Origin of the sequence: Leptolyngbya sp. UWPOB_LEPTO1 (assembly GCF_017302695.1) — a bacterium.
GTDB classification, from domain to species: domain Bacteria; phylum Cyanobacteriota; class Cyanobacteriia; order Leptolyngbyales; family Leptolyngbyaceae; genus Leptolyngbya; species Leptolyngbya boryana.
Window position 1 is genome coordinate 171255 of record NZ_JAFLCJ010000005.1, and the last position, 57671, is coordinate 228925.

General features: G+C 46.7%; 53 protein-coding genes (2 of these 53 cut by a window edge). 31 read left to right on the forward strand and 22 right to left on the reverse strand.

The features are described 5' to 3' along the window. From J0L70_RS10150 to recJ, 3 genes are all read left to right on the forward strand, one after another. Positions 1 to 685: the 3' portion of an NACHT domain-containing protein gene (locus tag J0L70_RS10150; protein WP_287454363.1), read on the forward strand. 2549 nt of this gene lie to the left of the window's left edge; the window shows 685 of its 3234 coding nt (coding positions 2550–3234); the start codon falls outside the window, past its left edge; it ends in the stop codon at positions 683 to 685. A 403-nt stretch (positions 686 to 1088) separates the two neighbouring features. Next, on the forward strand, positions 1089 to 1454 hold the full coding sequence (locus tag J0L70_RS10155) for a hypothetical protein (protein WP_287454364.1): 366 nt from the start codon (positions 1089 to 1091) through the stop codon (positions 1452 to 1454). A gap of 111 nt (positions 1455 to 1565) precedes the next feature. Continuing rightward, complete coding sequence (gene recJ / locus J0L70_RS10160) at positions 1566 to 3809, forward strand: single-stranded-DNA-specific exonuclease RecJ (RefSeq protein ID WP_287454365.1); 2244 nt, start codon at positions 1566 to 1568, stop codon at positions 3807 to 3809. Positions 3810 to 3974: 165 nt separating this feature from the next. Here the strand turns inward: recJ and J0L70_RS10165 are convergent, their stop codons facing one another. Beyond that, positions 3975 to 4415: a hypothetical protein gene (locus J0L70_RS10165; RefSeq protein WP_017286344.1), complete on the reverse strand. Its 441-nt coding sequence runs from the start codon at positions 4413 to 4415 to the stop codon at positions 3975 to 3977. 66 nt (positions 4416 to 4481) lie between these two features. Next, on the reverse strand, positions 4482 to 6230 hold the full coding sequence (locus J0L70_RS10170) for an N-acetylmuramoyl-L-alanine amidase family protein (RefSeq protein ID WP_287454366.1): 1749 nt from the start codon (positions 6228 to 6230) through the stop codon (positions 4482 to 4484). A gap of 173 nt (positions 6231 to 6403) precedes the next feature. On the opposite strand from J0L70_RS10170, the gene pyrG reads away from it, so the two are divergent. Further along, entirely contained in the window at positions 6404 to 8038 is a 1635-nt protein-coding gene (gene pyrG, locus J0L70_RS10175) for a CTP synthase (protein ID WP_190647134.1), read from the forward strand. A 75-nt stretch (positions 8039 to 8113) separates the two neighbouring features. Here the strand turns inward: pyrG and leuD are convergent, their stop codons facing one another. The 3 genes from leuD to J0L70_RS10190 are packed head-to-tail and all read right to left on the reverse strand — an operon-like array spanning position 8114 to position 10216. Next, positions 8114 to 8716, reverse strand: a complete 603-nt coding sequence (leuD, locus tag J0L70_RS10180) for a 3-isopropylmalate dehydratase small subunit (RefSeq protein WP_287454368.1) — start codon at positions 8714 to 8716, stop codon at positions 8114 to 8116. A 23-nt stretch (positions 8717 to 8739) separates the two neighbouring features. Beyond that, on the reverse strand, positions 8740 to 9210 hold the full coding sequence (locus J0L70_RS10185; protein ID WP_190647136.1) for an ATP-binding protein: 471 nt from the start codon (positions 9208 to 9210) through the stop codon (positions 8740 to 8742). Positions 9211 to 9229: 19 nt separating this feature from the next. After that, positions 9230 to 10216, reverse strand: a complete 987-nt coding sequence (locus J0L70_RS10190) for an exopolysaccharide biosynthesis polyprenyl glycosylphosphotransferase (RefSeq protein WP_190647137.1) — start codon at positions 10214 to 10216, stop codon at positions 9230 to 9232. A 415-nt stretch (positions 10217 to 10631) separates the two neighbouring features. Between J0L70_RS10190 and J0L70_RS10195 the strand changes: the two genes are divergently transcribed. Beyond that, on the forward strand, positions 10632 to 10964 hold the full coding sequence (locus J0L70_RS10195; RefSeq protein ID WP_190647138.1) for an STAS domain-containing protein: 333 nt from the start codon (positions 10632 to 10634) through the stop codon (positions 10962 to 10964). Between the two features lie 34 nt (positions 10965 to 10998). Here the strand turns inward: J0L70_RS10195 and J0L70_RS10200 are convergent, their stop codons facing one another. Together J0L70_RS10200 and J0L70_RS10205 are read right to left on the reverse strand one after the other, a co-directional pair. Continuing rightward, positions 10999 to 12177, reverse strand: a complete 1179-nt coding sequence (locus tag J0L70_RS10200) for a SpoIIE family protein phosphatase (protein WP_287454371.1) — start codon at positions 12175 to 12177, stop codon at positions 10999 to 11001. Between the two features lie 134 nt (positions 12178 to 12311). Continuing rightward, a complete protein-coding gene (locus tag J0L70_RS10205; RefSeq protein ID WP_287454372.1) occupies positions 12312 to 13013 on the reverse strand; it encodes a PTPA-CTERM sorting domain-containing protein in 702 nt (233 codons plus the stop codon). A gap of 221 nt (positions 13014 to 13234) precedes the next feature. Here J0L70_RS10205 and J0L70_RS10210 point away from each other — a divergent pair, with 221 nt between their 5' ends. Further along, positions 13235 to 13639 carry an NIL domain-containing protein gene (locus tag J0L70_RS10210; protein ID WP_026148420.1) on the forward strand — a complete coding sequence of 135 codons (405 nt, stop codon included), beginning with the start codon at positions 13235 to 13237 and terminating at the stop codon, positions 13637 to 13639. On the opposite strand, the gene J0L70_RS10215 is transcribed toward J0L70_RS10210, so the two are convergent. Beyond that, positions 13626 to 14312 (reverse strand): SAM-dependent methyltransferase, encoded by a 687-nt coding sequence (locus tag J0L70_RS10215; RefSeq protein ID WP_190647142.1) that lies wholly within the window; start codon positions 14310 to 14312, stop codon positions 13626 to 13628. The two genes, J0L70_RS10210 and J0L70_RS10215, sit on opposite strands and share 14 nt — an antisense overlap. Positions 14313 to 14438: 126 nt before the next feature. Further along, a complete protein-coding gene (locus J0L70_RS10220) occupies positions 14439 to 15383 on the reverse strand; it encodes a ParA family protein (RefSeq protein ID WP_287454373.1) in 945 nt (314 codons plus the stop codon). Positions 15384 to 15729: 346 nt separating this feature from the next. Here J0L70_RS10220 and J0L70_RS10225 point away from each other — a divergent pair, with 346 nt between their 5' ends. After that, the gene (locus J0L70_RS10225) at positions 15730 to 16890 is read left to right on the forward strand and encodes a helix-turn-helix domain-containing protein (protein ID WP_287454375.1); all 1161 of its coding nucleotides are present in this window, start codon (positions 15730 to 15732) and stop codon (positions 16888 to 16890) included. Positions 16891 to 17298: 408 nt separating this feature from the next. Continuing rightward, a complete protein-coding gene (gene psaB, locus J0L70_RS10230; RefSeq protein WP_017286358.1) occupies positions 17299 to 19518 on the forward strand; it encodes a photosystem I core protein PsaB in 2220 nt (739 codons plus the stop codon). 165 nt (positions 19519 to 19683) lie between these two features. On the opposite strand, the gene lptC is transcribed toward psaB, so the two are convergent. From lptC to metG, 3 genes are all read right to left on the reverse strand, one after another. Continuing rightward, a complete protein-coding gene (lptC, locus tag J0L70_RS10235) occupies positions 19684 to 20907 on the reverse strand; it encodes an LPS export ABC transporter periplasmic protein LptC (protein WP_353736629.1) in 1224 nt (407 codons plus the stop codon). Between the two features lie 14 nt (positions 20908 to 20921). Beyond that, entirely contained in the window at positions 20922 to 21539 is a 618-nt protein-coding gene (locus J0L70_RS10240; protein ID WP_017286360.1) for a LabA-like NYN domain-containing protein, read from the reverse strand. Between the two features lie 74 nt (positions 21540 to 21613). Then, complete coding sequence (gene metG, locus J0L70_RS10245; RefSeq protein ID WP_287454377.1) at positions 21614 to 23212, reverse strand: methionine--tRNA ligase; 1599 nt, start codon at positions 23210 to 23212, stop codon at positions 21614 to 21616. A 531-nt stretch (positions 23213 to 23743) separates the two neighbouring features. Here metG and J0L70_RS10250 point away from each other — a divergent pair. Further along, entirely contained in the window at positions 23744 to 24457 is a 714-nt protein-coding gene (locus J0L70_RS10250) for a PEP-CTERM sorting domain-containing protein (RefSeq protein ID WP_287454378.1), read from the forward strand. A 94-nt stretch (positions 24458 to 24551) separates the two neighbouring features. Here J0L70_RS10250 and J0L70_RS10255 read toward each other — a convergent pair whose 3' ends face one another. Both J0L70_RS10255 and J0L70_RS10260 read right to left on the reverse strand, forming a co-directional pair. After that, a complete protein-coding gene (locus J0L70_RS10255) occupies positions 24552 to 25538 on the reverse strand; it encodes a methyltransferase domain-containing protein (protein WP_017286364.1) in 987 nt (328 codons plus the stop codon). Positions 25539 to 25614: 76 nt separating this feature from the next. Continuing rightward, positions 25615 to 26229, reverse strand: a complete 615-nt coding sequence (locus J0L70_RS10260; RefSeq protein WP_036044394.1) for a Crp/Fnr family transcriptional regulator — start codon at positions 26227 to 26229, stop codon at positions 25615 to 25617. 401 nt (positions 26230 to 26630) lie between these two features. Here J0L70_RS10260 and J0L70_RS10265 point away from each other — a divergent pair, with 401 nt between their 5' ends. After that, positions 26631 to 28979 (forward strand): HD family phosphohydrolase, encoded by a 2349-nt coding sequence (locus J0L70_RS10265; protein ID WP_017286366.1) that lies wholly within the window; start codon positions 26631 to 26633, stop codon positions 28977 to 28979. A 192-nt stretch (positions 28980 to 29171) separates the two neighbouring features. Then, a complete protein-coding gene (locus tag J0L70_RS10270; RefSeq protein WP_287454380.1) occupies positions 29172 to 30152 on the forward strand; it encodes a phosphodiester glycosidase family protein in 981 nt (326 codons plus the stop codon). Between the two features lie 43 nt (positions 30153 to 30195). Here J0L70_RS10270 and J0L70_RS10275 read toward each other — a convergent pair whose 3' ends face one another. Beyond that, positions 30196 to 32232 carry a sensor histidine kinase gene (locus J0L70_RS10275; RefSeq protein ID WP_287454381.1) on the reverse strand — a complete coding sequence of 679 codons (2037 nt, stop codon included), beginning with the start codon at positions 32230 to 32232 and terminating at the stop codon, positions 30196 to 30198. Between the two features lie 340 nt (positions 32233 to 32572). On the opposite strand from J0L70_RS10275, the gene J0L70_RS10280 reads away from it, so the two are divergent. Together J0L70_RS10280 and J0L70_RS10285 are read left to right on the forward strand one after the other, a co-directional pair. After that, positions 32573 to 33763, forward strand: coding sequence for a GNAT family N-acetyltransferase (locus tag J0L70_RS10280; protein ID WP_287454383.1), 1191 nt, complete (start codon positions 32573 to 32575; stop codon positions 33761 to 33763). 30 nt (positions 33764 to 33793) lie between these two features. Further along, positions 33794 to 34177: a DUF4346 domain-containing protein gene (locus J0L70_RS10285; protein ID WP_287454385.1), complete on the forward strand. Its 384-nt coding sequence runs from the start codon at positions 33794 to 33796 to the stop codon at positions 34175 to 34177. A 57-nt stretch (positions 34178 to 34234) separates the two neighbouring features. On the opposite strand, the gene J0L70_RS10290 is transcribed toward J0L70_RS10285, so the two are convergent. Continuing rightward, positions 34235 to 35380 carry an aminotransferase class V-fold PLP-dependent enzyme gene (locus J0L70_RS10290; RefSeq protein WP_287454386.1) on the reverse strand — a complete coding sequence of 382 codons (1146 nt, stop codon included), beginning with the start codon at positions 35378 to 35380 and terminating at the stop codon, positions 34235 to 34237. A gap of 111 nt (positions 35381 to 35491) precedes the next feature. Here J0L70_RS10290 and J0L70_RS10295 point away from each other — a divergent pair, with 111 nt between their 5' ends. From J0L70_RS10295 to J0L70_RS10345, 11 genes are all read left to right on the forward strand, one after another. Next, complete coding sequence (locus tag J0L70_RS10295) at positions 35492 to 36475, forward strand: alpha-ketoacid dehydrogenase subunit beta (protein ID WP_017286372.1); 984 nt, start codon at positions 35492 to 35494, stop codon at positions 36473 to 36475. Between the two features lie 144 nt (positions 36476 to 36619). Continuing rightward, the gene (locus J0L70_RS10300) at positions 36620 to 36850 is read left to right on the forward strand and encodes a hypothetical protein (RefSeq protein ID WP_190647153.1); all 231 of its coding nucleotides are present in this window, start codon (positions 36620 to 36622) and stop codon (positions 36848 to 36850) included. Beyond that, positions 36847 to 37275, forward strand: a complete 429-nt coding sequence (locus J0L70_RS10305) for a type II toxin-antitoxin system VapC family toxin (RefSeq protein ID WP_190647154.1) — start codon at positions 36847 to 36849, stop codon at positions 37273 to 37275. Before J0L70_RS10300 ends, J0L70_RS10305 begins: the two co-directional genes overlap by 4 nt. 154 nt (positions 37276 to 37429) lie before the next feature. Continuing rightward, a complete protein-coding gene (secD, locus tag J0L70_RS10310; protein ID WP_287454387.1) occupies positions 37430 to 38854 on the forward strand; it encodes a protein translocase subunit SecD in 1425 nt (474 codons plus the stop codon). Then, positions 38851 to 39813, forward strand: coding sequence for a protein translocase subunit SecF (secF, locus tag J0L70_RS10315; RefSeq protein WP_287454389.1), 963 nt, complete (start codon positions 38851 to 38853; stop codon positions 39811 to 39813). Before secD ends, secF begins: the two co-directional genes overlap by 4 nt. Positions 39814 to 39822: 9 nt before the next feature. Next, entirely contained in the window at positions 39823 to 40245 is a 423-nt protein-coding gene (locus J0L70_RS10320) for a hypothetical protein (RefSeq protein WP_287454391.1), read from the forward strand. Between the two features lie 47 nt (positions 40246 to 40292). Further along, positions 40293 to 41087, forward strand: coding sequence for a TspO-related membrane protein (locus J0L70_RS10325; RefSeq protein ID WP_287454392.1), 795 nt, complete (start codon positions 40293 to 40295; stop codon positions 41085 to 41087). Positions 41088 to 41199: 112 nt separating this feature from the next. Further along, positions 41200 to 43320, forward strand: coding sequence for an NACHT domain-containing protein (locus J0L70_RS10330; RefSeq protein WP_287454394.1), 2121 nt, complete (start codon positions 41200 to 41202; stop codon positions 43318 to 43320). A 49-nt stretch (positions 43321 to 43369) separates the two neighbouring features. Next, positions 43370 to 43729, forward strand: a complete 360-nt coding sequence (locus J0L70_RS10335; RefSeq protein ID WP_287454396.1) for a hypothetical protein — start codon at positions 43370 to 43372, stop codon at positions 43727 to 43729. 255 nt (positions 43730 to 43984) lie between these two features. Then, positions 43985 to 44269, forward strand: coding sequence for a UPF0175 family protein (locus J0L70_RS10340; protein WP_017286382.1), 285 nt, complete (start codon positions 43985 to 43987; stop codon positions 44267 to 44269). Beyond that, positions 44266 to 44745: a PIN domain-containing protein gene (locus J0L70_RS10345; RefSeq protein WP_287454397.1), complete on the forward strand. Its 480-nt coding sequence runs from the start codon at positions 44266 to 44268 to the stop codon at positions 44743 to 44745. Before J0L70_RS10340 ends, J0L70_RS10345 begins: the two co-directional genes overlap by 4 nt. Positions 44746 to 44866: 121 nt before the next feature. Here the strand turns inward: J0L70_RS10345 and ispE are convergent, their stop codons facing one another. Beyond that, positions 44867 to 45808, reverse strand: coding sequence for a 4-(cytidine 5'-diphospho)-2-C-methyl-D-erythritol kinase (gene ispE / locus J0L70_RS10350; protein ID WP_287454398.1), 942 nt, complete (start codon positions 45806 to 45808; stop codon positions 44867 to 44869). Between the two features lie 148 nt (positions 45809 to 45956). On the opposite strand from ispE, the gene J0L70_RS10355 reads away from it, so the two are divergent. Then, positions 45957 to 46577, forward strand: a complete 621-nt coding sequence (locus J0L70_RS10355) for a hypothetical protein (RefSeq protein ID WP_017286385.1) — start codon at positions 45957 to 45959, stop codon at positions 46575 to 46577. A gap of 120 nt (positions 46578 to 46697) precedes the next feature. On the opposite strand, the gene rsmA is transcribed toward J0L70_RS10355, so the two are convergent. Then, entirely contained in the window at positions 46698 to 47510 is an 813-nt protein-coding gene (gene rsmA / locus J0L70_RS10360; protein WP_268183383.1) for a 16S rRNA (adenine(1518)-N(6)/adenine(1519)-N(6))-dimethyltransferase RsmA, read from the reverse strand. Position 47511: 1 nt separating this feature from the next. Then, positions 47512 to 48540, reverse strand: coding sequence for a phosphoribosylformylglycinamidine cyclo-ligase (purM, locus tag J0L70_RS10365; protein ID WP_287454400.1), 1029 nt, complete (start codon positions 48538 to 48540; stop codon positions 47512 to 47514). 343 nt (positions 48541 to 48883) lie between these two features. Between purM and J0L70_RS10370 the strand changes: the two genes are divergently transcribed. Continuing rightward, positions 48884 to 49936: a septal ring lytic transglycosylase RlpA family protein gene (locus tag J0L70_RS10370; RefSeq protein ID WP_017286388.1), complete on the forward strand. Its 1053-nt coding sequence runs from the start codon at positions 48884 to 48886 to the stop codon at positions 49934 to 49936. 205 nt (positions 49937 to 50141) lie between these two features. Here J0L70_RS10370 and J0L70_RS10375 read toward each other — a convergent pair whose 3' ends face one another. The 3 genes from J0L70_RS10375 to J0L70_RS10385 all read right to left on the reverse strand — a co-directional run bounded on the left by J0L70_RS10375 (position 50142) and on the right by J0L70_RS10385 (position 53621). Beyond that, entirely contained in the window at positions 50142 to 51224 is a 1083-nt protein-coding gene (locus tag J0L70_RS10375; protein WP_287454402.1) for a class I SAM-dependent methyltransferase, read from the reverse strand. Positions 51225 to 51493: 269 nt separating this feature from the next. Further along, positions 51494 to 51712: a hypothetical protein gene (locus J0L70_RS10380; RefSeq protein WP_017286390.1), complete on the reverse strand. Its 219-nt coding sequence runs from the start codon at positions 51710 to 51712 to the stop codon at positions 51494 to 51496. Between the two features lie 724 nt (positions 51713 to 52436). Then, complete coding sequence (locus tag J0L70_RS10385) at positions 52437 to 53621, reverse strand: NAD(P)H-quinone oxidoreductase subunit H (RefSeq protein WP_017286391.1); 1185 nt, start codon at positions 53619 to 53621, stop codon at positions 52437 to 52439. A 192-nt stretch (positions 53622 to 53813) separates the two neighbouring features. On the opposite strand from J0L70_RS10385, the gene rsmH reads away from it, so the two are divergent. The 5 genes from rsmH to J0L70_RS10410 all read left to right on the forward strand — a co-directional run. Beyond that, a complete protein-coding gene (gene rsmH / locus J0L70_RS10390; protein ID WP_287454412.1) occupies positions 53814 to 54677 on the forward strand; it encodes a 16S rRNA (cytosine(1402)-N(4))-methyltransferase RsmH in 864 nt (287 codons plus the stop codon). 80 nt (positions 54678 to 54757) lie between these two features. Further along, positions 54758 to 55831 (forward strand): histidinol-phosphate transaminase, encoded by a 1074-nt coding sequence (locus J0L70_RS10395; RefSeq protein WP_190647166.1) that lies wholly within the window; start codon positions 54758 to 54760, stop codon positions 55829 to 55831. Between the two features lie 10 nt (positions 55832 to 55841). Beyond that, positions 55842 to 56153 carry a type II toxin-antitoxin system HigB family toxin gene (locus J0L70_RS10400; RefSeq protein ID WP_287454414.1) on the forward strand — a complete coding sequence of 104 codons (312 nt, stop codon included), beginning with the start codon at positions 55842 to 55844 and terminating at the stop codon, positions 56151 to 56153. Beyond that, positions 56125 to 56544 (forward strand): helix-turn-helix domain-containing protein, encoded by a 420-nt coding sequence (locus J0L70_RS10405; protein WP_287454416.1) that lies wholly within the window; start codon positions 56125 to 56127, stop codon positions 56542 to 56544. The genes J0L70_RS10400 and J0L70_RS10405 overlap by 29 nt, the downstream gene beginning before the upstream one ends. Positions 56545 to 56689: 145 nt before the next feature. Further along, a protein-coding gene (locus tag J0L70_RS10410) for a DUF3352 domain-containing protein (protein WP_287454417.1) crosses the window boundary here: on the forward strand, positions 56690 to 57671 show its 5' portion. Its footprint extends 623 nt past the window's final position; the window shows 982 of its 1605 coding nt (coding positions 1–982); it begins with the start codon at positions 56690 to 56692; its stop codon lies off the right edge, out of view.

Sequence of the window (57671 nt, forward strand, 5' to 3'; positions counted from 1 at the left end):
TGGATTGCAAACTTTGCATTTGAGCGGGGCTCAGATACAAGACCTTGCACCGTTAGCTGGGCTGAGTGGATTACAAGATTTAGATTTGAGCGATACTCAGATACAAGACTTTACACCGTTAGCTAAACTGAGTGGATTGCAAACTTTGTACTTGAGCGGGACTCAGATACAAGACCTTACACCGTTAGCTAGACTGAGTGGATTGCAAACTTTGGATTTGAGCGGGACTCAGATACAAGACCTTACACCGTTAGCTGGACTAAGTGGATTGCAAGAGTTGTATTTGAGTGATACTCAGATACAAGACTTTACACCGTTAGCTAAACTGAGGGAATTACGAGATTTAGATTTGAGCAGGACTCAGATACAAGATCTTGCACCGTTAGCTGGGCTGAGTGGATTACAAACTTTGTATTTGAGTGGGACTCAGATACAAGACCTTACACCGTTAGCTAGGCTGAGTGGATTACACAATTTGTATTTGGGTAGGGCTCAGATACAAGACTTTACACCGTTAGCTAAAATGAGTGGATTGCAAACTTTGGATTTGCGTGAGACTCAGATACAAGATTTCACTTCTCTCACAAAACTGAATCAAAAAATTAGGTTGTACTTACATGAGTCTCAAAGAGAAGCCGCTCATCTGCTAAATACAAAGAATTGGACATTATTGTTTTGGAATTGATTCATTTGCACTTTAATTTTTGTGGCAAGCATAACTATGGATGATCGAGAAACCAAAAAGTTTTAGGAAAGCTGAAATGCTTTTTTAGAACTCTTCTCACGAATATATCGCTTCAAAATACGATCGTGCTGCATGAAATTAACAATTTGGCTGCTCATTTCGCTTCTATAAATTATCAAATTGACAAGTTGAGTCATTAATCAATCAATTCGGTTCCTCAAAATTGCAATGTGTCATATCAGATTAACGATCTGTCACATCAAAAATAAAGTCGAGATAAACATAACAGCATCATGCTCTGATTTCTTAAAGTTCTTCTAAAGACAAGACTAAACACTTCTCGCTGCTGCTGCCGTTGGGAATGTTTGTTTTAACAAACCTAAAGAATTCAGGGTGAATCTTGATGACTACTCAAAATACAAGTATTCGGATTAGTGCCAGCGTTCTGAGTGACGATAGCGATGTCTTAGAAGGATTGCAGACGATCTCCAACTATGATCCTCATCGCGAAGAAGCCTCGATCGCAACGCTCATTGCCGCTCAAGAAGAAATGGTGAAATTGCAAAAGCTCGAAACTCAACTCAAAGCAGAATATCGTGCCGCAATGGACGCTGCCCGTCAAGCAGAATGGAAATTTCACAATGGCATTCTAGAAGCTAAAAATGCAGTCGTTGCTCAATTTGGAGCAGATAGCAGCGAAGTTAAGAAAGTGGGACGCAAGAAAAAATCTGAGCGCAAACGCCCACTTCGCCGGACACAAGCCGCATAAGTAAAAAGAGCGATCGCATTTCAATTTGCGATCGCTCTTTGCTCACTCACAATTTTCAATCCAGCACGAGGAATACACTAAAATAGTATCGATGTATTTATCTCATCGCTCATGCCCGATCCCGTTCCCCAATGGCAAATCCATCAAGCTGAGATTCCAGACGCATTCGTTCGGGCTGTGAAACAGCAGGCTCCAGGAATTGAGGGACGCTACTTGCCGCAATTGCTTTGGCAGCGAGGCATTCGAGATATCAAACAATTAGCCGGATTTCTAAATGCCGCCAATTATCAGCCCATGAGTTCGGTTGAGTTTGGTCAGGAGATGCAGTGGGCAGTGCAGCGGTTGGTGCAGGCGATCGAACGAGAAGAAGCGATCGCAATTTGGGGCGATTTTGATGCGGATGGGGTCACTTCGACAGCGGTACTGTGGGATGGATTAGGACAGTTCTTTCCTCAAAATCAAAATCTGTTTTACTACATTCCAAATCGCTTTACTGAATCACACGGACTCTCTAAGACCGGAATTGACCAACTCAAGCATGTTCAAGTCATTGTGACTTGCGATACGGGCAGTACAAATTTAGAGGAGATTCAATACGCTCAAAGCCTGGGAATTGATGTGATCGTGACCGATCATCACACATTGCCAGAATCCCGTCCGCCTGTGATTGCGATCGTCAATCCCCGCTCCCTCGAAAGAGATCATCCCTTTGCTTCACTCTCTGGCGTTGCAATCGCGTATAAGCTCGTTGAAGCGATGTATGAGGCTTTACCAGATGTGCCAGAAAAGCCGATTGAGAACTTACTTGATTTGGTCGCGATCGGCTTAATTGCAGATTTAGTCGAACTCAAAGGCGATTGCCGCTATCTCGCTCAAAAAGGAATCGAGCAGCTTCAGAAACAATCCACCAAAGCAGCAACTCGTCCAGGCATTACGAGATTGTTAGAACTCTGTAAGCGATCGGGCGATCGACCTACCGATATCTCTTTTGGATTAGGGCCTCGAATTAACGCAGTCAGCCGGATTCAAGGCGATGCACACTTCTGTGTCGAGCTATTAACCAGCCAAAATGTCCAACGCTGTAAAGAGCTAGCGGACGAAACAGAACTGGCAAACACTCGCCGCAAAGCTCTGCAAAAAGATGTCTTACAGCAAGCAAAAGCAAAACTCGCACAACTGGATCTCTCAACGACGGGTGTGATTGTGCTGTGGGATGAACAATGGAGTGGCGGGGTTCTGGGATTAGTTGCAGGTCAGATTGCTCAAGAATATGGCAAACCAACGATTTTACTAACAGTAGATGAGGAATTTGCTCGTGGCTCGGCTCGATCGACAAATCAAATCGATCTCTATCAGCTCGTCAAAGATCAGGCGCATCTCTTACATCGCTTTGGTGGACATCCATTTGCCGCCGGATTGAGTTTAGCGATCGACAATCTCCCTCTATTTGCTCAAGCAATCAATCAGCGATTACTCCAACAAAGTGATCCCCCTACTCCAACGATTCAAGCGGATCTTTGCGTCACGGTGAGCGAACTCAATCTCGAACTCTACAAAGAACTGCGGTTGATTGAACCTTGTGGAATGGGGAATCCAATTCCAAAACTATTGATCCAAAACTGCTGGTTTCAAGCGGGTAGAAATACCAAAATTCAAGACCTCTACGGACGCAAAGTTGAATACATTCGCACCCCGTTTATGATTTGCGATGAATCAGCCGCACAAGGCTTTCCGGGCATATGGTGGGGGCGTTATGCCTATGAACTTCCAACCGGACGCTGTGATGCCATTGTGGAACTTGAGAACAATACTTTTCGGAAGCGATACGAAGTTCGATTAGTTGCAGTACGATCGTGCGAAGAAATCAAACCGACTCAAACGCAATGGCTTTTAGATTGGAGAACTCAACGCACTGAAGAAAAAGCAATTGAGCTAAAAACTGTTCCGACTAGTTGGAATGAATTAAAAATCTGGTACAGACGAGCTTTGACTGAACAATGCCCTTTAGCGATCGCCTATCCTCCCCCAACCTTGCTTCCTGCTGCTGAGATCTGGCAAACCTTCGTGGGCATTGCAAAATATCTCAGTCGCACCGGAAAGACTGCGACTCGGCAGCAATTGTACGATCGATTGATGATTGGCGATATTGCATTAAAAGCGGGAATTCAAACCTTAGAATCACTTGGCTTTCATGTCACGTATTCAGATCAGGGCTTCAGCTTCAGCTTCAAGGAACAGGCAGCTTCTAATCTGATGCTTGAACCTTTTTTCGCTGCGATTCGAGAAGAACAATTCTATCGACAGTACTTTGCCCAAGTTCCATTGACTACGATTCAAGCGATCGTAGGACATTAACGACGATCGCGAACCGAGAACTAGATGCTGTCGCTGTGCCAGGTAGCACAGAAGTTAGAGGATGTTTCAAAGGTATCAACCGTTTCCTCGCTCCGTTCTAGCTCGCCCCGGATTGGAAATCCAGGGACGGGTGAGTGCGATGAACGATACGTTTCAAACATCCTCTTAGGAAGGTTTAAATATTGCTAACTTCCAGTTACTCGGCTCCTCTAACTGATTTAACTGCCCTTTTGAGATGACCCATAACGTTGTTCGAGTTCTAAATAGCCCGAAAACTTTGCGATCGCCTTTGGAGGTCGGAGTCGATCGGGTCACAGTCCCACAATAAGGATTTGAACCCTTGAGCGTGACAACAAAAAACTGGTTCGCTTCGTAGCCCTCAGGAATTTTGAAAGTGGCAAAAACATTGTGTCGCCCCTGCCAAGGTTCAACCACAACTTTTTCTGGATGAATCAAATTCTCTGAAGTTTCAGTTTGCGATAGCACCCAATCTGGGCAACCAGAAGCAACACTGGGTCTGCGCGATTCCAGTTTTTCTGCCCCCAATATCACGATCGGCAAACTCATCAAGGCAATTAAGATTAAACCAGCCCGCTTAGTCAACATCCTTACACTTGGTTAGAAATATCACGTGAATCTAGGGTAGATCATTCATCTTCAGTTTGACAAAAATCACTGCAATTGGCTTTGAGCAAACCATTCTGTTACTCCATCTGCCAGGGTCGCTGCAAGTCTCTTTTGTTCTACGGGGTTCGTGATCCACTCAAATTCATCGGGATTAATCATAAATCCCAGTTCTAAAAGCACAGTCGGCGCGACGGTGGGGCGAGTCAGAGCAAGATTGTTCCAGTACACACCATAAGAAGGTCGATCGAGCTTTTTCACTAGATAGTCATGCAAGAATACGGCTAAATCATGAGCCTGAGGCTGATACCAGAAGGTAGCAACGCCTTTTGTATTGATGGCATCACCATCATCTGGCAGCGCATTGTAATGAATCGAAAGCGCGATCGTTGGTTCAGTCTCATTGATTTGCTTCACTCGCGGAGCTAAATCGAGATCAATATCTGCCTCACGAGTCATCACGACTCTTGCACCTCGCTTGACTAATTCCTCGCGCAGCAATTTGCTGGTGATTAAGGCAACTTCTTTCTCTGGATATCCGGTTCCCCCTCTTGACCCTAAATCTTCGCTGCCACCATGTCCTGGATCAAGAAGAATTTTCATACCAGACAACGAATTCTTCCGCATTCGTGGCGGGTGCTTCAGCGATAACACTAATGTTGTGCCTTCATATCGCAATTTATAACCCCACTGTTGATTCGATTTGAGATTGAAGCGATATTCGATCTTTTCAGGTGCAACTTGTTGCCAATCTAATCGAGCGATCGCGGGATCAGTACTTAATCGAATCGTATCGGTTTGCGCTGTTGTGTTGTAAAGCGTCAGAATGAACCGATTTTGATCTTGAGCAACCGTAATCGGTACAGGAATTTGCAGCGGAAAACGGACTTCTGTCCAATCTTTCACAGTGCGAGATGTGATGCCACGAATCAGCGATCGTACTGGAGTGGCTCCCGGAATGATTTTGACATCGCTCGATCGAATCCATCCCCCATACTCCAATCGCAACCAATCGCCTTCGCGCGCGGTAATTGTTGCTCTTGTTCCTCTCGGCAAGGGCGTTAAGCGAGAAAAATCTGTACTGGCTCCGGTTCTTGCAGTTCCTTGCTCAGCAGTTACTTCTGCGATTTCTAATCGAGCCGGATCGAGGATCGAAATTTTTCCAGGCGCTTCTTGACTCACATTTCCCAACAGATAAGTGACTTTTCCTAAATCTCCGCTCGTTTTCGGAGTCACACAGCCTGCATACTGAGTCGATTGCGTTGGGGTCGGTTCAGTTAACCCGGTCAACACGCCCGAATTGGCAGGCAATGTTGCGATCGCACTTTGCGCTATCAACGGCAACATCTGATCTGCAACTTTGACATTGACGATCGAATTGGGAGGTGCGATCGCGCTGAGACAAATCGCTTCTCCCGGCAGTCGAGCTACATCGACCGTAGGAGTCAGCGAACCTTCTGCAAACGATTGTCCAACTGGAGCAGGTGGCTGATTCGATTTGCGCGTGACTTTAATCTGAAGTTCCTCTTCCCCATAGCGAACCGAGAACTGATTCTCGCCCATTTGCAGAGGAAAACTGGGCGCAAAATGTCCTCCACGACTACGCTGAATGCGTTTGCCATTGACGAGTACTTCTCCTTGAGGGGGAGCCGAACCGATGAGAAAGATTTGTTTTGCGATCGTTTCATGTTCGCCCGGTGGATACACCACAGTTAAGGCAGGCTTTGACCAAGCGATCGAAATCGTCAAAATCACAGTCAAGATGGCTAACACTAACGCGCTGAGAAATCGCTTCATTGCTGCTGGAACCGAAATAAGGCATACCGTATCACATCCCGCCTTCGTTGACGTGAGAGTTTAGCTCACAGTTGCCGAATTCCTTGAGAAACTCCGGATATTCTCCCCCTGGGCGATCGCAGTTGTGGCAGAATAGACCGGATAAGTTTTGGTAGATATCGGCACAGAGCATTATGACGAAATTTGTATTCGTTACGGGTGGCGTTGTTTCTAGCATTGGGAAAGGGATTGTAGCCGCGAGTCTCGGACGATTACTCAAGTCGCGGGATTACTCAGTGTCGATTCTCAAGCTTGATCCCTATATCAATGTTGACCCTGGGACAATGAGTCCGTTTCAGCACGGCGAAGTATTTGTGACCGAAGATGGCGCAGAAACGGATCTCGATTTGGGTCACTATGAGCGGTTTACCGATACCTCAATGTCACGGCTCAATAGCGTGACAACGGGATCGATTTATCAAGCAGTGATTAATAAAGAGCGTCGAGGCGACTACAACGGTGGCACGGTGCAGGTGATTCCACATATCACGAATGAGATCAAAGAGCGAATTCTCAGAGTCGCTCAAAATACGAATCCTGATGTTGTGATCACTGAAATTGGCGGAACGGTTGGGGACATTGAATCGCTGCCGTTCTTAGAAGCGATTCGCCAGTTTCGTAAAGAAGTAGGACGGCAAAACGTCATGTATATGCACGTCACGCTGATTCCTTGGATTCCAGCTGCGGGTGAAATGAAGACGAAGCCGACTCAGCATTCGGTCAAAGAACTGCGATCGATTGGGATTCAGCCCGATATTCTGGTTTGCCGCAGCGATCGCGCAGTACCATCTGGCATGAAAGAGAAAATGTCAGAATTCTGTGATGTCCCTGTCGAATGCGTGATTACGTGTCAGGATGCGCGCAGCATTTATGAAGTGCCGCTGCGATTGGAAAAAGAAGGACTCGCAACTCAAGCGATCGATTTACTCAATCTCGAACAGCGTCAGCCCAATCTCAGCCAATGGCAGACGCTCGTTGAGCGCCTGTACCAACCAACTCAAACGCTGGAAATTGCGATCGTTGGGAAATATGTGCGCTTATCAGATGCTTATCTCTCAGTTGTCGAAGCCCTCAAACACGCTGGAATTGCGACCGGAAGCGCGCTGAATCTGCGCTGGATCAATTCAGAAGAAATCGAAGAAAAAGGAGCCGCACACTATCTCGCGGATGTCGATGGCATTGTAGTTCCCGGCGGATTTGGAATTCGCGGGGTCGATGGAAAAATTGCCGCGATCGCGTATGCCCGTGAGCATCAGATTCCGTTCTTAGGCTTGTGTCTGGGAATGCAGTGCTCGGTGATTGAATGGGCACGAAACGTGGCTCATCTGGAAAATGCTCATAGTGCAGAGTTTGTTCCAGAGGCGAAGAACGCAGTCATTAACTTACTGCCTGAGCAGCAAGATGTGGTCGATTTGGGTGGAACGATGCGGTTGGGGTTGTATCCCTGTCGTTTGACTCCGAATACGCTCACGTTGGCGCTGTATGGAGAAGAAGTGATCTACGAACGGCATCGGCATCGCTATGAATTTAACAATGCGTACCGGAATCTATTTTTAGAGTCTGGTTATGTAGTGAGTGGAACTTCGCCGGATGGTCGATTGGTTGAGATCATTGAGCTTCCAGGGCATCCATTCTTTATTGCAACGCAGTTCCATCCAGAGTTTCAATCTCGTCCAAGTAGCCCTCATCCGTTGTTTAAGGGATTTGTGCAAGCGGCACTCAGCCGAGAAACTGAACTCTCGCAGAATAAAGTTGCAATTGAGGCGTAGAGCGCCTTTTTACACGTTTAACCCTTGACGATTAGCCTAACGAACCCGATTCGTTAGGCTAAATCTTATCTTCTGCTAGCTCGCCTGTCCCCAAGCGACATAAGGCAAATTCGCCGCTGTTGCCCGAATCTGTTCTGCCTGTGCGACTAACTGCCCACACGCATCCCAAGTTCCACAAGTCAGCATTTGTCGCGCTCCTTCTGGCATCGAAATCGCGCCTGTAAACTCACCGCATCGCACCTGCATTTGATCCAAATCTACCGTCACCTGAAGCTGCGGATTCTCTGCTAACAAGGCTTGAAGCTGGCTAGTGACACCCGGCTCAGCCGTCACACAAGGAATCCCGATCGCAACACAATTGCCAAAAAAGATCTCAGCAAAGCTCTCACCTACGATCGCGCTAATTCCCCACTTAGCGATCGCTTGCGGCGCATGTTCCCGACTCGATCCGCAACCGAAATTTCCATTGACGACTAAAACTTTTGCACCTTGATACTGCGGCAAATCAAACGGATGCTGACCATTTAACTGTTTGCGATCGTCCGCAAAAACTTGCGCTCCCAATCCATCAAACGTCACACAGCGCAAAAAACGAGCCGGAATAATGCGATCGGTATCAATATCATTGCCCACCAATGGAATACCGCCACCTGCGATCGTTCTAACTTCGCTCACCATACTGTCTTACCTTGCAATGAGTCTTAGCTATTGTCGCATTTTTTGACTAAGCAAAGACAGTTCACTCCTTCTTTGAGGTAGTGGTATTCAATCTCCCATTGATGCTGATCGCGCAACTTCTTGAACAAAGTGCCGCCCCAATGCTCGCTATGCTCTAACGGATTCGGATAATCTTGTTCAACTCGATTGAGCAGGCGCTCTAAATCAAACGGTGAACCTTGATCCCAAATTCTAATCTCTAGGCGGTCGAAGTACAATCCGGCTTCTAATTGAATGATCGTATGTAATGGTAGATTCGTATGTGCATGGCGTACTGCATTCGTAAAGCCTTCTACTAAAGCAATCTGACCTTGAAGCCAAGCGGCTTGAGAAAGCGGCGGCAGTCGGAATTGTTCAAACCAGTGAAGAATTTGAGAAATCGCAGTTAAATCACTTTGCATCATCAATCGATCGAAGTAAATCACACCTCCCATCGGTTCTTTAAAGTTCGTCATTGCTGATACCTGTTCAAGATTAAAACGCACTATCTTTCTTCAGTAGAACAGCTACTGTTTTCAATAGCAGGTGTAAATCATATTTCAAACTCCAGCGTTGCTGATAGCGTAGATCAAGCTGAATCACTTCCTCAAAGTTGCGGATCTGAGATCGACCATGCACTTGCCACTCGCCTGTAATTCCAGGTTTCACATCCAGTCGTTGCCAATTCGGAACTTCATAGCGCTCAACCTCTTCGGGCAAGGGTGGACGAGTCCCTACTAAGCTCATTTCACCCCGCAGCACATTCCAGAACTGTGGGAACTCATCTAAACTTGTTTTTCGCAAAAACTGCCCAACTCTAGTAATTCTCGGATCGTTCGCATTCTTGAAAAATGCGCCTTCATTCTCATTTTGGACTTGAGATTTTAACTGTTCTGCATCAGTAACCATCGAGCGAAACTTCCAGACTCGAAAGTGCCGTCCCAAATGTCCACAGCGAGTTTGAGAAAATAAAACGTCACCCGGACTGTCTAGCTTAATCGCGATCGCAATCGGCACAAATAAAAGGGCTGTAATCGTCAGCCCAACCAGTGCTCCAGCAATATCCATGAGTCGTTTGATCCGAGACTGAATCGACGGATGCATTGATTCAACCGCAGGCTGAATTGGTGCAGGGTCTGAGGAAACGGTGCCAGGCTCGATTGTAAATAGTCGATCGAGATCTGCTAAAGCAAAAATTGCTAAAATCTCAGGCCGGACGCTCCAAAGTGCTAACTCAATCTGACGACTTTTTGCTGCTTTAAGACACATGACTAAAGCACCGATCGCACTACTATCCATAAAAGTAGTCTGATCAAGATCGAGAACTAGCTTGGTTATATACGAATTTGCTTCAATCAATTCCCGATATTTTGCTCGGAACGCTACTGCTTCTATAACAGTTAGCATCGATGGAAGTTGGATGAGATAAGTACTATCCGTTTTAGTAATGGCAAACTCAATCGGAGAATACTGTTGAACCATATTGACCTCAGAGACTAAGCGGCGGACTTAGAATATTGATGTACCCGATTAGTAAAATCTTCTGCGAATCAGCATCCAGCTAATAACAGAGTGCCTATTTTGAAGAAATTGTGAACACGCTAATGACTCATTCCTCATCACGTATTTCGCACGGTATCAGGCAAGAAATCGCCCTCAACTGCTGAATTTGAGCGATTTTTGAAGTTTTTCAATTGATCTGGATTTACACATACACGATACTGGCGATTTCTTCAGTCGATAGATGTTGAAATTACTGAATCATGACGAGATTGTGCGCGAAATGTGAAAGTAAAAATCTGGAATTTTACATAAGCAGCTTCTTGAAAAATCAGGGCTATATTACCTAGGGGTTCCCGTCGGATAAAGTAACAATTAGGTCAATTGGTCATCGTCTATGAGTCTCCCTATAAAAGTTATTCAGCTAAGTGGCATTCTGAGTCATCTCCAAGCAAAGCAGTTTAGACAAAACATCGCAAAGCTCATCGAAGCAGGTGCGATCGAGGTTTTGATCGATTTTGAGCAAGTGACTTTTATGGACAGTGCTGGATTAGGTGCGCTGGTCAGTGTGCTGAAGCTCGTAAATGGAGCAGATGGAACCGTATCACTCTGCTCGGTTCGACAAGAGGTGAGGATGCTGCTGGAATTAGCAGATGTTGCTCAGTTTTTTGAAATTTTTCCTGATCGAGAAGCGTTTTATCAGACCAAAGCAAACTGTTCCGCAATCTGAAACTCCGGGTTTTTGAGAACTTGGAGTTCTTGTCTTACTTCAATTTGATCTGAAGTAACGAGCAATCGTCATCAAAATCTTTGCGATCGGTGAGATGTTGAACGTTCTGAATAATCGCTGCTGAGTTGTCGATCGAGTCTGAGCGGTGACACTGATTCACGACATCAATAAAGCTATTGAGATTCCAGATTTCGCCATTCGGCTGCATGAATTCATAGATGCCATCACTAAAAAGGTAGAGAGTACTTTCTTGCTCTACTCTGAAGAATTGAGTTTTGTACTTAGTGTCTGGAAACATCCCGATCGGAGTTCCGGGTGTTCTGAGACGATGGACTTGATGATGAGGAGATTGCCCAGACAGCACCAGTGCAGGAGGATGCCCTGCACTCGCGTACATCAGAAGTTGCTTGGAATAGTTGTAGACTCCATACCAGATTGTGAAATAGCGCTCCGGTGTGTCAGCGTCCCAATTGTCTGCTTGCCCGGAAGCAAAAGCTTCGTTTAAGGCAGTCAGCACTAATCCGGGTTGATAGAAGTTAGTTCCAGGTAAGATTTGAGCGCGGAGAATATTCTGGATCGACACAGACACCAATGCGGCTCCTAAGCCATGTCCAGAGACATCCAGTAAGTACATTGCTAGAAAATCAGCATCGAGCCAATGATAGTCAAAGCAGTCTCCGCCAAGCTGTCGAGACGGAAGAAACTGCGATCGCGTCATGACCTTATCATTCATCGGCGTGGGTAAGAGCGATCGCACATAGTCCGCTGCTTCAGCAATTTCTGACTCTAAGCGCTCTTGCTGAACTTTTAATGCTTGAGTGAGTCTCCGCTGTTCTTGAAATGCCTGGTAAACGCGCAGCCCTGCGCGTAATCTAGCACTGAGTTCACTGATCTGGAAGGGCTTTGAGAGAAAATCATTGGCTCCCTGATCGAGAGCTTTAATGTGATGTTCTGCTGATGGCTGAGCATTGAGTAGAACAACATAAATATCCGACCAATTTGGATCAGCTTTTAAGGCTCGACAGACTGAAACCCCATCAATTCCGGGTAAATCCCAGTTGCAAAGAATCAGTGCAGGACAAATCGAGGAAATGAGTGTTAACCCTTCTTCTCCACTGGTTGCCTCAAAGACTTCATAACCTTGATTTTGCAGAAGTTTTTTTAGAAGTTTACGGATTAATTGATCATCGTCAATCACTAGGATTCGGAACATATGAAAACTCAGCGGGGCGCTTCTCTTAATGCCTAGAATGCCCTAACCTAGTTCGACTTAAGCATGAGATGTGACATTGCATTCATGCGCGCGCCCGCTGATATTTTTGGCTGGAGTAATACTTTCGGCGAGTACTAGCCTAAATCGGATTTTGACCGATATTTTCGCCACATCCCTAAGCCCATGACAATCATTCCAGGAAGGAGAGCGGGAGAAGGAACCGTGGCTGAGGAAGCTCTCGCACCTCGCATCTGTGCGATCGCAAATCCATTTGCTGTCTCCGGAGCACTAATCTGAATCGACTGAATTGGATCAAGCGGATCATCGGAGTAAAAGCCGAAATACTGTGCCCCTGCGTTGCCATTGATCGACTGAGCTAGGACATCAGAAACAGTCCCACTTTGGGCGATCGCAGAAATCGTAAACGAATCCAATACGTTCGGCTCAGCATAAAAATCAAACGCGATGAGATTGGGTAACTTCAGGTTGAGCGTTGTGGTGTTATAGGCCGCATAAACTTCGCCCTGATAGCCATTACTCCAAGTGAGCCAATCTGTTGCTTGATTGGGGCCGATGGGTCGCTTAACAACACTGGGGCTAAATTCAATGTCACCGAGTGGTGAACTGATCTTGTCTAAATAAACTCCAAAGGCTTCTGCACCATTTGGGATTGAAACGAGATTGAGTCCTAAATTGGCTAGGGTATCTGTTCCATTGATCCAATTACCAGAATTATTGACCGTGACAATCGCGGCATGGGCAGGTGCGATCGTGCTTAAACTTGCAGCCGCCGTGAGAAACAGGGCAAATCCGCCTTTCTGAAGCGAGGTAGCCATTTCAACGTACTCCATGTGAGGTGGACGATAGGCTGCCCCTGATGAAGCTCAAGAGATTCGGAAATCGAATCGGATAAAAAATAGACAGAGCGTGAAGGTTGTATAAAGTTAAAGTGTTGGTAGACACGGTGCCTTAATTATTCTGCCGGAATTCCGGGATTGTACGGAGCGCTTTACAAAAAATTCATATAATTTCAGTGAAGCAACCTGGAGATCGAACTGTGAAAAAACGAGTCACCCTAACGTTTCCGAAACGGTCTGTGCAAATGCCCGTGACCTATCGATTAGCTAAAGATTTCAATGTGGCAGCGAATATTATTCGCGCTCAGGTTGCGCCGAATCAAGTGGGTAAATTAGTGGTCGAATTGTCAGGAGATATTGATCAACTCGATGCCTCGATCGATTGGATGCGATCGCAGGATATTCACGTCTCATTTGCCAGTCGCGAAATTACGATCGATGAAGATATCTGTGTACATTGCGGACTGTGTACGGGAGTTTGCCCGACAGAGGCATTAACGCTCGATCCACAGACGTTTCGATTGACCTTTACACGATCGCGCTGTATCGTCTGTGAGCAATGTATTCCCACTTGTCCAGTCCAAGCGATTTCTACAACGTTCTAACCCGTAGCATTTGATTGCCACCGCGCTGAAATTCATAAGGCACTTGCTGAATTGTGGCAGAGTAGCCTTGAGCTTGCAATGCTTGAATGATGGGATCAACAAATGGAGACATTTCACCCGTCATATTCAGTAGAAGTGGAAAAACTCTCACATCAGCAGATAGACGGCACATTTCTAAAATAGAGGCTAAATGAAATTCTAGTGACAACTGGTCAGAGTATAGAAACAGTAAATGAGAACACAACGCTAAATCAAACTGTTTCGATGCAAAAGGCAGATTCGGTAATTCGCAGGTTTGATAGCGTCCTTGCTGAAATCCAATCGGAAAGTCTTGGAGAAAATTCTGCATCGAATTCATCCGAGACTGTCCCATTTCTTTCGGCGATCGAAACGTCTTCCAAATAAAATTGTCTCGCGTTGCCTCAACCTTGCTCAGAACGACATCATAAGTTTCATCGATTCGCTGCTGAATTTCTGCCACTGAGAATTGATAAATCGGATCACAGGAAATGACCGAATGCCCCTGCTGAGTCAGTTCTGCATTGAAACTTGCAGGCCCACCGCCACAGTCTAGAATGTTGCTCTGAAGATCGGTTTCAGAAAGATCAAACATCTGAATATATTCAGTCAGCGATCGACCCCACGGTACAATCTGCTCCAGTCGTAATCCCATGCTAACCTCGCTCAACAATCAAGATAAAATTCTGGCTCCCACATTTGCGGCAGTTAATTGAGTGGGAGCGTCTCAGCCCGAGACGATTGAACGGATCAAGCTTCGTATAGCGGTTTCCCAGGCATCTTAGTCTAAAGCTGCTAACGAGAGATTTTTCGACGATGCCTGACTTGTGCGAGTCAGAAGCGAGAGCTTTTGTAGCAATTCTTGAGCTAGCATTGCAAAGGCTCTTGATCCTGAAGTTCCTGGATTATTGAGGACAACCGGAGTAAAACTGTCGATCGCTTTCGAGACATTGACATCGGATGGAATTCGCGTTTTAAACAGCTTCGCCTCACTAAAATCTTCATTCAATCGCTTCATTACCTGTCCGTGGTAACGGCTCGTCAATAGATTGCCAGAGAGCGAAAAGGCAATGCCGAGTAGTTCTAATTCCACTTGCTCGGTATCTGTTTTGTGAGTTTCTTTGAGCTTAGCAAGACGACGTTCTAGAAGTTGAATTCCAATCAGAGAAAGAGGTTCTGGCTTGGCTGGAATCAGATAAAAATTACTCGCGAGTAATGCACTCCGAGTAATCAAGTTATATCCCGGCGCACAATCGAGAATGATCAAATCGTAATCTTTCGCGATCGGGTCTAGTACTTGCCGAATCAGATTCTTTTCAAATTCATTCCAGACTTGCTCAAAATCTGCTTGACCTTTCTGCACGGCCGTTTTGTGCAACATTTGAGAGACTAAAAACTCATCATAGAGATCAATATCTCCTGGCAAAAGATCAAAGCCTTTTACTTGACACACATACTTGTGGATGGCATCGGGAACGATCTGGGGGAGTTTCGGATCAGACAGAATCGCACGATGAATTAAATGCCTCAAGGTACGCTTATCATTCCGTAGCTTGGCAAAATCGGCAGGAGTCATCAAACTCAAGGTCGCGCTGATCTGCGTATCCAAATCGACGAGCAACACCCGCTTCTGGTGAAACTTTGCTAAACAAGTCGCCAAATTCACAGACATCGTGGTTTTGCCCACGCCGCCCTTCATGTTGGTCATTGCGATCGTATAAGTCATTTTCTCCTCCCGCAAATTGCTTGTCAAAAATGCCACCGAAACATGCGGCACATCATACCGTACTGCGTTGCCTCAGACACACAAATCCCTAGAACAGTTCGTGGGGAGAGCTAAAGATCAAGGATAAGTATTACGCTTAAGCGAGACTCAATTCGCATGATATTTCGGATTGCGGGAACTCTAGCCTATTTCAGCGGGAATGTAAACTTTTCTGGTATTGGTCATCACAACAATGAATGTGATCTAGGCAACGTAAACGCTTCAGACATCTACATTATGGTGAATAGGCGCTCCTGCAATCGTTAGATATGCTGTTTTATATTCACGCTAGGAGGAGAGAATTCGCATGAAGACAGGGAATTTGTTAAGTCAGCAAATTCAAACAATGAACGTGAAGATTCTTGATCTATATAAAAACTCGAAACAGACTCCAACGGGTGATTTTTTCTCGATCGCCTTAAAGGAACTAGGCGTTGTCTCAGAAGAACTTGAAGTTGCTGTCGAAGAATTAAATCGTCAGAGTGAAGTCTTGGACAGCAACTATCATGACATTTATGCTGAGCGCTTACGATATCAAAATTTATTTGAATTTGCACCTGACTGCTATCTTGTTACTGATATTCAAGGCAAAATTCAAGATGTTAATTTAGCAGCCGCAGCATTGCTAAATCGACGATCGCAACATTTAATCGATAAACCGTTTTCAGTTCTCATTGCACTAGAGGATCGGCATCGGTTTCGCACTGCGCTGACCGATGTTGTAGGGTGCGATCATATTCAATTCTCAGCCAAGCTTCAATATAATGCACATCAGCAGTTTGATGCGCGAATTACTGTAGATACAATTCGCGCTCAAGGAAAGCTCTTGGCGCTACGCTGGATCATTAGTGAGCCGCGAAACTGTGAACCGGAAGCAACGACCGATGCACTCAGTCCAGCAAATTTTGAACCGCGATCGCTGCTCCAATACAATCGCGGTGAAATTATTCCTCTAGCAGCCCAATCGATTTGGTTAGTCACACAGGGAGTTGTTAAGCTTTGTAGTTTTACAGAGACCGGAGAAGAAGTTTTAGTAGGCATTGTCGCAGAAAGAATGGTCTTTGGAAAAAGTTTAACCAGTCTCCCTATCTATCAAGCTATGGCTCTTTCATCAGAGGTAAAGCTTGTCTCTGTTTCTCTCTTGGAATTGGGTCAGTCTGCAACTTTAGCACAAGCGCTTGTTCCGCTGATTACCCAACGATTACAGCAAACGGAACGGCTACTCACGCTGCATGGACAGCTTCGCGTCAGCGATCGCTTGATTGGACTGCTCACACTATTCGCTCAAGAGATTGGTGAGCCTACTAGCGAGGGGATTCGACTCAAAGCTAGATTGACTCACCAAGATATCGCGAATGCTTGTTCGACGACACGGGTAACTATCACTCGATTGCTCAATCGACTGCAAGAAGAGGGCATGATTCAGTTTGATTCAAGCAATCACATCATCCTACGAGCATCGATATAATTTTTTCGATCGCAGTTCTAAATCGGTTGTGAAGTAGGGAGTGGGAGTATTCTCCTGAAGAGCTCCCTATTCTTTTCTTTTGTGCCTTTGCAGCTCAAATAGGATGGCTATATCTAAATTGATATCCTCGTTACATCCAGGTTTTACACAGATCTCCGTCTATCAGTAGAATGCGATCGCTGTGTAAGCCACTAAGCTCAAAGCTAACACTTAGTTGCCGTAGCCGCTTCTAGAGCCTTCCCTCCCGGAAATCTAGAAGCTTTTTCGTGCAAAATTGTATTTGCTAACACAATCTAGATTTAAAGAAAGTTCCCCCCATAGACATACCAATTTAGATAGCACCACCGCTAAATTGATCAGCTAATACTACTCCGACTTTACTCATCTCCATAAGAGTAGGTAGAAACTATGGCAACAAAATTTCCAAAGTTTAGCCAAGACATTGCGCAAGATCCAACGACACGCCGCATCTGGTATGGAATTGCGAGCGCGCACGATTTTGAAACGCATGATGGCATGACTGAGGAGAAGCTATATCAAAAGATATTTGCGACTCATTTTGGTCATGTTGCAATCATTTTCCTCTGGGCATCTAGTCTGTTGTTCCACGTTGCTTGGCAGGGCAACTTTCCTCAGTGGATCAAAGACCCGATCCATCTTCGCCCCATTGCTCACGCGATTTGGGATCCTCAATTTGGTAAACCTGCGGTCGAAGCGTTTAGCCAAGGTGGAGCGAGCTATCCAGTCAACATCGCCTACTCCGGCGTGTATCACTGGTGGTATACGATCGGTATGAGAACCAATGCGGATCTCTATCAGGGATCTATTTTTCTACTTTTGCTAGCAGCACTGTTTTTATTTGCAGGATGGCTGCACCTGCAACCGAAATTTCGCCCGAGCCTAGCTTGGTTCAAAAATGCGGAATCTCGCCTAAATCACCATTTAGCTGGCTTATTTGGTGTCAGTTCTCTCGCTTGGGCAGGACATCTCATTCACGTTGCTATCCCTGAATCTCGCGGTCAGCATGTGGGTTGGGACAACTTCCTCACAACCCTGCCGCACCCGGCTGGTCTTAGACCCTTCTTTACTGGAGACTGGGGCGTGTATGCTCAAGATCCAGATACAGCAGAGCATATTTTTAATAGCTCGGACGGTGCGGGAACTGCAATTCTCACATTTCTCGGAGGTTTTCATCCTCAAACCGAATCGCTGTGGCTGACCGATATGGCGCATCATCATTTAGCGATCGCCGTTATCTTTATCATTGCGGGGCATATGTACCGCACGAATTTTGGCATTGGTCATAGCATTAAGGATATTCTCAATGCTCGCGGCAAGGGAATTCAAGGACAAGGAAACCTTCCCCACCAAGGACTGTACGATACTTACAATAATTCGCTGCATTTTCAGCTTGGAATCCATTTAGCTGCTTTAGGAACAGCGCTATCTGTGGTCGCACAGCATATGTATGCAATGCCACCCTATGCGTTTATCTCCAAAGACTTCACGACGCAGGCAGCACTGTATACACACCATCAGTATCTAGCAGGGTTCTTTCTCATCGGTGCATTTGCTCATGGTGCAATCTTCTGGGTTCGTGACTATGATCCAGACAACAATCAAAACAATGTACTAGCTCGATTACTAGGTCATAAAGAAGCGATCATTTCGCATTTGAGTTGGGTTTCTTTGTTCCTTGGTTTTCATACCTTAGGGCTGTATGTTCACAATGATGTACAGGTTGCCTTTGGTGTACCAGAAAAGCAAATTCTGATTGAGCCTGTGTTTGCTCAGTGGATTCAAGCGTCTCATGGTAAAGCGCTGTATGGTTTCAATACGCTTCTGTCGAACGCGGATAGCTTGGCAACGACAGCTTGGCCGAATCACGGTAATGTCTGGTTACCCGGTTGGCTCGATGCGATCAACAGTGGGACAAATTCGTTGTTCTTAACGATTGGACCGGGTGACTTCTTAGTGCATCATGCGATCGCATTAGGATTGCATGTGACAACTCTCATCTGTCTAAAAGGTGCGCTCGATGCTCGTGGAAGTAAGCTAATGCCAGACAAGAAAGACTTTGGCTTTAACTTCCCCTGCGATGGTCCTGGACGCGGTGGTACTTGTCAGATTGCTTCTTGGGAACAGTCTTTCTACTTAGCAACTTTCTGGATGTTGAACACGATCGGCTGGGTGACTTTCTACTGGCACTGGAAACATTTAGCGATCTGGTCAGGCAATGTCGCACAGTTTAATGAAAGCTCAACTTATCTGATGGGTTGGCTGCGCGATTATCTCTGGCAGTACTCGGCTCCGCTGATCAATGGTTATAACGTTTACGGAACGAGTAATTTGTCTGTTTGGGCTTGGATGTTCCTGTTTGGTCATTTAGTGTGGGCAACTGGCTTTATGTTTTTGATTAGCTGGCGTGGCTATTGGCAAGAGCTAATTGAAACCTTAGTCTGGGCACATGAACGCACACCGCTGGCAAATTTAGTTCGATTCAAAGATAAACCTGTTGCTTTATCGATCGTTCAAGGTTGGCTAGTTGGCTTAGTTCACTTTACGGTCGGCTATATCCTGACGTATGCTGCTTTTTTGATTGCAGCGACAACAGGTAAATTTAGCTGACGGTGGCGAACAATGGAAAGCGATGAATTTGCGGCTCGTCTGATCGCTGTGATTTGCTTCCTAAGCTCACGATTTGTCTCTGCTGACTACAGACTAAGCAATCCCTAGTCGAAAAAACTCCGAGTTTTTACAAAAGCTCGGAGTTTTGCAATTTGCCGATGAAAATTATCGCCCTGCTCCCTGAGGTGTAATTTGCAGTTCGACTCGCCCTTCTTGGCTCCCTTGAACTGCAACCTGCTGATCATCGAGTTTTCCAGATGCTTGCGGACCTGCAATGCTAAAGGGCGGATTGTTCTGTTGATAGCTCACATTGCCATTCGCTTGAAATTGCTGCGTGATCAGATACCACACGACTCGATTGGCGCTCAACCGCGATCCATTTTTCTCCCCGACCCCTTGCACATTGCCCGTTAAGGTTGCCACTTGCTGATCGATTTGCATCTCTGCTTGGTTCGCGGTCAATCTGACTTGTTGAGCCGAATTGACGATCGTTACAGGCTCACTTGCCACCAAAGTTTTTTGATCAATGTTCCAATTCAAAGCATTGCCCGTAATCTGAGTGCCAGACTGTTTGAGTGCAATCCGAGCATTCTGACGCAGATTCACGACTTTCGCTTTGAGATCGACTTCGGTTTGTTCGGCGCTGCCTTGATCCGTGAGCTGTTTATTTTCATAGCGATCGACTTGCAGAGGACGATCGCTCTTCAATTTCTGATTCTGAATCTCCCAACTCAGTTTTTCCCCCCGCATTTGCATCGTCGGCTCTTTCACCTGAGCGACAATCTGCCCCATGACATCCACGCGACGCGCCCGAGTGAGAAATCTTCCTTCTTTGGCGGCTAACTGCACCTGTTTGTGATCTCCTGTAAAGCCGTCCCGAATGATCAACACATCTTCAGCAGGCTTCCACTCTAATTCCTTGCCTTTTAGGACAGAGCCATCTCGAACATCGGTCGCCGTGATTTGTCCTCGCATCAAGATCGATTTTCCATCTTCCTTGATTTCACTGCGCGCTGCTTCAATCTTAAAAACGGTTTGCCCATCTTGAAAAAGCTCACCTCTGGGTTTCTGAATGGTTGCCGTCTTCTTATCCTTCGCGTAAACGGCTTCCTCGGCATTCACTTTCCACAAAAGTTGTCCTTTCTCGTTCGCCTGCTCCAACGTAATATTCTTAAAGGTCAGATTACTATCAAACTTCTGAGCCTCTTTGGTTCCCTCTGCCAAACGCTCTGCCGCTCGGTTACGATTTCCGCAGGCAGTCGTGCTCATTAAAAGTGTGATGAATGCTAGATTCAAAAGAATAAAACGACGCAAAATACAAGCCCTCAAGTAAAAAATCTGGGGAGCGATCGAGAATTTAGACGAATCAATCTCGATTCTGCTCCCCAAATTATCACTTAACTTTAGGATGAATGTTGATCGTCGTGTTCATCCATCAAGCCAATTCCTGACAGCGGACGATACGTGTAGCTGCGCGGTGTTTTCTGGATATCCTCTTTAATATTGTCGAGATCAATATAGCGATCCGCAACATTAATCAAACTATCGCTGGTCATCGATCGTAAGCTCACAACCTCAACTCGCACCCCACGATAGCTGACAGCGTTCACTGCATATGCCAAATCCCCATCGCCGCTGACTAAGACAGCAGTATCATAAGACCCTGCCAGTGACATCATATCGACAGCAATCTCGACATCTAAGTTTGCCTTTTTCGAGCCGTCTGGCAATTGTACTAAATCTTTAGAAATGACGCGATACCCATTGCGTCGCATCCACAAGAGAAACCCCTGCTGTTTCTCGTTGGTACGATCGACCCCAGTATAGAAAAACGATCGCAGCAATCTTGATCCAGAAGTTAAGCGCACCAGCAGCTTAGTGTAGTCAATCTCAATGCCAAGCTGAAGGGCTGCATAGAACAAATTTGAGCCATCAATGAAAATGGCAACTCTCCCGCGATTTTCTAGGACTTGCTCCGGAGAAAATACCGTCTCCGGCTCATGATTCAGATGATTCAACACAATTGATATCCTCAATTTTTTATGAAAGGTTTTGAACGAAATAAAGAAGCGACATTCAACAGAGACTTAGAAAACTAAGATGAACCTTCAATCGGAAGTTCAAGTTTTTGAAAGACAGGTTGGGGTTTCTGAAGTTGTTGTTTAGCTCGAAGTATTCCCCATCTTGCTTGATTGGGGAAGGAGGTTGACACATCAATTAAGCTACTGTTATTAAAATCAATACTAAAACCTAATTGTTGATAAACCGCAGTACTCGTGTGTGGAACAATAGGGGCGAGCAAATACGCTGCAAGCCTGACTGATTCCAATACTGCATAAAGAACTTGCTCTGCTTCTTGGGGTTTCCCCTGTTTGTACAATGACCAAGGAGCTTGTTCATTGATATATTTGTTACCTGCTCGTAAAAGAGTTAAGGTTTCTTCACAGGCTGTATCAAACCTCAAGGCTTCGTAAGCTTGTGCAACTCGGTCTTCTAATCCTTCTGCAATCGATCGCAAAGGATGATCGATCGCAATCTCTGCCTCAGGAACCACTCCCCCACTGTTTTTGTGAATCAGTCCCAAAGCGCGATTGAGTAAGTTTCCGAAGTTATCCGCCAAGTCGGCGTTGCACAAATCGACAAAGCGAACTTCATCAAAGACTCCATCGCGTCCGAATTCGATACCTTTTAGAAAATAGTATCGAAAGGCATCGACTCCGTAGCGCTCCACCAAAGCGACCGGATCAATCGCATTCCCCGCGCTCTTGCCCATCTTGACACCATCTTGCACCAAGAATCCGTGACCAAAGATTCGATCGGGCAGTGGCAATCCGGCAGACATGAGCATGGCTGGAAAATAGACCGCATGAAAGCGCAGAATATCTTTGCCAATGATGTGAACATTGAAGGGATACCACTCAGAAATGGCATTTTCTAAAGTTGGCGCTTGATCCGGCTCCAATAATGCTGTGATGTAACCGAGTAGCGCATCGAACCATACATATATTGTATGGTTCGGATCATTCGGAACCGGAAAACCCCAATCAAAATTAACGCGAGAAATTGAGAAATCCCGCAAGCCTTGACTGACAAAGCTCAGGACTTCATTGCGCCGAATGTCCGGCTGAATAAATTCAGGCACCTCGGCATAAAGCTTTTCTAATTTCTCTTGATACTTAGAAAGTCTGAAGAAGTAGTTCTCTTCATCGCGCCATTCCACGGGTTTATTCACGTGGATCGGACAGTGCTTGTTCTCTAACAAGTCGCGCTCTTCTTTAAACTCTTCGCAGGCAACGCAATACCAGCCTTTCTGCTGACTCAGATAAATGTCGCCGTTTTCCCACACTCGCTGAAAAAATTCTTTGACGATCGCAGCATGTGGCTCATCGGTGGTGCGAATAAAGCGATCGTATTTCACATCTAACTGCGCCCACAAATTTTTGAAGCTTTCAACGACGAGATCACAATGCTCTTGAGGCGTGCGTCCTAAGGCTTCTGCGGTTCGCTGGATTTTCTGCCCATGTTCATCACTTCCGGTCACAAATCGCACGGATCGACCTCGAAGCCGTTGAAATCTTGCTAAAGCGTCCGCCGCGATCGTGGGATACGCACTGCCAATATGCGGCGAATCATTCACATAATAGAGTGGAGTGGTGAGCGAGAAAGTAGAGTTTTCTGTGGGTTGAAAATTCATAGATTATCTAGAAATAAGCCTTGTAAGTGATCCGGGCAAGGCTTGGATTGGATTAGCTAAACAACAATGGAAAAAGCGTACATCGAGTCAAAGTACTTTCCAATTCTAACCAGCAACGTTGTGCAAGATGTGCGGTCAAATCTTAAATCTTGCTGGGCAGATCGAATAAAAAGGGCGCAGTTTCCACTCTGCATGAGTCACTCTCCCAATAAAACCATCTCTGCAAATCTGCGGAGAGTTCTTGAATTCATCGCCCATGTTGCTTTTTCCCTGCCTTTTTCTGACTTGCAGGAATACAAGTGAAGCACAAACTGTCTCAAGTTACTCAAAAACTGAGTAGAACTATCGAAACCGTCTTGCAAGATTTACGATTGCTTTCAAAAACTTTTACGGGCTTTTGCGGTTCCTCGGTCAATATTTACAAAGTTTTACAAAGTGCATTTTATCGAAACTTCAGTACATTTTCTCAAAGCTTCTGCCCTTGGCTAAATAAATAATGGACGCATAGAGTTAGTGCGTGAAATCGAGTTTATGAAGGTTATCAAAAGTTTACTCTCGGTTACAGCTTTGTCGGCGATCGCAGTGATTAGTCACACGGGATCGGCTCAAGCGATCAGCTTCAGCATTACACATGGTACGACTGGACCAGGTGGCGTTACAAATCAGGGGGCATACTCTGATTTGCAACTTCCAGGAACGAAAACTGTAGATTTCAACTCTGGCAGTGTGCCGACGACGGGATTTGCAAAATACAGCTTTCAGAAAAACGATGGATCTAGCAGCGTCCGTTCTGATGTCTGGGCGCCCGCAGGTGTCAGTGGACAAGTAAATACGAGCAAATACCTCGCTGTATTTGCTGGTAACGATGTGACGATCGATTTAGCCAACCATTTGGATTACTTCGGAATCAACTGGGGCGCAATGAGTCCTGGCAACGTGTTCTCGTTCTTCGATGGCAATCGTCTGATTCAGACGATTGGCTACAACGATGTGAATCCGCTTGCGGAAGTGCGGGCATCCCAACATGGCAATGAAGGAAATGGGTTCGTCCATTTCACCGCTACCCAGAAGAATCAGTACTTCAACCGGATTGTGATTTCGCAAATCGGGGGCGGCGGTTTTGAGTCGGACAACCACTCGTTCCGCATGGCTTCGGTTCCTGAACCAACTGCAATTTTGGGCTTGACCGCGGTCGGTGGCGCGTTGCTGCTGAAGCGCAAAAAACAAACTCAAATTGAAGAGTAAGTTCGATCGCCTTGCTTGTGAGTTGGATTACATCTAAAAGTGTTTAACGAGTTTTACCCCTCTTCAATCGAGGGGTTTTATTTTGCGTTTTCAATTACAGGGGAGCGGTCGCTGTTGAAAGATTGTGCGATCGATCAGAGGTCGCAGTATTGCGTTGAGCGCGAAACATACCAAATCGGCAAAGACCTGTGCCAAAAGCAATTCGCATCAGGATCAAGGTCGGAACTTCTCGCAGGGATTTGATCAAGCCTGATGCCCCAAATTTGATTAAGCCTTGGGGTCGGGCAATGCCTTGCCAAATCGAATCGAGCCAGGATGGCAGCGTCGGTTCTGTCCAGTCTGCGGTGATCACTTCACCTGCCACGAATCCGGTTGCCGCCAATTGTTCAGAAAATCCTTCAATACTCGAAAAAGCGGGATGTGCCCATTGATCGAGAAGTTGTTGCATCACCGGGCGCTCCCAAAAATTGAGCGGAATTTGACGATCGTCTCTCTGATTCCAATCGGCTACAACCAGAATGCCGCCGGGTTTGAGAACGCGCATTAATTCTCTAGCAAAAATCGCCTTATCTGGCATGTGCGGTCCTGCTTCAATTGACCAAACGACATCGAAACTGGCATCGGGATAAGAAAGTGCCATCGCATCATCGACTCGAAACTGTGCGGTGACGCCCGCGGGCGTTAATTCTTGAGCACGTTTGACTTGTTGGGGGCTAATCGTCACCCCAGTGACCTCGAATCCATAATCTTTTGCCAGAATTCGGCTACTGCCCCCGATTCCACACCCGACATCGAGAACAGTTGTGCCAGGGGGAAGCTGATCTAATCCACCCCAGCGCACCATTTCATGCACAAAGTCAGATTTTGCGACAAGAAAATCTTTGCGGCGAGGCGGTGCGCCATAATGCCCCAGGTGAATATGTTCGCCCCAGTAAAACTCTAAAATGCCATCTTCTGTCCATGCGTCATATGACGTTGCGACCGAATCAGAAGATTGATATCGACGAGGAGTGATCAGATAAATAGCAATGCCGAGAATGGGTAGGGCAATCAAGAGCCAGAGAACGAGAGATAAATTCATGAATTCAGAGATGGGTTGCCTGCAGCGAAGCGGATCTACTACGTTTGTACTTCTGTCAATCTAACGCAGTTCAATCTCAGAATTCAAATTCAGCCAGTTCTCGACCCAGATCAGCACATAATATCAACAGCTTACGTCGGGGCAGCGGACAAATTTTGCCTTGTTGAGCGAAGTCGTTGAACATCCGCGTTACCGTGACTCTCGTCGTGCCAAGCATTTCCGCGATTAATTGATGAGTGAGAGGTACATCAAGCAGATACCCTTGATCGACCTGGGTGCCAAATCTTGCGGCAAGCCAGTACAACAGTTTGAGTAATCGCTGTGACGTCGATCGAATATGCATGAATTGCAGCATGATTTCGGTTTGATTCGTGTAGCGCATCCATGCTGCTTGGGCTTCCGCGTTTGAGGTCGGAATTAATTGTGCGGTCACGTCTGTGAGACATTCGAGTTGATAATGCTTGAGTCGAGACAGCGGTTTCCCAATCATGTCACCTGCTCCCCAAATTCCAAGGGTTGTGACTTCTCCAGATCCAGTCCAAGTTACAGAACGCACATATCCTGTTTCGATTTCCCAGAGACAGTCGGGACGGAGCGTTAACAGTTTTTTGCGCTGAAACTGCAGCTTAGGCGATCTCAAAAGCGACAGGGTGAGGGGTGAGTTGAGGGAGGAGGAATGAACCAGGGGCATAAGAATTTGGGGATAGGGGAACGAACAGGCTAATGTGATGAAAGTTACACTCAAATCTCAGGATTCTTTGGGATTTGTAACTGCAATTTTTTAGGACATAGACCCGAGGAAAGAGGCTGTACGCGGCTAAAAATTAATGCAATTATTCTCACTTACTATACCGGGATCGCCCCGAAAAACGTTCCTTTTATTATCACTATCGTTTAACTTTGAAAATCTTATGCTAGGTCAGTTAATGATATTTAATAGCGATAGATAGATTCGATTATCACTGGCATTGATCTCGCATTTTTCCGTAGTTGAAGGGTTAATCAAATGTCTCAAAACCTAGTAGAGTGGTGCGTAGGTCATGTGTGATCATTGTCGATTCCACAAGATTAAAACTAGGTGGTGAGCTAGTGATGAACTCCCTTCGATCTTGGGCGCAACAAATTCAACACGTGTGCAATGAGTCGGGGAAGCATCTTAAGCAGTCCGCGTCGATGCGATCGTTGCAACGAGTCAGTGCGCTGCAAAAACAGTTAGGGAAACAGCCTAAAGTCCCGAAACCTGTGACGATTGTGCTCACTTCGCTGGTGCTATCTGCTGCATTGGGACAGCGATTTTATGACCAACCTCGTTTGAGTATAGGTAAGATTGCGCCTGAAACGATCACAGCGCCGAGAGATGCCCAAGTCGAAAATAAACAAGCGACAGAAGAGAAACGCAGAGCAGCGCGCAGCATTTCGACTCCGGTCTGGATGCCCGATGTGGCTCTGTCCGATGAAATTCGCAAAACGGTGCAATCCCACTTAGATGCAGGACTAAAACTGCGGAAAGACGCTGGAGAGTTTCCCTATGTCGAACTTGAAAAGCTGTCAGAACCGACTCAACGATATTTACGCAAAGCCGAAGTCTGGGAATGGAAAGCGATCTTAGAAGCGACTCAAGCTCCGAATACTCAACTCGTCGATCGCATCAGTGATCCAGTCCAACGCCGAGCAGCAACAGAGCTATTTCGGAATAAAAATCAAACAACTCTGGATGGGCTATCGGGTCTAGAAGCGAAAATCACAACGGCTCAGCAGCACTATGTCACGGCTCGTTCACAGCTTAGTGCGCCTTACGATCCAACTTTGTTTGATGTTTCTGACGTAGCGTGGCAGAAAATGCAGGGCGAAGTGATGGCAACGCTCGATCGCATGTTGATGCAAGGGATTGCACCTGGGCTAGAAGAAACATATGTGAGAAATGCGATCACACTGAATTTGCAAATTGCGACTCCGCCCGAAACAAGAGCGATCGCAACCCAAATCCTCGTCAGTGCGCTGAAACCGAATTTAGTCAAAGATGAAGATCGAACCCGCCAACAAGCCGAACTTGCGGCAAATAATGTTGAGCTTGTGATGGTGAACGCTTACCGGGGTAGAGCGATCGTTCAGCAAGGAGCAGAGATCACGCAGGATGCGTTTATTTTGCTTGACTATTTTAAGCTGAGTCGCCGCGAAACAAATTGGTGGGGGTTAGTGGCACTCTTTGGCTGTGTCAGTGGCTCCGTTGTTATTTTTTGGCGATTAGAACAGCGCTATCATCCCAAAGGATTGCGGAATCGAGACTACTGGCTGGTGGGCTTGATGTGTCTCAGCACGCCCTTGTTCATTTTGGTCAATGTGCCTTCAACGAATTTACCTGCGATCGGGGTGTTGATGGGAACGTTCTATGGTTCGGTTTTAGCTGTCACTGGGGTGGGATTACTGACGATCATTTTGCCGATCGCCATGGGATTAACTTGGACGCAGTGGTTACCGAGTGCGATCGCTGGACTCACGGTGGCACTGTTCGCTGCAAGAGTGCGATCGCGCGAGGAGTTAGCTTTTCTAGGATTAGGGGTTGGAGTGACTCAAGGTTTGCTCTTTCTACTGCTTGGCGCTCTTTCTGGAGTTGCTTGGTACAGTTTGCTCGGAGGAGCCGTCTTAGAAGGCTTGTTGGGATTAGGGTGGAGCATTATTGCAATCGGGATTAGCCCCTATCTTGAACATCTGTTTGATGTGGTCACCACCTTACGCTTGGTCGAACTTGCCAATCCCAATCGAGCGTTGTTGAAGCGGTTGGCAGCCGAAACTCCGGGCACGTTTCAACATACTTTATTTGTTGCGAATCTGGCAGAAGCCGCTGCACGGAAACTGGGGTGCAATGTGGAATTAGTCCGAGCGGGAACGCTCTATCATGACATCGGCAAAATGCACGACCCCCTCGGATTTATTGAGAATCAAATGGGGGGCGTGAATAAACATGATCTGATTGATGATCCGTGGCAGAGTGCAGCCATTATCAAGAAGCATGTGACAGAAGGCTTAGTCATGGCACGTCGCGCGCGATTGCCCAAGGTCGTGCAAGCGTTTATCCCAGAGCATCAAGGGACAATGACGATCGCATATTTTCATCACCAAGCCCTACAACGCGCTCAGCAGGATCAGACGATCATCGTCAACGATGAGGATTTTCGCTATGACGGACCTGCTCCCCAATCGCGAGAAACCGGGCTTTTGATGTTGGCTGATTCTTGTGAAGCGGCACTGCGATCGCTCAAGGATGCCACACCAGACGATGCCTTAAATATGATTAACAAGATTTTGGCAGCCCGCTGGAAGGATGGACAGTTGAGTGAATCCGGCTTGACGCGATCAGAAATGAGCACGATCGCAGAAGTTTTTGTGCAAGTCTGGCAACAATCGAATCATCAACGTATTGCATATCCGAAAGCGAAGTAATTTCGATACGTAATATTGATGAATTGATGAAATCTTGCTGAACTTGGAAGCTTTTCCAGATCATCTCGGCAATTGTATGGAGAATGAAGCTAGGTGTGAGAATGTTAGGGTTTTACCTCTGCCTGAGGATAGATCTCTGCTCAGAGTTATTACGTATTTTTAATCAGTCCTTGAAAAAATCACGAGCAAGGCATGATTGACAGAGTTTTTCCCAAGAAACGCTTCATGATTCGTTGGTTATCGTCTGTTTCCGGTAGTTTTTCCGTTACGGCTACCTGTACACTGCTGAGCTGTGCGATTTTGCTGCCTCGCGTTGGCATTACCCCTCAACCTGTTCGCATCGCTCAAGCTGCTGATCCAATTGAGCGGTCTCGGGTAGCGCGCCCAGTCCCAGTTGTGGAAAGAAAGATTGCGGGAGTGCCGATCCGCCTCGTCACGATCGATCTAACAGACCCGCAGACTTTTATTAATATTGGGCTGGCAAACGAGGCAATTCGGGCAAATAGTGCCCGATCGACTCGGGGTGATGAAGCGTTTGAATCTCTGGTGAAGCGGCATCGCGCTGCGATCACCGCCAGCGGAACTTTCTTTAGCATGGATGAGCAGAAGCGCGTCATGGGCAATATGGTTGCCGCTGGTCGCTTTCTGAAATACAGTCCTTGGGAAAATTATGGAACCACTTTAGGACTCAAGCGCGGCAATCAGCTCGAAATGGTGACCGCTCGAACGGAGGGAAAGCCCAAGTGGGAGCGGCATTGGTTCTCGTTGACGGCGGGTCCGCGATTGTTGAAGCAAGGCAGAATATCGATTCGTCCCCGGCAGGAAGGATTCAGTGATCCATCGGTTATGGGAGTGGCGACGCGATCGGCGATCGGCTTTCCCAAAAGCGCGAATCGGTTGTATTTGGTAACTTTCCACAAGCCGATTACCTTGCAGAAAGAAGCGGAGATTATGAGAGCGATCGGGGCACATGAAGCGATGAATCTCGATGGGGGAACGTCGGTGGCATTGGCGGCAGGCAATCGTGTTTTACAGTCGGCGGGTCGAGATTTGACGAATGTGATCACGGTTTACGACACAAAATTTCCAGCGCCGGAAGCGTTAAAGCGATCGTGGCAAACCTTTCAGCAAGATGATCAGGTTGCACTCAGGTTTAATCCAGCTAACCCATAGCCCTGTCAATTCAATCAGGTCAGACGAATTGAATTCGGGGTGCTTAGCTGTTCTGAATGCTGAGCGGCTGAGATTGTTTGACAGGAGAAGGCGCGATCGATAAATCTGCATCCGTTTCCTCTATTTCTGCAAACGGATCTAACCACGGCAACCAAATCCGAAACGTACTGCCTTTATCTGGAACCGACCAGAACGACAACGTGCCCCCGTGCATTTCTGCTAATCGTTTTGTCAGCGCTAGTCCTAATCCTGTCCCTTCATGCTTGCGAGTCATGGAAGAATCAATCTGCTGAAAGGGTCTAAACAATAAATGCCAGCGATCTTTGGGAATGCCAATGCCGGAATCTTCGACTTCTAGACAAAGATAAGCGGTCTCTTGATTAATCGGACTGCGATCGGGACGAACATCTTGAACCAGTTGATAGCCATACCCAATCCGGGCAATCAGTGACACTGAGCCTCCCTCGGGCGTAAACTTCACGGCATTCGAGAGCAGATTAATCACCATCTGACGAACCCGCCGTTCATCAAGGGGAACACGATCGAGATCATCGCCCAGTTTCATTTCCAATTTCAGCCGCTTCATCTCGGCGCTCGGCTGCACCATTTTCAGACATTGCTCACACATTTCTCGAATGTTCACAGGTTGCAGACTCAGCTCTGCTTTGCCTGCTTCGATTTTGGCAATGTCTAATAAATCATTGATGATTTTCAGCAAATGAATTGCCGCATCATCTGCTTGCTGAAGAAACTCTAATTCTTCTTCACGATCGTCACAACAGCCATCGCGCACCAAGCGGACACAGCCAATAATTGCATTCAAAGGAGTTCGCAATTCGTGAGAGGTCGTTGCCAAAAACTCGCTTTTGACTTGGTTCGCTGCTTGCGCTTCTTGCCACGCTGCTTCTAACTCACTGGCTCGTTCTTCTAAACGCTCCACCATATTGTCGAGTGCTTCAGCGAGATAATTGAGTTCTCGAACCTTGAAATTCTTGGGGGCGCGCTCACCATCAAAACGCTGGCGGATTTTCAGTGCGTATTCGCTCAATTTCTCGATCGGACGAGCCAAATCGCGTGTGAGATAGAGGGTTGCTAATAAAATTGCAGTTAACAGACCTAGGGTAAGGATAATCAAAACCTGCTTGATATCCCCTAAGCCAAACAGCGCACTGTCAACCGAAGTTGCCGCGAGCACAACCCACGTCGAAGTCTCTCCATTCTTCAGCGACACCTGAATCGCACTGCTCCCGGCTAGCCACTCTGCACCGTTCTCTTCAAACAGGACAGGTGCAAGCGATTCGCGTTCATTTGAGGCGCGTGCTCCCACGGTACTGCTCGCCATTGCCTGTTCAAACACTCGTTGTAGCTGCTGAGAGTTTGCTTCTTGGCGAATATTCCGCCCGATCCGTTCAGGAATCGGATGCGCCAGAATCACGCCCGTATCATCAATGACAACGGTATAGCCCGATGAAATTGCATTCACTGCTGGCTCTGGTTTTGAGTAAAGCGATGCCTGCACGCTCAAGGCATAACGCTCTCCAGATTTGAGAACCACGGGCGCGCTCATGACTAAGCTCAATTGATGATCAACCGAAACTTCTGTGCCAACTTTAGCAGGCTGTCCAGGCGATACCTCAATATTGTTGGAATTGACCACATTGGCAGGAGTCTCTCTATTTTGCCAGGGATCTCGCGGAAACTGCACGATCGGTTGATTGCCACATGTACTGGACTGAACAGTTTGAGTTTTCAAGTTCAGCAGTTGGATACATTGCAGCGAGAGTGGGGAATTGCGCTGCAACTGCTCGAGAAAGTCATAGGTTGCTTGAGGAGAATCGAGTTGAAGTGTGGCAGACGTGGTTGCTAAAGCGAGATTCGATCGTAAAGTGGCGATCGAAGTTTGTAGTTCTTCTGCTTTGCGGACAGCGCTAGCTGTGAGGGTATACCGCGCTGTTTGAAGGAGTCCTGATTTTGCTTTCTTATACGCAACAACTTCGCCTGTCAATAGCACCGGAATACTAAGGAGTAACAAACGCCATAGCAGGATGCGACGAAACGAAGATTGACGTGACTTTGCCATAAGCCCTAGGACTGGATAGGGGACGAAGACAGGAAAGCGGCAGAGCAGAAGAGCGATGACAAGTTTCTAGAGCGATGAGCGGAGGCAAGGCAGAATTTTGCCGAAACGAGTAGTGAACGATCTTATCGGCATAGTTCGAGATGATTCATCCGCTATATGTACGATCTTGAGCGAATTCGCGCCAAAAATCATATTTTTACTTTAACGGCGATAGAGCGTTCTAACCAGTTTTGCTCGAATTTCTTCAAAATGGCAGTACCCGGGTGGGGGATACAATGCTGGCTGATATGCCAGATTTGAGCAAATCTATTACCCTGTATGAAGCTACTGAACTGTGGATATGGTTGAACAATTCCAGCCCCGAACCTCGATCGCTTGGATTAATAAAATTTCTGAAGTTCCGCAGCTTGCCTGGGATGCTCTGGCAATGCCGCTGAAAACGCCGTTCTTGGAGTGGGACTGGTTGCATACTCTGGAGACCTCGGGGAGTACTACGGCTCGATCTGGCTGGATGCCGAATCATTTAACAGTCTGGCGAGACAATGAATTGATTGCCGCCGCGCCGTTGTACATCAAAGGTCACAGTTACGGCGAGTTTGTTTTTGATCATCAGTGGGCGGATTTAGCCGATCGCTTAGGAGTTCAGTATTATCCCAAACTCTTAGGAATGTCGCCTTTTACCCCGGCTGAGGGGTATCGATTTTTGATCGCACCGGGAGAAGACGAGGACGAGATTACCGAAATGATGGTGAGCGCGATCGATCATTTCTGTTCGCGAAATCGGATCTCGGGCTGTAATTTTCTCTATGTTGATCCCGATTGGCGGGCAGTGATGGAACGTCACGGGTTTAGTTCTTGGCTGCATCACAGTTTTATTTGGTCGAATCAGAACTATCAATCGTTCGATGACTATCTAGGCGCATTTAATGCCAATCAACGCCGCAATATTAAGCGTGAGCGTAAAGCCGTGACGAATGCTGGCTTATCTTTTAAGATCCTGACCGGGGATGAAATCCCGAAGTCCATGTTCTCGCTGATGTACACCTTCTACAGTGATACTTGTGACAAGTTTGGCTGGTGGGGCAGTAAGTATTTAACCAAGAAATTCTTTGAGCAGCTTCATGCGAGCTACCGTCATCGCGTTGTGTTTTTTGCAGCTTATGCAGAAGGGGATGAGCATCCGATCGGGATGTCGTTTTGTCTGACCAAGGGCGATCGCTTATATGGTCGCTACTGGGGTTGTACTCAGGAAATTGATTGCTTACATTTCGATGCTTGCTATTACGCGCCGATCGAGTGGGGCATTCAAAATGGCATTCAACTGTTTGATCCAGGTGCGGGTGGACGGCATAAGAAGCGGCGAGGCTTTCCGGCAATGCCAAATCATTCGCTGCATCGGTTCTATAACAGTCGGCTGTCGCAGATTTTGCGATCGCACATTGAGCAGATTAATGATCTCGAACAACAAGAAATTGACGCGATTAATCAAGAATTGCCGTTTAAGCAACAAACAATCGACTTCAAAATTTAGAATGGATAAGCTGACACGGGTTGGACTCTCATGACTCAAGCGGTTTTTAATCCCACTGCTTTGGATGACAAGCTCTCGAATCGTTTTATTGAACTCGATCCGAGCGGCTATTTTTTGATTTATCTCGATCGATCTGGCGGGGTAATTTGCGCCGATTTTTACACGAATACCATTAACGAAAAAGGTTTAGCCTGCGATCCCGAGACGGGTGAACCGTTGCCCTGTAGCGGCGGTTTGAAGCGACAGCCGAGTGCAATTTTTCGGGGTCGGACGGCGAAAGAGTTGTGTATTGAAGTGTTTGAGAAGCCTGCAACTTGCTGTATTACTCGATTGGATCATGCAGCGTATTTGGGTCGGGAATTTGTACGAGCAGAATCCTGTTTGTTTGGGGATCAAGAGTACGTGCAAGATTAGAATCGGGTTCGGCTCCGCTAGTGCTGAAGTTGGTGAAGGGGAGCCGAAGTTTGCAACCTATAGGAATTCCTCGATCGCATGGGCTAACGCATCGATTTCTTCTTCGGTGGTGAAGTAATGCACACATGCCCGAACACAATTCGGATTCAGAATCACCCGCAGAAAGAAATTTCGCGCCTCTAAATATTGAACCAGTTGCGGATGCTTGCCATTCTCTAACTGAAATGAGACGAGTCCAGAAGCAGGAGCCGAGGTTTTGAGGCATTGCACACTCGGCAATGCTTTCAATCGTTGCCAGAGGTACGCACTGCGATCGCAGATCATTCCATATCTCGCTTCGGCAAAGGGTTGATGAAACGCGATCGCCTCTCTCAATGCTGGATAAAGTGGAATTGCAGAAGTGGCAATCTCAAAAACGCGACCATCGGGTTGAAAGCGAGTAGGCTGTCCACTCGCATCTGTAATCACACTGCGCCAGCCAATAAAGGTTGGATGTAAGGTTTCTCTTGCTTCAGGGCGAACGTATAAAGCACCAACTCCCGCCGCTCCACACCACCATTTATGACCAGTGAAGGCGTAGAAGTCTGCGTTTAATTCAGTGAGATTTAGGGGTAAAACGCCTACAGACTGTGCAGCATCGACGAGAACCTGTACCGATCGCGCATGACAAATTTCCACCATTTCTTGAAGTGGTAAAACTTGCCCCGTGTTCCAGAGAATGTGGCTTACGACGAAGAGACGAGTATTGGGTTGGAGAAACTGTTCGACGATCGCGCTTGGATCACCCGAATTCAAAGTCTCTAACAATGGACAGACTGAAACTTTTAAATCAAATCGTCTCTGAAGTTCTTGAACGGCTGCCACGATTCCTTGATGTTCGCAATCGGTGAGCAGAATGTGATCGCCTGCTTGCCAATCGATTCCCCACAGGGCAATATTACAGCCGACAGAGACATCTTCGGTGAGTGTGATTGTGTCTGCGGTTGTGCCGAGTTCTTTTGCGATCGCTGCTCGCGTCAAATTTCCTTCTTGCACAATCCAGGAATTCGCTGCACTGGAAAAAGGACCCAATTCCTGAAAGCGAATATTTGCATCTTGGAGGGCTGCAATTGCCGATCGCGGCATCGTTCCTTGTCCGCCGTAATTAAAATACGCTTTCCCAGCGAGATATGGAAATTCAGCCCGATGCTGTTGTAAAGACATAACGCAACTCTAAGCACTCTCTTCATCCTACGATGAAATATTCGTGACTCTTTGCGGATTGCGCTTGCTCCTCTAAGATAAGTATTTGCAGCACATTACACCTTAAACGCAATGGCAGAGACAATCTTCTTTAACGCCCTTCGGGAAGCGATCGACGAAGAAATGGCAAAAGACCCGACAGTATTGGTGATGGGAGAAGATGTCGGGCATTATGGCGGCTCCTATAAAGTCACCAAAGATTTGCATAAGAAGTACGGCGATTTGCGATTGTTAGATACCCCGATCGCCGAAAATAGCTTCACGGGTATGGCGATTGGTGCAGCAATGACTGGATTGCGTCCCATTATTGAAGGGATGAATATGGGATTTTTGCTGCTGGCGTTTAACCAGATTTCAAATAATGCGGGCATGTTGCGCTACACGTCTGGCGGGAATTTCAAAATTCCGGTTGTGATTCGCGGTCCCGGTGGAGTCGGAAGTCGGCTAGGTGCAGAACACTCTCAGCGATTAGAAGCCTATTTCCAAGCAGTTCCAGGTTTGAAAATTGTGACCTGCTCAACGCCATATAACGCGAAAGGATTACTCAAATCTGCCATTCGTGATGACAATCCTGTTCTCTTCTTTGAGCATGTTCTGCTGTACAACTTGAAAGAAGACTTGCCCAACGAAGAGTACTACTTGCCGCTCGATAAGGCAGAAATCGTTCGCAAAGGTAAAGATGTGACGATTCTGACCTATTCGCGGATGCGTCACCACGTGATGCAAGCGATGAAAACGTTGGAAAAAGAAGGCTATGACGCGGAAGTGATCGATTTGCTTTCACTGAAGCCCTTAGACTTTGAAACGATCGGTGAATCGATTCGGAAAACTCATCGTGTGATCATCGTTGAAGAATGTATGAGAACGGGCGGAATTGGAGCAGAGTTGACGGCTTCGATTAACGATCTCTTCTTTGATGAATTAGATGCTCCAGTGTTGCGGATGTCTTCACAAGATATTCCAACTCCTTACAACGGGACGCTGGAAGCGTTAACGATCGTGCAACCGCCGCAGATTGTGGAAGCAGTTCGGAATATGGTTCCGCTCAAGGTCTAGCAGGAAGGGTCAATCGATTGGAGAAACAGCGATCGATTGACCTTAAACTGATTCACCGATGTCAATCAAGTCAGCATCAATTTGGTGATTAAGAACGGGATCGCTCATACTAGACGGTAAATCCTGTTGATTCTGGGAAAGTCTATGTTGTCACAAGAACTAAAGGCACAAATCTTCAAGTTGCCGCCCAGCGATCGCCTTGCACTAATCTCTGCCATTATTGAATCTCTGCAAGATACTTCAGTACCCCAACCTGTCCGCTCTGGTGCAATCCAACGAATGAGAGGTTTGTTGAAAACAGACCAGCCTGCCCCAACTGATGAAGAAGTGGCAACGATGCTGGAAGAGCGACGGTTGGAGAAGTATCTTCAGTGAGAGTTTTGATTGATACCAATATTGTTCTAGACTTTCTGCTACAACGAGAGCCTTTTTCCCAAGATGCAGAATTGCTATTTCAGGCGATCGATGTAGGAGAGGTTATCGGATACGTTACAGCGACAACCTTAACGGATATTTTTTACATCTCACGTAGGCACACCCGAAGTATTGAGCAAGCGCGGCAAGCAGTCTCAGAAACACTGACTGCCATGATGGTTTGTCCGGTCGATCGTGTCGTTCTAGACTCAGCTTTCAACTCTGGTGTGCTTGATTTTGAAGATGCTGTGCAAATTTTTAGTGCGGTTGCTCAAGGATTGGCAGCAATTGTGACCCGTGATGTTCAAGGGTTTTTGAATTCCCCTATACCCGTGTTATCCATTCAAGAATTGTTGCAGCAAGTCAGGCAGCAAAATGGTGATTAGGGTGCGATCGAATTGTCAGCTTGTTGCAAATGTTCTAACCCCGGAGCAAATTTCTTAGCGGCTTCGTAAGGCTATTTTTATTACTCGAACCGTATCGAATGCAACGTCCTGCATAGAAAGCGCTATCATAACCTTTGTCATAACGGGATTTGCTATGGGACGGCAACGAGGATTATTAATACTCATTTTGGTGATGGTGCTTGCCTCCATTTACATCATTGTGGATGAGCGGCACTTTCCAACACTATTAGGATTGGACTTACGCGGCGGTTCGCAAATTACGATTCAGGTTAAACCCACCGCAGAGATCAAAAACATTACATCCGAACAGCTTGGAGATGTCCAGCGCGTCATCGAAGGGCGGATTAATGGACTCGGCGTATCAGAGCCGCTCGTACAAACAGCAGGCGAAAATCAGATTCTTGTCCAGTTGCCGGGAGTCAGCGATCCCGAACAGGCAGAACGAGTGCTCGGCGGAACCGCTCAACTCGATTTTCGGGCGCAGAAACCTGGAACAGAACAGCAACTCCCGATCGAATATCAAATTCGCCGAGAATTGCTCGCCAAACAAAAAGAACTGCGAAAATCGAACGATGAAAAAGCGATCGCCGAAAATCAAGCCGCTCTCAAGCGTAGCAATGACGCGATCGCCGCTTTATTTGACTCACCTGCATTAGGCGGTAGAAACTTACAGAATGCTCAGCCCGAATCTTCCCCCGGTTCAAGTGCTTTCAGTGTCGCACTGAGATTTGATCAAGAAGGCGGCGATAAATTTGCCCAACTCACCAAAAGCTTGGCAGGAACAGGTCGCTCTCTCGGAATTTTCTTAGACAACGGCTTAATTAGCTTTCCTAGCGTCGGTGCAGAATTTGCACAGACTGGCATCACAGGTGGAGGTGCAGTCATTACCGGAAACTTTACAGCCCAAGAAGCGACAGACTTAGCTGTACAGTTGCGAGGCGGCTCACTCCCGCTCCCCGTTGAAGTCGTCGAAAATCGGACAGTCGGTGCAACCTTGGGACGCGATAGTATTCAGAGCAGTATCTACGCTGGACTGGGTGGATTGCTGTTTGTATTAGGCTTCATGGTCGTCTATTATCGGCTCCCTGGCGTGATTTCAGCAATCTCGCTCGTTATCTATGCGCTCCTCACTTATGCCGGATTCAAACTCTTAGGCGTAACGCTGACCTTGCCTGGAATCGCTGGATTTATTCTCAGTATTGGCATGGCAGTCGATGCGAATATTCTGATCTTTGAACGGACTCGTGAAGAATTGCAGTCTGGTAAAACCCTGTATCGATCGGTTGAGTCTGGATTCTTCCGTGCCTTTTCCAGCATTCTCGATAGTAATGTGACCACCGCGATCGCGTGTCTTGCTCTGATTTTTCTCGGCTCTGGGCTAGTTCGTGGATTCGGAGTTACACTTCTGCTCGGTGTCGCCATTAGTATGTTTACGGCTGTGACTTGTAGCCGCACCCTCCTGCTGTATGCCTTGACCTTTGCCGGATTACGCAAGCCTGAATGGTACAGCCCCAACGTTCCCAAAGCTAATCAATCGATCTCGGAGACCGCTTCATGAAACTGAATGTCATTCGCCAGCGAGGACTGTGGTGGGCGATTTCTGCAATCTGTATCCTCGCAAGCATTATTGCAATGCTGATGCTCCAAACTCAAATCGGCACATCCTTACGTCCGGGACTCGACTTTAAAGGTGGAACGCGTCTGCAACTAGAACTCGATTGCAGCCAGCCTGGAAATTGTGATAAGCCCATCAGCCTCGACGCAATTCGTGAAGTGTTGAAGACTGAGAATTTAGGCGACTCGAGCCTTCAACTTGTCGGTCAGGATCAGCGAGCAGTGTTGATTCGGACGAATACATTAAGCGTGGATCAGCGCACCAAACTGCAAGCAGAACTGCAATCGAAAATTGGCAAATTTGATGCGGCGAAAACGCAGATTGATACTGTCGGTCCGACGATCGGGAAACAGCTCTTTCAATCTGCACTCTTGGCGCTGATTGTTTCCTTTGCAGGCATCACGTTCTACATGACAATTCGCTTTGAGTTGGACTATGCGATTTTTGCAATTCTCGCGCTTTTCCACGATGTGCTGATCACCGTTGGTTTCTTCGCAATTCTGGGGTTAACGCCTTTGAGAACCGAAGTCGATAGCTTGTTCGTTGTGGCGCTACTGACGATCGTGGGTTTCTCGGTCAACGATACGGTTGTCATCTACGATCGTATTCGCGAGACGATTCAACTTAACCCAGGTCAGCATATCAATGAGATTGTCGATGATGCAGTCAATCAGACCTTAACGCGATCGATCAACACAACTTTGACGGTGTTATTGACGTTATTTGCGCTGTTTTTCTTCGGAGGCGAAACGCTGAAGAATTTTGCATTGGCGTTGATTATCGGATTTGCTATGGGAGCGTATTCAAGTATCTTTATCGCGAGTACACTATTGGCACTGTGGCGTGAGAAGCGGGGTCGAGCCTTTGCCCCGGTGAAAACGGCAGCAGTAGAAGCCGAGTAACGATAAAGTATGACACCTCCAGATTTCATTGACCCGAATGCACCCAAACTTGACCCCAAATTTCAAGCCGCTGTGCAACGCCTGCATCAATTGACAGTATTGGGGCGGTGGCTGACCCTCATCGGACTGTGGTTGACGATCGGGGCGCTGAGTCTCTGGGGGTTACGCTATCCAATTTCGCTGATGCAAGATTACTTTACCTGGGCAGCGTTGCGGCATGGGTTAGCGAACAATTTGGTTGCTTCACTTGGCTTAGGGTTGTGTATTGGACTAACGGTGAGTGTCCTGGTTTGGCAGAGCCGAAATATTCTGTTTGGTCTGCCCAAACCTGAGCAGGAAAGACTGGAACGAATGGTGTTCAAGATTTGGCAACAGGGTGAAAGTCATCCGCTCTGGAAGTGGATTCAGCCCAAATCATCTGGCAGAAGTTGAAGTGCAGAAAACCCGCTACGCTAGATGAGTGAATTCTAGAAAGCGATATGCAAAATTCTGAGCGCAATTCTCCCGCTGCACCGCTGCTTCAGAGTGCAACCTTGATCTCAATTCTCGCGGCGATCGTGATTAATGCGTTTTCCAATGTGTTTCCGCTGAGAGGCTTGAATATTGGAGCGATCGCAAATCAGGTTTTAGGCGGAGTTTTGATCACGCCAGCGAATTATGCGTTTGCGATTTGGGGTGTGATTTACCTAGGTTTAGTCAGCTTTGGTATTTATCAAGTGCTTCCGGCTCAGCGTCATAATCCCCGGTTATTGAAATTACGCGCTCCGATCATTTGGGCATCGATTTTTCAGATTGTTTGGGTGTATTTATTTCAACTGCAACAGTTCTGGTGGTCTGTTGTCTTCATGTTGGGGATTTTGTTGAATTTGATTGCTGCGTATTGGTGGTCAAGATTTCAAAATACTCGGATTTCACGTGAAGATAAATGGTTGGCTCAGATTCCAATTCGGATTTATCTAGGCTGGATTAGTGTTGCAACGATCGTGAATGTTGCCTCTGCTTTATACGCTTCTCAGTGGAATGGTTTTGGCATTGCGCCGAGTGTGTGGACAGTGTTGATGCTATTGATTGCAGCGGCGATAACGGGTGTGATCATTCTGCAATATCGAGATGTGGCTTTTACGGGTGTAATCGTGTGGGCATTTGTTGCAGTTGCGCTGCGGCAATCTACTCAGCCTGCGATCGCGATTACTGCGCTTGGTTGCGCGATCGCGCTTTTAGTGTTGCTGTTGTTGAGAGTGTCGAAGAGGCAGACAACCTCGCTGCGGGGATGAATTCTAATTGATTGGGTATGCGATCGCGAAAGTTTCTGTAATTTCTCTAGATCATCCGTGTAGAAGCGCGATCGCAGTGTATCAATGAGAGAAAGCCTCCTATTGATACCTTATGACGATCGATCCTATCTCGCAGGCAGTGATTACGAATCTGATCAAACTTGCGATCGAGGCAGGTTGGAAACAAGCTGGCAACCAAATTGATAAGAAAATCCAGCAGCAAGTGGGTCATGCGATCGAAGAGTATGTCCGAACGTATGAAAAGCGACACTGTACGCTGAAATATGATTGTCTGCGGATGGATAATTCGCTGACTTTGGAAGAGATCTATACTGATGTCCAGGTTTTGAATACCCGTGAGAGCCGTCGGTTTGAAAGTCCTGAAGCGTTGAAAGAATTGTTTCTAGAGACTGGGCGCGGATTTATCTTTGAGAAAACGACTCGGCAAGAAGGCATTGCAGTCGCGAATCTTGAGCCTCGATTGATGGTGCTAGGAAGTCCGGGGATTGGCAAATCGACTTTTCTGAGGAAGGTTGGACTCGAAGCGCTGAAGTGGGAAACGGCAAGGTATCGGCATGAATTGATTCCGGTATTTATCGAGTTAAAGCAGTTTGGGGATCAACATAGTGAGATTGAAAAGCTAATTGCTGAAGAGTTTGAGACTTGCGGTTTTCCCAATGCGGACGTGTTTACACAGAATCTTTTGAAGGCAGGGAAGCTTTTGATTTTGCTGGATGGTTTGGATGAAGTGCCGACCGTTTATGTCGATCGAGCAATCAGCCAAATTGAAACATTCGTCGATAAGTATGACAAAAACCGCTTCATCGCTTCCTGTCGAATTGCTGCATATAAAGGGGGATTTCGGCGCTTCAAAGATGTGACGATGGCGAACTTTAATGATTCGCAGATGCAGACTTTTGTGCGGCAGTGGTTTCGACGAGAGCCGAAAGTGGCAGAGCAGTATTGGCAATTACTCGATAGTTCAGAGTACAAAGCAGTCAAAGAACTCGGTCAAACGCCTTTGCTCTTGACCTTGCTTTGTGCCGTTTATGACGAATCGCAGAGCTTACCGAAGCGAAGATCAGCGCTGTATGGTGAAGCATTGGAGGTTTGGCTGAAGAAATGGGCAGCAGAACGACGAGTTCATCGCGATCCGATCTATCAAGAACTGAACCTTCAGCTAGAACAAGTTTTACTATCCGAGATTGCTCATCAAAGTTTTGCCGAAGATCAGCTATTTTTCTCAAAACGAGAACTGACTGATCAGATTCGAGCTTTTCTCGTGGGCAATCTGAATGCACCAAAGCATCTTGATGCAGAACAGGTACTGTATGCAATTCAAGTACAGCAAGGGATTTTAGTAGAACGAGCGAGTGACACCTATTCATTCTCGCATCTAACTTTTCAGGAGTATCTCACTGCTCAATACATTGTGGATGAGCAGCAATTGGAAACTCTGGTTACGAATCATTTGACGGATAGACGCTGGCGTGAGGTTTTCTTTCTGGTGTCAGGTCTGATGAGAAATGCAGATGCCCTTCTAACCCTAATGGAGTCCAAAGCACAAGCATTAATCCATACGGAGAAGCTTAAAGGGTTGATCAAATGGACGGATACGATAACGGCTGGATCAGAAGGTGGTTTCAAGCCAGCAGCTAAGAGAAGCGTTGCTCTTTTCTATGCCCGCGCCCTCGACCTCGACCTCGACCTCGACCTCGACCTCGACCTCGCCCGCGCCCGCGCCCTCGACCTCGCCCGCGACCTCGCCCTCGCCCGCGACCTCGACTTCGCCCGCGACCGCGCCCTCGCCCTCGCCCGCGACCTCGCCCTCGCCCTCGACCTCGACCTCGACCTCGACCTCGACCTCGACCTCGCCCTCGCCCGCGACCTCGCCCTCGCCCGCGACCGCGCCCTCGCCCTCGCTAAAATCTTTACCTCTGTTGATTTCCAAGCTTTGATCAGTCAATTGGAAGCAATGAGAGAATCTATTCCAAATGATGATGCACCTGTTGAAGTGCGACGAGATTTTGCCGATCGTATCCGACAAACCTGGTACACCGCTCTCCATATCAATCCTGAATGGCTCGAATTATCAAGAGACGAACTGCAATCCCTCGAAAACTACCTCTACGCCAACGAACTGATGATTCGCTGCAAAGAAGCTGCCTTGCGAGTGTCGCCTCAGGTGTGGGACGCGATCGAATCTCGAATGCTCACTGTCCAGGATGAATAGAAAACGGTGATCGTCGTTAAAATGAGAAAACCCCGTGAGACACTCAATCATGACTCACACTGACATTCGCCAAAGAGCGATCGAACTCATTCAACAATTGCCACCCGAACGGCTCAATGATGTTGTTCACTGGCTCGAATCGCTCAGTTCAACTGATGAAACAGCACTCATCGAACTCATTCAACGTCGCCTCCCTCCACACGAGCAGCAACGACTCAATGAATTACGCGATCGCAGCGAACAAGCTCCACTCACTGAAACCGAGCAACAAGAATACATCACTTACGCTGATCGCCTAGAACAGCAGAACGTCGATCGACTAGAAGCTCTCATCAAACTTGCCAAACTTAGGAACATTGATGTCCCAACCCTAAATCAACAATTTTGTGTAGAGCCTTATGCCTCCTGAGTCTGAACGGGTTTCCGCTGCCTTGGTGCTATGAATCCACGTCGTTTATTGATAAAAATTAGACTTCATCTACCTTGCAATCAAAATCCTGAAAGCTCACTTTTTTAAAGACTGCGATCGAATCCCGAATGCTGACCGTAAGCGATAATGAAATCAACTTGTAAAACGTGATCGTTTGTTTCCATGCTTGCCAAACCTGTATAAGTAATTTATTCACAAGAGCGAGATCGAAAGTTATTTATCTTAGATAAAACAATGCAAATTACGATCGAGATTCCTGACATCCTGGGAAATCAGCTACAAACCAACCCAGGAAATTTAGAGCGAAAGATGCTCGAACTTTGCGTTATTGAAGCTTATCGAAACGCATGGATTAGCTCAGGCAAAGCGAGAGAACTCCTTGGATTTTCAACGCGGTTGGAACTTGATGCTTTCTTCAAGCAGCGAGCTGTTGATCTCAATTACGATCTGTCTGATTTAAAGAAGGATCTAGACACGCTAGAAACCCTTCAATCAGAAGGTAATCTAGCTACACCATGATCGTTATCTCTGACACTTCCCCTCTTTGCTATCTCTTACTGATTGAGTTGATTGACTTACTTCCAGAGTTGTACGATCGCATCGTAATTCCCGAAATAATTCGAGATGAATTAGCCGCCCCCAAATCTCCTGCAATTGTTCAAGCCTGGATCGCCCAACCTCCAAGCTGGTTAGAAATCAGAGCAGTTACAACCTCAAACACTCTGTCCGCTGATGCACTTGACCCAGGAGAACGAGACGCGATCGTATTAGCTGAAGAACTGAAAGCCGACTTAATTCTCCTCGACGATCAAGCTGCAAGAGCGGTTGCGACACAAAGGGGCTTAGCGATCGTCGGAGTTTTAGGCATCTTAGTCAAAGCAGGTCAACAAGGAAAAATTGATTTTCCAACTGCAATTGCTCGACTTCAACAAACGACCTTCCGTGTCTCTGCGAGTCTAATCCAAACATTAATCGATCAATTTGAACAGCTTTAAACCATGGCTCTCAGAGAAAGGCAACTGCAACAAATCCCGATTGTTCGTTGGACGAATTGAAACCATCAATTTCTTCAAGAATTTGCCGAAGACTTTCAAATGCGATATCGAATCGCCCAGATTAAGAATTCGCCAGATGAACACCGCATTGGCTTAATTTTGTCACCCACAACTCTAAGTCCGGATCAGGAACTGCCGATCTCATTTGATGTCTTATTTCTTCCGCTTGCGATCGCGATTCTGCCAAAGCAAATACCGTCGATCCCGACCCAGACATCATCGTTCCAATCGGATTGAACTTTGCAAACTGATCCCGAAGCTGTTGAATTTTCTCAAATTCTGGTAACACCACTAATTCCAAATCGTTGTACAAGTGTTGTCCGATTTGTTTGAAATCGTGATGAGCGATCGCATTAAGCATTTCTCTCGATCGCGCTTTCTTCGCTTCAATCTCTGACGGCGATTTTGGATAAGCGTCACCAAACTTTTGCCGATAAGTTTTATACGCCCAAGGAGTCGAAACAGGCAGATCCCGATATTTTGCTAAAACAACATAGAGATGATCCAAACTGGTCAGCGGTGCAAGCTGTTCTCCTCGTCCTGTTGCCAAGGCTGTCCCGCCTGAAATGCAGAATGGAATATCCGATCCGAGTCTGGCGCTAAGTTCTTGCAGTTCCCACTGCGTTAACCCCAAATTCCACATCAGATCAATTCCAACCAAGACCGCAGCCGCATTACTCGATCCACCTGCCAAGCCTGCCCCCATCGGAATCCGCTTCTGCAAATCAATTTCCACACCGCCAAATCGAGCAGCCATTTCAGGAAATTCTTGCATCATCAATTCTGCGGCTCGGTATGCCAAATTCGTGTGATCGACCGGAACTGCCGGATTATCGCAGTGAACCCGAATTTGATCCGTGCCGATCGCGCGAACCGTGACTAAATCCGCCAGTTCAATGCTTTGCAGCACCATGACGAGTTCATGGAAGCCATCGGGGCGATCGCCCACAATTTGCAGATAGAGATTAATTTTAGCGGGAGCAACAAGAGAATACGATCGCATAAGATTCGCTGAGTCAGACCTATACCATTATCGGGATTGTAGGGACACCTTCATACCAATAATTTTTTACGGGTGTTTCCGTAAACTCTCCCAAACAGTTGAAAACAGAAGCAATCGCAACAGCAGTCATCTTGATTTACGTAGAACAATGAAAACAACATTCCTGAAAAAAGTGCTTGGTCTATTTGGATTCGCAGTGATTGGACTAATGGTTGCCGTAACGTCAGGGTATGCCCAAGATCTGCCCATGGTTGGATTTCTCTTTTCAGGTCGAAGTGTTGGCAATACTGGTCAAGCAACCGTTCCCCTCGTGGGAATTCGCTACACAGGTGAATGTCCCGGCGAACAAGTGGCTTCTGCGCGATCGCGATTTTACTCGAAGACGACTCGCCCTGCTCCAGAACTTCGGGCAGTCATTAGAAATGTGACGTTTGGATTTCCGGGAGAGACGAAACCGTTTACCGATCGAGAATATTTCAACGGAGATGTTTCAGAAGATTTTGATATCCGATTTGGGGATGAGCATAAAGGTCGATTTCTAGCTGTGCGCCCTGGAGAAAATCAGTTTGAATACGAAATCAAACGGGGAAATCAGGTACTTGAATCAGGCGGGTTTACAGCCTCATTTGAAGAAAGAACGATCGAGCAAAATCGCAGCGCTCGAAACGTTTGGCGCGAGAAGAAATACTGCCGAAGATATGACAAGAAAAAGAAACGTTGCATCGATGAAGATGTGCACGGTTACTATGAGCGCACGTGTGGGCAGTAAATCATTAAGTGAGATCAATTTACGAGTGAGTTGTATTTTGGCTTCGCTCAACATGAGAGATCTGCTATCAAATTTCTTGCCAGGTTGAGCGAAATTCAAGCCGTTCGCTAGGGACAAATATCAACGAACAAAGGCATTGCTCAATGTCACCCATTCTTCCACGCTCAAATCTTCGGCTCTTGCTTGAGGATTGAGATTCAAACGCTCAAGCAATTGATTCAACTCTTCAACCTCAATTAAGCTCTTCAAATTGTTCCGCAGCATTTTCCGCCGACTTGCAAATCCTAGTTTCACAAGCGTCTCTAATTTTCTCGGATCATTTGCAGGAAGCTCGATCGCTCTTGGCTTCAGACGAATCACTGCCGAATCGACTTTCGGAGGAGGTGAAAATGCCTTTGCTGGCACATCACAGATAAATTCTGCATCTGCCAAATACTGCACCCGAATCGATAATGCTCCGTAATGACTCGAATTGGGATTCCCGCAAATTCTCAACGCAACTTCTTTTTGAAGCAGCAAGACAATCGATTCAAAAGGCTGTGGATTCGGGGCTGCGATCGTACCTAGCAACTTTTCGAGAATTGGACCTGTAATGTTATACGGAATATTAGCAACGACTTTTCGAGGCTGCTGAAATGCTGGAAAAGGCTCTAATAATTCATCAATATCGAGCGTGAGAAAATCGCCTTGAAGTAATACAAAATTCTCAAATTGCCCAAACTTTTGCACTAAAATCGGGCACAAATCTCGATCAATTTCAACCGCAACAACTGCCTGAGCTTGTGACAATAATTGCCGCGTTAAAATCCCCGTTCCTGGTCCAATTTCTAAAACGCGATCGCTTTCGTTCAATTCAGCGGCACTGACAATTTTGGCTAAAGCTTTCTCACTCTTTAGCCAATGTTGCCCAAACTGTTTTCTCGCTTTTGGCACGTTATTCCGGTAATCCTAATAATTCACCTGAACCTGGAACGACTGTTCCAATTCTTGATGGTTTCAACTCGTGAGTTGTGAAAAATTCCAAAGTACGATCGACACTTTCTTCTGGAACAATCACAACATAACCAATCCCCATATTAAAAGTATTAAACATGGCATTGGGTGCAACATTGCCCTGACTCGCTAACCAATGAAAAATCGGTAAAATTTCCCAAGCATGGGGATCAATTTCAACCGTTTGATTGGGCGCTAAACAGCGCGGCAAATTCTCTGGCAAACCGCCTCCCGTAATGTGCGCCATGCCATGAATCTCAATTCCGGCTTTCAATGCTGCCAAGATCGGTTTGACATAAAGCTGAGTCGGTGTGAGTAAAACTTCACCTAAAGTCGCACCGCCCAAATCACTCGGTCGATCGCTCCAATCAAATCCACGATCGACGACGATTTTCCGTACCAAACTAAACCCATTGCTATGAACGCCTGAACTCGCAAGCCCGATCGCGACATCGCCAACTTTCACACGCGAGCCATCTACAATTCGGCTCTTTTCAACAATGCCAACACAAAATCCAGCCAAATCATACTCATTCGGTTGGTAAAAACCGGGCATCTCCGCCGTCTCGCCCCCCATCAGGGCACATCCTGACAACTCACACCCTTGGGCAATTCCATCCACGACATCGGCAAGCTGATCCGGTAGCAATTTTCCCGTCGCCACATAATCGAGGAAAAATAATGGTTCGGCTCCACAGGTCAACACATCGTTCACACACATCGCCACTAAGTCAATGCCAACCGTATTGTGAACATCGAGTTGATGTGCCAATTTTAGCTTCGTCCCAACTCCGTCCGTTCCTGAAACTAAGATCGGCTCTTGATATCCAGACGGTAATTGAAATAACCCGCTGAATCCACCTAAGCCTCCTAAAACCTCAGAACGATAAGTACGCTTGACAGAATCGCGAATGCGATCAACAAACGCCCGTCCTGCTTCAACATCAACTCCTGCTTCCCGGTAATCCATGAACCTGCGCGTGAATCTGCAAAACAACAGCATACCTCACAAAATGTATGAAGTTATCGTAAAGTTATCGTGAAGCTGAAAAATCCTCAGCCTGCCTATAAATCCCTAAAAGCCTTTGTATGCAAGACCTTCGTCTTTTGTCAGAATTTGAAGCTAATATGAAGTTTCATTTCGCACTGATAGCACCCTGATCCCCTGGGTAAAAACTTCATGCTAGTCTGTTGCAGTTCTGAACTCAGGAGTGAACACGGAGCGAGTACGAGTTAGCACAGCTTAAGTTGTGTCAGTTGGCAGACCGCCACATCTCGGACTCAAGGTTTGAAGTGAATCTCATATAGGATGTATGAACCAAAAATTGATTAGCGGATTGACTGCCGCGTTACTGTGTTCCAGTACGGTCGGTGTGACCGCCGCCCTTGCGGAGTCCACCCAGGCAGCCAGCCAAGGATCGAAAGAGTCTACTGAGGCTCCCCGACCGTCTTCTCCAACCGTGGTGAAGATGGGCGAAGAACAAAAAGTCGGTGAACAGCTGACCCCCCAAAGCCAGGAATCGATCGCGAAGATTCATTCGCACGAAATCTCTGGGCGTAAAGCCGCTACCCTCTATGTCCGTAATATTCCCGTTGTTACGTTTCTAGGTCAGTCCCGGATTTCCTCAGACGAAGTGAAAGTCGGTGAGGTTGCTGACTCCTCTACCCAAGCCGCGAAACTGAAATACGGTGCGTCTAATTCCCAAGTTGATACTCGCACTCCATCGCGCCAGAATTCCTCTGCTGATCCAGTTAGAAGAGCCACTGAGATCGCAGCAAAATTAAACCAACTCCACCGTGACGGTATTAACGCAGATCAAATCACCGTCCGATGGAACGAACAAAAGTCCGGCGATCGATTTGTGATCGAGGCAAATAAAAAAACGATCGTCGCGGTCGATCCAGAAACGATTCTGCCAAACTCAACGCGCGATCCTGAGCAAGATGCGCTCCAGGTTGCAAATCGTCTCCGCCGATTGCTTGGAAATGCAGAACCCCTGCGCCAAGTGTCGAATCGTCCGCAACGTGCTCCTCAAGAAGTGGCTCTCGGTCCCATTCGGTTCCGCTCTCAGGGGATGGCGTCTTGGTATGGACCTGGCTTTCACGGCAATATGAGCGCGAGTGGTGAAGTGTTCAATCAGAACGCGATGACCGCGGCTCATCGAACTTTGCCCTTTGGTACGCTGGTGCAAGTAACCAATTTAGACAATGGTCGAACAGTGACAGTGCGGATTAACGATCGTGGACCGTTCTCCGGTGGTCGCGTGATTGATTTGTCCGCAGGTGCGGCTCGTGTGCTCGGATTAGTTCAAAGCGGCGTTGCTCCCGTTCGCCTTGAAGTTCGAGACAGAATTGCAGGAAATTAGAAGTTTAGGACATTCGGATGGGTGAATTGTTCACTCCTGTTCAATGCTGCAATTGAAATTTCGCGGTTGATTTGCACCACCCATCTATGAATTTCTAGATTGAGTTGATTTTTCTGAGTACAGACTCCGATCCTCTATCCTCGCTGAATCAGTGAGGATGGAGGATTTATCCTAAATGATTTCCTACACCTACAGGTGATTCGGCTCAATCGTGGGTTAGCCCTTTTAGTCTGATGTCTGCATTTAGCCCTTTGCTCTGAATCAAAACCTCAAATCCACCTAATCCCATTGGATTCATCAGTTGATGCAATGCGTCGCGGCGCTGCAATCGATTTTGTAAATCCTCGCTACTGGTCGGTTCGGTGAGAGTCAATTGGGATAATCGATCGCCCAAGCCTAACGCCATTAAAAATAAACCTTGCTGAGTTAATCCCACAGTCTGCAATCCTGACAATTCTCCCTGTAATTGCAGCGCCGTGAAATTCACATGAGCCGTAATATCTTGTTCTCCCACATATATATATGGATCGTTGTGATGGCTATGTTGGTAGTAGCATTGCAATGTTCCTCCAGATCGCATGGGATTGTAATACCGCGTCGCTGAATACCCATAGTCAATGGTTAAAATGAATCCAGATTTCAGCCGTTTCGCGATCGCATCCATCCAATCGAGCGCAGCTAAATTGACTTCGGTTCGATATCCCTCTGCATAGCTAGAAATATTAACGCTCACAAACTCAAAATACTTCGCTAGTCTCTCGCTTGACAGCTCAGCGATCGCTTCACTGAATCTGTTATCGATGAGTTCAACATAAATTTCTTTCAGTTGATGATCCTGAACCGTCACCAAATGTACTGGAAAGGCATCGACTAATTCGTTGGAAAAGAAACATCCCACGATCGAGGCTTCTGGAATATTCTCGATCGTCGTCCAATCAATACGTGCGCCTTTTTCAATCCAACGTCCTAATCGCTGCCGCTGTTCAATCACATGGGCTGCCGACTTCTCAAGGATTAAATAAGACAGTGCAGAAAAACAATCCAAATCTCGGCGCTCCAGATATCGCAAAATATCCACAGCCAGCAATCCTTGACCCGCACCCATTTCTACCACAGTGAATGGATTCGGCTGACCCAAGACCTGCCACATGTCGATCAACTGTTCCGCCAGCAATTCCCCAAAATCAAAAGACAAATGGGACGAAGTGAAAAAATCACCCTTCGCCCCAATTTTCTCGCGCTGTCGCGTGTAATAGCCCAATTGCGGGCAATACAGCGCAAGATCCATAAATTCGGCAAACGTTAACCGTGAACATCCGCGAATTCGCTGCGATATTAAATTGTAAAGAGGACTCGACTCGTCCAAAGATTGATTGTCCTGAGCAAACACAATTCACCTGAATACTAGAAACGATCGTCTTTCACTCTATTGCATTTTTTAGCTGCCTACAGTAGAGTATCTGTACTAAATCGCTATCTAAACTGAAATCTAGGATTCAGGAAGGAGGGATGCACGTCCACTAAAAATCAAAAACTGCACCACACTCCGCCTAGGGTTTACGCTTTTGCCAAAGCAGGTTCTTCTGCTGCGACATTCGTTGTAGCCTGCGGAGCATCAAATGCTACGATGAACTTCGCGTTTGGACGGGTCTGAGTCAGAACCTTCAAATACGAATCTGCATCGTTACGACGACGGAACCGAATGACAACCTGACGTTGGAGGTCAGAAGTCAACTGATATACAACCCAGGGAGTTAGCTGCTCTTGGTACTTCATAATTCAACCGTGGAGAATAAGGGCGTTACAAGAAATGAACAATCACTCGAATTAAGCTTAAGATCCGGTTTTGGAGAGAAACGCTACATCTAGGGGTCGCGCTTCAGTTCACATACTATTGATAGCGTCTAAGTTGAAAAAAGTCAATCTTTTTGCTGCAAGAGCGTCTGTCCGTGCATTCGCTCAGTGTTATTGCTGAAATTGGCGGACGAGTGGCTAGAATGGAGCACCATTTCACAGCAGAGTAGGCAAAGTAGAAAAATCTCCTACTTTAGTCGAATAGCCAAACGCTCTCACAGAAGTATAGATTGTTAATTCAGATACGCTACAAATTCTACGAAACTCCTCGATCGAATCCTTGAACTCATTAGAGTGCTGCGAGCCATAGAATCGCCTGAAATACATCCCTGAAAGCTACTCCAGCATACGCACTAGCTGAGTCTCTAGCAGGAATATCCGTAGACAGACGAAAATAAAGTCACGCTTCTCAAACAATATCCAGCACTGAGCTGTTGACGGAAACTGATTTTGGGTTGCCTCCGTGTGAGCACAGAACGAGATTAAAAAAAGTTTATTGAAAGCTTAAAATCTAGCCGCAACTCATACTAGCTTAAAATGAAGCATTTGAGGACATCATGTTGTGTTTTATCAAACGCGATACAGAATGCAACAAAAAAGGCAGGTTCGTTACCTGCCTGGAGTTGATGAGGTCTGGGCAAGGAGTTTAGCGATCGACTGATCCCATAATGATGTCGATACTACCGAGAATCGTAACGATATCTGCCACCTTCATGCCCTTGACCAAGTAGGGGAGAATCTGTACGTTGTTGAAGTCTGCTGCCCGAACTTTGAAGCGCCACGGGAAGATATGATCCTCTCCCATGATGAAGACACCCAATTCGCCTTTGCCGCTTTCGAGTCGAACGTAGTGTTCTCCTTTGGGGATCTTGAACGTCGGTGCGATCTTTTTACCAATGAATTGATAATCGGGTCCATTCCAGTCCGATTTGGGACCTTCGAGCATCCGCTTCGCTTCCAAATTCTCAAATGGTCCACCTGGCAAGCCTTTAATTGCTTGTCTGATGATTTTGACGGACTCACGCATTTCGCGAATCCGCACTAGGTAACGCGCAAAGCAATCTCCTGCGGTTTCCCAATGCACATCCCAATCTAGCTCGTCATAGCGCTCGTATTTGTCAACTTTCCGCAAGTCCCAGTTCACGCCAGAAGCGCGCAGCATTGGACCGGATAAGCTCCAGTTAATAGCATCTTCACGGGTGATGACTCCGATACCATCGACGCGACGACGGAAGATTGGATTATCAGTAATCAGCTTCTCGTATTCATCGACTTTCGGCATGAAATAGTCACAGAAGTCTAAGCACTTATCCACCCAACCGTACGGCAGATCCGCAGCAACACCGCCGATTCTAAAGTAGTTGTGGTTAACCATGCGGTAGCCTGTTGCTGCTTCCCACAGGTCGTAGATCAGTTCGCGTTCGCGGAAGATGTAAAAGAAAGGAGTTTGTGCGCCGACATCTGCCATGAACGGACCAAGCCACAAGAGGTGATTTGCGATCCGGTTCAATTCCAGCATGATCATGCGGATGTAGCTGGCGCGTTTCGGAACGGGGATCCCAGCGAGTTGTTCGGGAGCATTGACCGTGATGGCTTCGTTGAACATGCCTGCCGCGTAGTCCCAACGACTGACATAAGGCACGAACATAATATTGGTACGGTTTTCGGCGATTTTCTCCATACCGCGATGGAGATAGCCAATGACAGGTTCGCAATCGACCACGTTCTCGCCGTCGAGCGTGACGATTAAGCGCATTACCCCGTGCATGGAGGGGTGATGCGGACCCATGTTGAGAACCATGGGTTCTGTTTTGGTTTCGATCATTGCCATCGGTGTTCTGCCTCTCGATTCACAGATTTTGGGAAAAGCTTAGATTTCGGGCTTTTGGGCGCTTGTTGCACTTTTTTAATTATAGAGAATCATGCCTCTTCGTGCGGTTTGGAATCAATTTTGTCAGGATTCAATTTACACTTAGACCCGGATAGAATTAAGTCGATGGCGCAGTGAGCGCCCTTTGTTTTCATGACTTTAGATTTTCACCATATTCCAGTTTTGAGTCGCGAAGTGATCGAAGGTTTGGCGATTCAAAGCGGTGGACATTATTTGGATGCAACGGTTGGTGGTGGTGGGCATAGTGCGTTGATTTTGGCGGCAGCGGATCAGGTGCGGTTAAGCGCGATCGACCAAGATGAAACTGCGATCGCGGCAGCAAAAGCGAAATTAGGCGATCGTGTTACGTTCTATCACGAAAATTTCTCAGAATTTGATCCCGGTGATACACGATTTGATGGAATTTTGGCGGATTTGGGTGTGAGTTCGGTGCAGCTGGATGTGGCCGATCGCGGGTTTAGTTTTCGGCAGGAAGCGGCACTCGATATGCGGATGGATCGCAGGCAGGAGTTGACGGCTGCTGAGATTGTGAATCATTGGGAAGAGTCGAAGCTGGCTGATATTTTTTACACCTATGGCGAGGAGCGGCTGTCGCGGCGAATTGCCAAGCGAATTGTCGAACAGCGACCGTTTAAGACGACGACGGAATTAGCGGATGCGATCGCACACTCCGTTCCTAAGCAATATCGATATGGTCGAATTCATCCGGCAACTCGCGTGTTTCAAGGATTGCGAATTGCAGTGAATCGAGAACTTGAGGTGTTGGAGACGTTGATTGCGAAAGCTCCGATGTGGCTAAAACCAGGCGGGCGGATTGCAATTATTAGTTTTCATAGTTTGGAAGATCGGATCGTTAAGCATCGACTGAAAGAGTCGGAACTTTTGACAGTACTCACAAAGAAGCCGATTATTGCCCAGGAGGATGAGATTCGGGAGAATGTCAGATCTCGATCGGCGAAGTTGCGAATTGCAGAGAGGAAAGCGATCGACCATTAATTGTTCTAGTTCTTCCTCGTCTTAGGCTTCAAAGAGTTTGATAGACTCAGATCTCTGCCAAACTCTTTAATTTTTTGATCATGCTTGAGTTCATTCGCTCCGATCTGGCTGAATTTGCGGCATATAACACGCAGCATACAGATAATTCACATCTGGATCATCCCGATCGCTTAGATGTGAATGAAAATCCATACGATCTCCCGGATGAACTCAAGCAAAAATTAGCCTGGACTTGGCAAAATGAAATCGAGTCCAATCGATATCCAGATGGCGGATATTTAGCGCTGAAAGATGCGATCGCGCAATACGCTGGAACGCAATTCACCAACTCAAATATTTCAGTGGGCAACGGCTCAGATGAATTGATTCGCTCGATTCTGATGTGTACTTGTTTGAATGGCGAAGGGTCGATTCTCGTTGCCAATCCGACGTTCTCCATGTATGGAATTTTGGCGAAGACTTTGGGAATTCCAGTGGTGAGTGTGGATCGTTCTTCTGAGAATTTTGAGATTGATTTGCAAGCTGCTCAGAATGCGATCGATACTCAAGCAATTCGTGTTGTTTTTGTTGTTCATCCGAATTCGCCGACAGGAAATGCGCTGACTTCTGCCGAAATTGCCTGGTTAAAAAGTCTGCCGCAAAACATTCTAGTTGTGATTGATGAGGCTTATTTTGAATTTAGCCAGACGACTTTGGCGGATCAATTGCTGGAACACCCGAATTGGATCATTTTGAGAACGTTTTCTAAAGCATTTCGATTAGCAGCGCATCGGGTTGGATATGCGATCGCGCATCCTGAAATGATTGAAGCGTTAGAGAAAATGCGTTTACCGTTCAATTTGCCCAGTTTCTCGATCGCTGCGGCGCGGTTGGCTTTGGCAGAACGGGATTCGCTTTTAGCAGTTGTGTCAGAAATTTTAGAACAAAGAGCGATCGTTTATCAAAAACTCGAACAACTGCCAAATCTGCAACTTTGGCAGAGTGCAGCAAACTTTATTTACGCGCGATCGAGTCATGATTTAGAGCAATTAACTGAACAATTGAGACAGCAAGGAACGATTATTCGGCATACAGGTGGCGGGTTGCGGATTACGATCGGAACACCGGATGAAAATGTACGAATGTTCGATCGATTAAAGAATGCTCTGACCTAGCTCAATTTCTATGCGAGTCATTAGTCGAAGCACCCTGAGAAAGTTTTGGGAGAAACACGCGAATGCTCAGACCAGTTTGCTAACTTGGTATGAGCGTGTGGTGTCGAACTCGTTTGATACTTTTGTTCAAGTCAGAGAGGTGTTTCCTTCTGCGGATTTAGTCGGAAATTTTATCGTCTTTAATATTGGCGGTAACAATTATCGATTAATCACGTACTTGGATTATCGGTTTCAGATCATTTTTATTCGAGCAGTTCTGACTCATGCAGAATACGACAAGGAGGATTGGAAAAATGACGACTGGTTTGAAGATGCCGAGTAGTTATTATATGCAATTGATTAATGCGTTTCCTCCTCGTCCGATTACTGATGATGCGGAACTGTTCGCAACGCAAGCTCGAATTAATGCGATTCTGGATCGCAGTCCTTTGACGCAGGATGATCAGGATTATCTCAAGGTTTTAGGGACGCTAGTTTATGAGTATGAGGAAAGGACGGAAGTTTTTCCAAGGCTGACGGGACTTGCATTGCTTAGGTCGCTAATGACGGAGATGAATTTGCTGCCTCAAGATCTAGTGCCGATTTTGGAAGATGCATCGATCGTAGATGGGATTTTAAGCGGTGCAGTTCAACCCTCGAAGCTTCAAGTGCAACAGTTAGCGACGTTCTTTCGGGTGTCTCCACAGTCTCTAGAAATGCGATCGCGAGTGTAAGAAATGCGATCGCTTTGTGCCGTGAAGCGATCGTTCCATTAAAAACAGCAAATGAATGAAAAGTAACGAAATTCAGCAGTCTCGATTGCAAGTTTGCCTACGTCCTAGATAATAGGTCTGGTGACTTGCGCCTCTTGTATTGCTTATGAAGTTCCGTTCTTTTCAAAACCTTGTTTTTGCGATCGCTGGCGTTCTCTTAGTGATTGGAGTCGTTAGCTTTGTCTGGATTTTTGCTCAAAGTCCACTTAGCTTATTCCAGGGCAGTCGGCTAAATGCACCGACTGCTGCGATGTTTGTTCCGAAACAAGCTCCAGTACTGGCATCGCTCTTGGTGAATCCAGATCAGTTAGAAACATTGCGTCAATTGTCCGCAAAACCAGGAGATCGAGCCGCAACACGCGCCGAATTTGAACAATTCAAACAAGGAGTTTTAGGAAGTTCGGAACTGAACTACAAGCGAGATGTGCAGCCTTGGTTAGGCAATGAAGTGACGGCTGCGATTACCACGCTGGATATCGATCGAGATGAGACAAACGGCAAAGAAGCTGGATATTTACTGGCTTTAGCGACGAAAGATACTGAGCGATCGCGAGAATTCCTGCAATTGTTTTGGCAGAAACGGGCAATTGCTGGAACTGAATTAGTATTCGATGCGTATCAAGGCACAAAAATTATTTACGGCAAGATTGAATCAGAGTCGGTTCCAATAACGGTTGCAAGTGCGGTTGTGGGTCGCCAGTATGTTCTGTTTGCCAATAGTCCGAAAGTATTGCGGGATGCGATTAATAATGTGCAAGCGGCGGAATTGAACTTAGAACATTCGAGTCAGTATCAGGCAGCACTCGCGGCGCTCGATCGCGGACGAATTGGAGTTGTGTTTGCAAATTTGCCTGAACTTGCAAAGCTCAACGGTAAAGAACCTCCAACTGCTTCCACGGCTGCAATTTCGCTGAGCTTGGATCGCAAAGGATTAGTTGCAGAAACCGCGATCGTGCGAGACGGTGAGACATCCAAATTGAGCGACAAAGCAGTTGGCGCATTGAATTATATTCCTACGATCGCTTCAATTTCGGCTTCGGGGATCAATCTCAATCAATTATGGTCAGGGCTTTCAAGCGAGAGCAGTT

Coding starts and splice junctions, on each gene's coding strand:
- J0L70_RS10265 (WP_017286366.1), top strand. CDS start 26,631: ATGAACTCCCTTCGATCTTGGGCGCAACAAATTCAACACGTGTGCAAT.
- J0L70_RS10260 (WP_036044394.1), bottom strand. CDS start 26,229: ATGCCCCTGGTTCATTCCTCCTCCCTCAACTCACCCCTCACCCTGTCG.
- psaB (WP_017286358.1), top strand. CDS start 17,299: ATGGCAACAAAATTTCCAAAGTTTAGCCAAGACATTGCGCAAGATCCA.
- J0L70_RS10380 (WP_017286390.1), bottom strand. CDS start 51,712: ATGAAGTACCAAGAGCAGCTAACTCCCTGGGTTGTATATCAGTTGACT.
- J0L70_RS10375 (WP_287454402.1), bottom strand. CDS start 51,224: ATGGATCTTGCGCTGTATTGCCCGCAATTGGGCTATTACACGCGACAG.
- J0L70_RS10220 (WP_287454373.1), bottom strand. CDS start 15,383: ATGACTTATACGATCGCAATGACCAACATGAAGGGCGGCGTGGGCAAA.
- recJ (WP_287454365.1), top strand. CDS start 1,566: ATGCCCGATCCCGTTCCCCAATGGCAAATCCATCAAGCTGAGATTCCA.
- rsmH (WP_287454412.1), top strand. CDS start 53,814: ATGACTTTAGATTTTCACCATATTCCAGTTTTGAGTCGCGAAGTGATC.
- J0L70_RS10195 (WP_190647138.1), top strand. CDS start 10,632: ATGAGTCTCCCTATAAAAGTTATTCAGCTAAGTGGCATTCTGAGTCAT.
- J0L70_RS10295 (WP_017286372.1), top strand. CDS start 35,492: ATGGCAGAGACAATCTTCTTTAACGCCCTTCGGGAAGCGATCGACGAA.
- leuD (WP_287454368.1), bottom strand. CDS start 8,716: ATGGTGAGCGAAGTTAGAACGATCGCAGGTGGCGGTATTCCATTGGTG.
- J0L70_RS10335 (WP_287454396.1), top strand. CDS start 43,370: ATGACTCACACTGACATTCGCCAAAGAGCGATCGAACTCATTCAACAA.
- metG (WP_287454377.1), bottom strand. CDS start 23,212: ATGAATTTTCAACCCACAGAAAACTCTACTTTCTCGCTCACCACTCCA.
- J0L70_RS10205 (WP_287454372.1), bottom strand. CDS start 13,013: ATGGCTACCTCGCTTCAGAAAGGCGGATTTGCCCTGTTTCTCACGGCG.
- secF (WP_287454389.1), top strand. CDS start 38,851: ATGAAACTGAATGTCATTCGCCAGCGAGGACTGTGGTGGGCGATTTCT.
- J0L70_RS10200 (WP_287454371.1), bottom strand. CDS start 12,177: ATGTTCCGAATCCTAGTGATTGACGATGATCAATTAATCCGTAAACTT.
- J0L70_RS10185 (WP_190647136.1), bottom strand. CDS start 9,210: ATGACGAACTTTAAAGAACCGATGGGAGGTGTGATTTACTTCGATCGA.
- J0L70_RS10280 (WP_287454383.1), top strand. CDS start 32,573: ATGGTTGAACAATTCCAGCCCCGAACCTCGATCGCTTGGATTAATAAA.
- J0L70_RS10405 (WP_287454416.1), top strand. CDS start 56,125: ATGACGACTGGTTTGAAGATGCCGAGTAGTTATTATATGCAATTGATT.
- J0L70_RS10395 (WP_190647166.1), top strand. CDS start 54,758: ATGCTTGAGTTCATTCGCTCCGATCTGGCTGAATTTGCGGCATATAAC.
- J0L70_RS10400 (WP_287454414.1), top strand. CDS start 55,842: ATGCGAGTCATTAGTCGAAGCACCCTGAGAAAGTTTTGGGAGAAACAC.
- J0L70_RS10170 (WP_287454366.1), bottom strand. CDS start 6,230: ATGAAGCGATTTCTCAGCGCGTTAGTGTTAGCCATCTTGACTGTGATT.
- purM (WP_287454400.1), bottom strand. CDS start 48,540: ATGGATTACCGGGAAGCAGGAGTTGATGTTGAAGCAGGACGGGCGTTT.
- J0L70_RS10290 (WP_287454386.1), bottom strand. CDS start 35,380: ATGTCTTTACAACAGCATCGGGCTGAATTTCCATATCTCGCTGGGAAA.
- J0L70_RS10250 (WP_287454378.1), top strand. CDS start 23,744: ATGAAGGTTATCAAAAGTTTACTCTCGGTTACAGCTTTGTCGGCGATC.
- J0L70_RS10370 (WP_017286388.1), top strand. CDS start 48,884: ATGAACCAAAAATTGATTAGCGGATTGACTGCCGCGTTACTGTGTTCC.
- J0L70_RS10385 (WP_017286391.1), bottom strand. CDS start 53,621: ATGGCAATGATCGAAACCAAAACAGAACCCATGGTTCTCAACATGGGT.
- J0L70_RS10270 (WP_287454380.1), top strand. CDS start 29,172: ATGATTGACAGAGTTTTTCCCAAGAAACGCTTCATGATTCGTTGGTTA.
- ispE (WP_287454398.1), bottom strand. CDS start 45,808: ATGCGATCGTATTCTCTTGTTGCTCCCGCTAAAATTAATCTCTATCTG.
- J0L70_RS10330 (WP_287454394.1), top strand. CDS start 41,200: ATGACGATCGATCCTATCTCGCAGGCAGTGATTACGAATCTGATCAAA.
- J0L70_RS10155 (WP_287454364.1), top strand. CDS start 1,089: ATGACTACTCAAAATACAAGTATTCGGATTAGTGCCAGCGTTCTGAGT.
- J0L70_RS10165 (WP_017286344.1), bottom strand. CDS start 4,415: ATGTTGACTAAGCGGGCTGGTTTAATCTTAATTGCCTTGATGAGTTTG.
- J0L70_RS10355 (WP_017286385.1), top strand. CDS start 45,957: ATGAAAACAACATTCCTGAAAAAAGTGCTTGGTCTATTTGGATTCGCA.
- J0L70_RS10340 (WP_017286382.1), top strand. CDS start 43,985: ATGCAAATTACGATCGAGATTCCTGACATCCTGGGAAATCAGCTACAA.
- J0L70_RS10215 (WP_190647142.1), bottom strand. CDS start 14,312: ATGGGATTACGACTGGAGCAGATTGTACCGTGGGGTCGATCGCTGACT.
- J0L70_RS10255 (WP_017286364.1), bottom strand. CDS start 25,538: ATGAATTTATCTCTCGTTCTCTGGCTCTTGATTGCCCTACCCATTCTC.
- J0L70_RS10325 (WP_287454392.1), top strand. CDS start 40,293: ATGCAAAATTCTGAGCGCAATTCTCCCGCTGCACCGCTGCTTCAGAGT.
- J0L70_RS10345 (WP_287454397.1), top strand. CDS start 44,266: ATGATCGTTATCTCTGACACTTCCCCTCTTTGCTATCTCTTACTGATT.
- pyrG (WP_190647134.1), top strand. CDS start 6,404: ATGACGAAATTTGTATTCGTTACGGGTGGCGTTGTTTCTAGCATTGGG.
- J0L70_RS10300 (WP_190647153.1), top strand. CDS start 36,620: ATGTTGTCACAAGAACTAAAGGCACAAATCTTCAAGTTGCCGCCCAGC.
- J0L70_RS10275 (WP_287454381.1), bottom strand. CDS start 32,232: ATGGCAAAGTCACGTCAATCTTCGTTTCGTCGCATCCTGCTATGGCGT.
- secD (WP_287454387.1), top strand. CDS start 37,430: ATGGGACGGCAACGAGGATTATTAATACTCATTTTGGTGATGGTGCTT.
- J0L70_RS10320 (WP_287454391.1), top strand. CDS start 39,823: ATGACACCTCCAGATTTCATTGACCCGAATGCACCCAAACTTGACCCC.
- J0L70_RS10285 (WP_287454385.1), top strand. CDS start 33,794: ATGACTCAAGCGGTTTTTAATCCCACTGCTTTGGATGACAAGCTCTCG.
- J0L70_RS10190 (WP_190647137.1), bottom strand. CDS start 10,216: ATGGTTCAACAGTATTCTCCGATTGAGTTTGCCATTACTAAAACGGAT.
- J0L70_RS10225 (WP_287454375.1), top strand. CDS start 15,730: ATGAAGACAGGGAATTTGTTAAGTCAGCAAATTCAAACAATGAACGTG.